The 56,413-nt window shown below is 57.3% G+C and carries 54 protein-coding genes, 1 tRNA gene and 1 pseudogene (1 of these 56 running past the window's edge); 42 read left to right on the plus strand and 14 right to left on the minus strand.

The features are described from left to right. Positions 1-72: 72 nt before the first annotated feature. Positions 73-1,161 carry an asparaginase gene (locus M5G26_RS21105; RefSeq protein ID WP_134174254.1) on the minus strand — a complete coding sequence of 363 codons (1,089 nt, stop codon included), beginning with the start codon at positions 1,159-1,161 and terminating at the stop codon, positions 73-75. Positions 1,162-1,510: 349 nt separating this feature from the next. Here M5G26_RS21105 and M5G26_RS21110 point away from each other — a divergent pair, with 349 nt between their 5' ends. From M5G26_RS21110 to M5G26_RS21145, 8 genes are all read left to right on the plus strand, one after another. Beyond that, positions 1,511-1,957: a hypothetical protein gene (locus M5G26_RS21110; protein ID WP_134174252.1), complete on the plus strand. Its 447-nt coding sequence runs from the start codon at positions 1,511-1,513 to the stop codon at positions 1,955-1,957. A 202-nt stretch (positions 1,958-2,159) separates the two neighbouring features. Then, positions 2,160-3,116: a sugar ABC transporter substrate-binding protein gene (locus M5G26_RS21115; RefSeq protein ID WP_016984936.1), complete on the plus strand. Its 957-nt coding sequence runs from the start codon at positions 2,160-2,162 to the stop codon at positions 3,114-3,116. Between the two features lie 56 nt (positions 3,117-3,172). Further along, positions 3,173-4,726 (plus strand): sugar ABC transporter ATP-binding protein, encoded by a 1,554-nt coding sequence (locus M5G26_RS21120; protein WP_273916381.1) that lies wholly within the window; start codon positions 3,173-3,175, stop codon positions 4,724-4,726. Beyond that, on the plus strand, positions 4,723-5,700 hold the full coding sequence (locus tag M5G26_RS21125) for an ABC transporter permease (protein ID WP_007913478.1): 978 nt from the start codon (positions 4,723-4,725) through the stop codon (positions 5,698-5,700). Before M5G26_RS21120 ends, M5G26_RS21125 begins: the two co-directional genes overlap by 4 nt. Before the next feature lie 3 nt (positions 5,701-5,703). Continuing rightward, positions 5,704-6,723, plus strand: coding sequence for a LacI family DNA-binding transcriptional regulator (locus M5G26_RS21130; RefSeq protein WP_150694486.1), 1,020 nt, complete (start codon positions 5,704-5,706; stop codon positions 6,721-6,723). Positions 6,724-6,747: 24 nt separating this feature from the next. Next, the gene (rbsK, locus tag M5G26_RS21135; protein WP_150694485.1) at positions 6,748-7,665 is read left to right on the plus strand and encodes a ribokinase; all 918 of its coding nucleotides are present in this window, start codon (positions 6,748-6,750) and stop codon (positions 7,663-7,665) included. After that, on the plus strand, positions 7,662-8,066 hold the full coding sequence (rbsD, locus tag M5G26_RS21140; protein ID WP_038364638.1) for a D-ribose pyranase: 405 nt from the start codon (positions 7,662-7,664) through the stop codon (positions 8,064-8,066). Before rbsK ends, rbsD begins: the two co-directional genes overlap by 4 nt. Positions 8,067-8,096: 30 nt before the next feature. Then, on the plus strand, positions 8,097-9,125 hold the full coding sequence (locus M5G26_RS21145; RefSeq protein ID WP_038364641.1) for a nucleoside hydrolase: 1,029 nt from the start codon (positions 8,097-8,099) through the stop codon (positions 9,123-9,125). Between the two features lie 32 nt (positions 9,126-9,157). On the opposite strand, the gene M5G26_RS21150 is transcribed toward M5G26_RS21145, so the two are convergent. After that, on the minus strand, positions 9,158-9,370 hold the full coding sequence (locus M5G26_RS21150) for a hypothetical protein (RefSeq protein WP_134174242.1): 213 nt from the start codon (positions 9,368-9,370) through the stop codon (positions 9,158-9,160). Positions 9,371-9,501: 131 nt separating this feature from the next. Here M5G26_RS21150 and M5G26_RS21155 point away from each other — a divergent pair, with 131 nt between their 5' ends. After that, positions 9,502-9,807: a hypothetical protein gene (locus tag M5G26_RS21155; protein WP_273916382.1), complete on the plus strand. Its 306-nt coding sequence runs from the start codon at positions 9,502-9,504 to the stop codon at positions 9,805-9,807. Positions 9,808-9,976: 169 nt separating this feature from the next. Continuing rightward, entirely contained in the window at positions 9,977-10,294 is a 318-nt protein-coding gene (locus M5G26_RS21160) for an I78 family peptidase inhibitor (protein ID WP_038364645.1), read from the plus strand. A gap of 72 nt (positions 10,295-10,366) precedes the next feature. Here the strand turns inward: M5G26_RS21160 and M5G26_RS21165 are convergent, their stop codons facing one another. Together M5G26_RS21165 and M5G26_RS21170 are read right to left on the minus strand one after the other, a co-directional pair. Further along, the gene (locus M5G26_RS21165) at positions 10,367-10,579 is read right to left on the minus strand and encodes a cold-shock protein (protein ID WP_003179963.1); all 213 of its coding nucleotides are present in this window, start codon (positions 10,577-10,579) and stop codon (positions 10,367-10,369) included. A gap of 288 nt (positions 10,580-10,867) precedes the next feature. Beyond that, positions 10,868-11,170, minus strand: a complete 303-nt coding sequence (locus M5G26_RS21170; RefSeq protein WP_064116781.1) for a hypothetical protein — start codon at positions 11,168-11,170, stop codon at positions 10,868-10,870. A 371-nt stretch (positions 11,171-11,541) separates the two neighbouring features. Between M5G26_RS21170 and thrS the strand changes: the two genes are divergently transcribed. The 9 genes from thrS to M5G26_RS21215 all read left to right on the plus strand — a co-directional run bounded on the left by thrS (position 11,542) and on the right by M5G26_RS21215 (position 18,994). Then, positions 11,542-13,464 carry a threonine--tRNA ligase gene (gene thrS / locus M5G26_RS21175; RefSeq protein WP_273916383.1) on the plus strand — a complete coding sequence of 641 codons (1,923 nt, stop codon included), beginning with the start codon at positions 11,542-11,544 and terminating at the stop codon, positions 13,462-13,464. Then, the gene (gene infC / locus M5G26_RS21180) at positions 13,464-14,015 is read left to right on the plus strand and encodes a translation initiation factor IF-3 (protein WP_170947229.1); all 552 of its coding nucleotides are present in this window, start codon (positions 13,464-13,466) and stop codon (positions 14,013-14,015) included. The genes thrS and infC overlap by 1 nt, the downstream gene beginning before the upstream one ends. Before the next feature lie 60 nt (positions 14,016-14,075). Beyond that, a complete protein-coding gene (gene rpmI / locus M5G26_RS21185) occupies positions 14,076-14,270 on the plus strand; it encodes a 50S ribosomal protein L35 (RefSeq protein ID WP_002553160.1) in 195 nt (64 codons plus the stop codon). Between the two features lie 28 nt (positions 14,271-14,298). Beyond that, positions 14,299-14,655 carry a 50S ribosomal protein L20 gene (rplT, locus tag M5G26_RS21190; RefSeq protein WP_007913489.1) on the plus strand — a complete coding sequence of 119 codons (357 nt, stop codon included), beginning with the start codon at positions 14,299-14,301 and terminating at the stop codon, positions 14,653-14,655. Between the two features lie 109 nt (positions 14,656-14,764). Beyond that, positions 14,765-15,781: a phenylalanine--tRNA ligase subunit alpha gene (pheS, locus tag M5G26_RS21195; protein WP_003226365.1), complete on the plus strand. Its 1,017-nt coding sequence runs from the start codon at positions 14,765-14,767 to the stop codon at positions 15,779-15,781. A 26-nt stretch (positions 15,782-15,807) separates the two neighbouring features. Next, positions 15,808-18,186 (plus strand): phenylalanine--tRNA ligase subunit beta, encoded by a 2,379-nt coding sequence (pheT, locus tag M5G26_RS21200; protein WP_273916384.1) that lies wholly within the window; start codon positions 15,808-15,810, stop codon positions 18,184-18,186. Positions 18,187-18,189: 3 nt separating this feature from the next. Then, a complete protein-coding gene (gene ihfA / locus M5G26_RS21205) occupies positions 18,190-18,492 on the plus strand; it encodes an integration host factor subunit alpha (protein ID WP_002553164.1) in 303 nt (100 codons plus the stop codon). After that, positions 18,473-18,829 carry a MerR family transcriptional regulator gene (locus M5G26_RS21210; RefSeq protein ID WP_003179985.1) on the plus strand — a complete coding sequence of 119 codons (357 nt, stop codon included), beginning with the start codon at positions 18,473-18,475 and terminating at the stop codon, positions 18,827-18,829. Before ihfA ends, M5G26_RS21210 begins: the two co-directional genes overlap by 20 nt. An 88-nt stretch (positions 18,830-18,917) precedes the next feature. Further along, positions 18,918-18,994: transfer RNA gene (locus M5G26_RS21215), tRNA-Pro, on the plus strand. Between the two features lie 618 nt (positions 18,995-19,612). On the opposite strand, the gene M5G26_RS21220 is transcribed toward M5G26_RS21215, so the two are convergent. Next, the gene (locus M5G26_RS21220; protein WP_273916385.1) at positions 19,613-20,155 is read right to left on the minus strand and encodes a hypothetical protein; all 543 of its coding nucleotides are present in this window, start codon (positions 20,153-20,155) and stop codon (positions 19,613-19,615) included. A 212-nt stretch (positions 20,156-20,367) separates the two neighbouring features. Here M5G26_RS21220 and M5G26_RS21225 point away from each other — a divergent pair, with 212 nt between their 5' ends. The 4 genes from M5G26_RS21225 (at position 20,368) to M5G26_RS21240 (ending at position 28,578) form a co-directional block, all read left to right on the plus strand. Further along, a complete protein-coding gene (locus M5G26_RS21225; protein WP_273916386.1) occupies positions 20,368-23,760 on the plus strand; it encodes a TM0106 family RecB-like putative nuclease in 3,393 nt (1,130 codons plus the stop codon). Between the two features lie 361 nt (positions 23,761-24,121). After that, positions 24,122-25,000, plus strand: coding sequence for a TIGR02391 family protein (locus M5G26_RS21230; protein WP_273916387.1), 879 nt, complete (start codon positions 24,122-24,124; stop codon positions 24,998-25,000). 102 nt (positions 25,001-25,102) lie between these two features. Beyond that, positions 25,103-27,103: a PIN-like domain-containing protein gene (locus tag M5G26_RS21235; RefSeq protein ID WP_273916388.1), complete on the plus strand. Its 2,001-nt coding sequence runs from the start codon at positions 25,103-25,105 to the stop codon at positions 27,101-27,103. A 353-nt stretch (positions 27,104-27,456) separates the two neighbouring features. Then, entirely contained in the window at positions 27,457-28,578 is a 1,122-nt protein-coding gene (locus tag M5G26_RS21240) for a hypothetical protein (RefSeq protein WP_273916389.1), read from the plus strand. A 477-nt stretch (positions 28,579-29,055) separates the two neighbouring features. Here M5G26_RS21240 and M5G26_RS21245 read toward each other — a convergent pair. Beyond that, positions 29,056-29,523 (minus strand): annotated as a pseudogene (locus M5G26_RS21245) (Arm DNA-binding domain-containing protein); the annotation flags it as partial. Between the two features lie 674 nt (positions 29,524-30,197). Here M5G26_RS21245 and M5G26_RS21250 point away from each other — a divergent pair. Further along, entirely contained in the window at positions 30,198-30,437 is a 240-nt protein-coding gene (locus tag M5G26_RS21250; RefSeq protein ID WP_134174236.1) for a YceK/YidQ family lipoprotein, read from the plus strand. Positions 30,438-30,536: 99 nt separating this feature from the next. On the opposite strand, the gene M5G26_RS21255 is transcribed toward M5G26_RS21250, so the two are convergent. The 3 genes from M5G26_RS21255 to gspH form a co-directional block, all read right to left on the minus strand. Further along, positions 30,537-31,094, minus strand: a complete 558-nt coding sequence (locus M5G26_RS21255; RefSeq protein WP_150694409.1) for an NADAR family protein — start codon at positions 31,092-31,094, stop codon at positions 30,537-30,539. 77 nt (positions 31,095-31,171) lie between these two features. Then, complete coding sequence (locus M5G26_RS21260) at positions 31,172-31,783, minus strand: PulJ/GspJ family protein (protein WP_150694408.1); 612 nt, start codon at positions 31,781-31,783, stop codon at positions 31,172-31,174. Continuing rightward, a complete protein-coding gene (gene gspH / locus M5G26_RS21265; RefSeq protein ID WP_127926604.1) occupies positions 31,780-32,241 on the minus strand; it encodes a type II secretion system minor pseudopilin GspH in 462 nt (153 codons plus the stop codon). Before gspH ends, M5G26_RS21260 begins: the two co-directional genes overlap by 4 nt. Positions 32,242-32,354: 113 nt before the next feature. On the opposite strand from gspH, the gene M5G26_RS21270 reads away from it, so the two are divergent. Further along, positions 32,355-32,786 (plus strand): general secretion pathway protein GspC, encoded by a 432-nt coding sequence (locus M5G26_RS21270; RefSeq protein WP_134174228.1) that lies wholly within the window; start codon positions 32,355-32,357, stop codon positions 32,784-32,786. 6 nt (positions 32,787-32,792) lie between these two features. On the opposite strand, the gene gspI is transcribed toward M5G26_RS21270, so the two are convergent. After that, complete coding sequence (gspI, locus tag M5G26_RS21275; RefSeq protein WP_273916390.1) at positions 32,793-33,179, minus strand: type II secretion system minor pseudopilin GspI; 387 nt, start codon at positions 33,177-33,179, stop codon at positions 32,793-32,795. 146 nt (positions 33,180-33,325) lie between these two features. Between gspI and gspG the strand changes: the two genes are divergently transcribed. From gspG to gspF, 7 genes are all read left to right on the plus strand, one after another. Next, a complete protein-coding gene (gene gspG, locus M5G26_RS21280) occupies positions 33,326-33,775 on the plus strand; it encodes a type II secretion system major pseudopilin GspG (RefSeq protein WP_016984958.1) in 450 nt (149 codons plus the stop codon). A gap of 8 nt (positions 33,776-33,783) precedes the next feature. Next, entirely contained in the window at positions 33,784-34,770 is a 987-nt protein-coding gene (gene gspK / locus M5G26_RS21285; protein WP_273916391.1) for a type II secretion system minor pseudopilin GspK, read from the plus strand. Beyond that, complete coding sequence (gspL, locus tag M5G26_RS21290) at positions 34,767-35,945, plus strand: type II secretion system protein GspL (RefSeq protein ID WP_273916392.1); 1,179 nt, start codon at positions 34,767-34,769, stop codon at positions 35,943-35,945. Before gspK ends, gspL begins: the two co-directional genes overlap by 4 nt. After that, on the plus strand, positions 35,938-36,480 hold the full coding sequence (gspM, locus tag M5G26_RS21295) for a type II secretion system protein GspM (RefSeq protein WP_273916393.1): 543 nt from the start codon (positions 35,938-35,940) through the stop codon (positions 36,478-36,480). The genes gspL and gspM overlap by 8 nt, the downstream gene beginning before the upstream one ends. Then, positions 36,477-38,849, plus strand: a complete 2,373-nt coding sequence (gene gspD / locus M5G26_RS21300; protein WP_273916394.1) for a type II secretion system secretin GspD — start codon at positions 36,477-36,479, stop codon at positions 38,847-38,849. The genes gspM and gspD overlap by 4 nt, the downstream gene beginning before the upstream one ends. Positions 38,850-39,030: 181 nt before the next feature. Beyond that, positions 39,031-40,437 (plus strand): type II secretion system ATPase GspE, encoded by a 1,407-nt coding sequence (gene gspE / locus M5G26_RS21305; RefSeq protein WP_273916395.1) that lies wholly within the window; start codon positions 39,031-39,033, stop codon positions 40,435-40,437. After that, positions 40,437-41,648, plus strand: coding sequence for a type II secretion system inner membrane protein GspF (gspF, locus tag M5G26_RS21310; RefSeq protein WP_273916396.1), 1,212 nt, complete (start codon positions 40,437-40,439; stop codon positions 41,646-41,648). The genes gspE and gspF overlap by 1 nt, the downstream gene beginning before the upstream one ends. Positions 41,649-41,892: 244 nt before the next feature. On the opposite strand, the gene M5G26_RS21315 is transcribed toward gspF, so the two are convergent. Continuing rightward, the gene (locus M5G26_RS21315) at positions 41,893-43,035 is read right to left on the minus strand and encodes a pectate lyase family protein (RefSeq protein WP_134174217.1); all 1,143 of its coding nucleotides are present in this window, start codon (positions 43,033-43,035) and stop codon (positions 41,893-41,895) included. Positions 43,036-43,234: 199 nt separating this feature from the next. Here M5G26_RS21315 and M5G26_RS21320 point away from each other — a divergent pair, with 199 nt between their 5' ends. Then, positions 43,235-43,990, plus strand: a complete 756-nt coding sequence (locus M5G26_RS21320) for a FadR/GntR family transcriptional regulator (protein ID WP_038364752.1) — start codon at positions 43,235-43,237, stop codon at positions 43,988-43,990. 4 nt (positions 43,991-43,994) lie between these two features. Here M5G26_RS21320 and M5G26_RS21325 read toward each other — a convergent pair whose 3' ends face one another. The 3 genes from M5G26_RS21325 to M5G26_RS21335 all read right to left on the minus strand — a co-directional run bounded on the left by M5G26_RS21325 (position 43,995) and on the right by M5G26_RS21335 (position 46,548). Beyond that, entirely contained in the window at positions 43,995-44,888 is an 894-nt protein-coding gene (locus M5G26_RS21325) for an SMP-30/gluconolactonase/LRE family protein (RefSeq protein ID WP_273916397.1), read from the minus strand. Beyond that, on the minus strand, positions 44,885-45,727 hold the full coding sequence (locus tag M5G26_RS21330; RefSeq protein ID WP_273916398.1) for an NAD-dependent epimerase/dehydratase family protein: 843 nt from the start codon (positions 45,725-45,727) through the stop codon (positions 44,885-44,887). The genes M5G26_RS21325 and M5G26_RS21330 overlap by 4 nt, the downstream gene beginning before the upstream one ends. A 95-nt stretch (positions 45,728-45,822) precedes the next feature. Continuing rightward, the gene (locus tag M5G26_RS21335; protein ID WP_122597771.1) at positions 45,823-46,548 is read right to left on the minus strand and encodes an oligogalacturonate-specific porin KdgM family protein; all 726 of its coding nucleotides are present in this window, start codon (positions 46,546-46,548) and stop codon (positions 45,823-45,825) included. 360 nt (positions 46,549-46,908) lie between these two features. On the opposite strand from M5G26_RS21335, the gene M5G26_RS21340 reads away from it, so the two are divergent. From M5G26_RS21340 to M5G26_RS21380, 9 genes are all read left to right on the plus strand, one after another. After that, complete coding sequence (locus M5G26_RS21340) at positions 46,909-48,063, plus strand: mandelate racemase family protein (RefSeq protein ID WP_273916399.1); 1,155 nt, start codon at positions 46,909-46,911, stop codon at positions 48,061-48,063. 72 nt (positions 48,064-48,135) lie between these two features. Next, positions 48,136-49,746: an ABC transporter substrate-binding protein gene (locus M5G26_RS21345; protein ID WP_273916400.1), complete on the plus strand. Its 1,611-nt coding sequence runs from the start codon at positions 48,136-48,138 to the stop codon at positions 49,744-49,746. Positions 49,747-49,830: 84 nt separating this feature from the next. Continuing rightward, positions 49,831-50,844 (plus strand): ABC transporter permease, encoded by a 1,014-nt coding sequence (locus M5G26_RS21350; RefSeq protein WP_016987798.1) that lies wholly within the window; start codon positions 49,831-49,833, stop codon positions 50,842-50,844. A gap of 46 nt (positions 50,845-50,890) precedes the next feature. Beyond that, positions 50,891-52,501 carry an ABC transporter substrate-binding protein gene (locus tag M5G26_RS21355; RefSeq protein WP_150774023.1) on the plus strand — a complete coding sequence of 537 codons (1,611 nt, stop codon included), beginning with the start codon at positions 50,891-50,893 and terminating at the stop codon, positions 52,499-52,501. A gap of 62 nt (positions 52,502-52,563) precedes the next feature. Then, entirely contained in the window at positions 52,564-53,481 is a 918-nt protein-coding gene (locus M5G26_RS21360; RefSeq protein WP_034152645.1) for an ABC transporter permease, read from the plus strand. A gap of 11 nt (positions 53,482-53,492) precedes the next feature. Then, positions 53,493-54,332 (plus strand): ABC transporter ATP-binding protein, encoded by an 840-nt coding sequence (locus tag M5G26_RS21365; protein ID WP_026000816.1) that lies wholly within the window; start codon positions 53,493-53,495, stop codon positions 54,330-54,332. A gap of 10 nt (positions 54,333-54,342) precedes the next feature. After that, a complete protein-coding gene (locus M5G26_RS21370) occupies positions 54,343-55,119 on the plus strand; it encodes an ABC transporter ATP-binding protein (RefSeq protein ID WP_273916401.1) in 777 nt (258 codons plus the stop codon). A 23-nt stretch (positions 55,120-55,142) separates the two neighbouring features. Next, positions 55,143-55,511, plus strand: a complete 369-nt coding sequence (locus M5G26_RS21375; protein WP_273916402.1) for a 5-carboxymethyl-2-hydroxymuconate Delta-isomerase — start codon at positions 55,143-55,145, stop codon at positions 55,509-55,511. A 13-nt stretch (positions 55,512-55,524) separates the two neighbouring features. Next, positions 55,525-56,413: the start of a glycoside hydrolase family 28 protein gene (locus tag M5G26_RS21380; RefSeq protein WP_273916403.1), read on the plus strand. Its footprint extends 929 nt past the window's final position; only the first 889 of its 1,818 coding nucleotides appear in the window; it begins with the start codon at positions 55,525-55,527; its stop codon lies off the right edge, out of view.

Below are 56,413 nucleotides of genomic sequence, written 5' to 3' on the forward strand. Positions count from 1 at the left end.
CGAGGCACTACCCGCCCATTGGGCGAGTGGTGCGCAGGGTGCCCGATCGAGAATTGATTGGGCGAAGGCGAATCAGTATTCCCAGAACATCCGTTGCAGCTCTTTGCTGTCATTGGTTTTGGTCAAAGCGACCATTGCCAGGATGCGGGCCTTTTGCGGGTTCAGGTCGTGAGCGACAACCCAGTCGTATTTGTCGTCAGGCTGCTCGGCGTTACGCAGAACGAAGCCGCCAGCGTTGACGTGGGACGAACGAATGATTTGCACGCCATCCTTGCGCAGCGCTTGCAGGGCTGGAACCACGCGGGAGGATACCGAGCCGTTACCGGTGCCGGCATGGATGATGGCCTTGGCACCGGATTGGGCGAAAGCCTTGTAGGCAGTATCGCTGACGTTGCCGTAGGAATAAGCGATTTCTACGTCAGGAAGACTCTTGATGTTTTTGATGTCGAATTCCGAGTCCATGGTGTGACGCTTGGCTGGCAAGCGGAACCAGTAGGATTTGCCTTCAACCACCATGCCCAGTGGGCCCCAGGCACTTTTGAACGCCTCGGTCTTGATGTTGATCATTTTGCTGACGTCGCGACCGGACTGGATTTCATCGTTCATGGTCACCAGTACGCCTTTGCCGTGTGCTTCTTTGCTGCTGGCCACGGCCACGGCGTTGTACAGGTTGAGCATGCCATCGGCGGACATGGCGGTGCCCGGACGCATCGAGCCGACCACGATGATCGGTTTGTCAGTTTTTTCCACCAGATTGAGGAAGTAAGCGGTTTCCTCAAGGGTGTCGGTGCCATGGGTGATGACGATGCCGTCGACGTCTTTGCTATCAGCCAGTTCGGCCACGCGACGACCCAACTGCAGCAGATTTTCGTTGGTGATGCTTTCCGAGGCAATCTGCATGACTTGTTCGCCACGCACGTTCGCCAGTTTGCTCAGTTCGGGAATGCCGGCGATCAATTGTTCGACGCCGACCTTGGCCGCCTGATAGGTGGCGCTGTTGGCAGCACTAGCGCCAGCACCGGCAATGGTGCCGCCCGTGGCAAGTACCACAACGTTCGCGAGCTTGGTCTGGGTTTCGACTTCTTTCGCCTGAAGGGCGGTGGGCAGGAGCAGGAGGAGGGCCAAAGCGCCCGGAACCAAAGTGTTGAAAGCAGATTTCATTATTTTTCTCTCTAGTAGTGAGACGGTGCTGATGCAGGTTCATCTAGATGCACTCCAAGCCGATCTGAATGCCCGGAGTGCGGTGAAGGGAGCAGGATCTGTACCAGCCGTACTTTGCGTCAGAGAAATGTTTAACTTGATGATTTACATCAAGTTTTTATGAGTTTGAAAATCGCGCGATGAATCGTTTATCCGGGTTTCCGAACAATGGGCGCTTTCGCGTTCGGCTCTCCGAAAGGGACTACTGCTTTTGTCGAGTGATTCGGGTTGCCGGTTTCGGTTTTTCTGCTAAAGAAACCCACGCGCGGGCCGATGGGTGTTCAAGGAAACTGAATTTTAGGGAGTTCACATGTCACTGACGGTCGGTTTTTCAAATCCTGGTGCGGTCACGATCGGCGGCAAAACCGCAGCGACTATCAATGCAATGAGCGAGGCGGAAGCGGATGCTTCAACCGAGGCACTGGGCACTGAGAAAGATGAGAGCAATCAGGTCAGAACCGGTGGTGCTGCGCAAGAAGACAGCAAGGCTGAAAGCGGCAGTAACCTGAGCGTTACCGTCAAGATGCTGCTCAAGCGCATGCAGGAATTGCAGAAGCAACTTCAGGAGCAGCAACAGCAACTGGCAGCGGCACAAGCTAAAGCCTATCCGACGCCCGAAGCGAAATCGCAGGCGGTCATGTCCATTCAGGGGCAGATCGCGCAAACCAGTGCCGCGATGGCAGAAGTGGCGGGTGCATTGGTCAAGGAAATGTCCAAGAGTTCCACCAGCGGAAATTTGGTCAGCACCACGGCATAAGCAGCGAAGGGGCGAGTCGGACCGATTCGCCCTACAAAAAATGAAGATTTCTGATTGTTGACAAATGTCGGCGGGATTCGCATAGTTCGGTCTACGCAAACGTTTGCGCGGCTTTCCCGGTATTGTATGGCCCGGAAGAAAGCGAGTTAGCTTACGCCAGCGCAAGCGTTGCTCACAATAATCATAAGATCGGAGTGAACCCATGAAGCTGCCATTCGCTGGACGTCTTCTTGCTGTCGCTATGCTGGCTGCCACAGCCGCCGCACTACCTGTCTCCTCGGCATTCGCCGAATCCGCCGAAAAACCTAAAGTCGCGCTGGTCATGAAGTCTTTGGCCAACGAATTCTTCCTGACCATGGAAGATGGCGCCAAGGCCTACCAGAAAGAACACTCCGCCGATTTCGACCTGATCTCCAACGGCATCAAGGATGAAACCGACACTGCTGGCCAGACCCGCATCGTCGAGCAGATGATTCTGGCCAAGGTCAATGCACTGGTAATCGCGCCTTCCGATTCCAAGGCCATGGTGCCGGTGATCAAGAAAGCCGTCGATGCCGGCATCACCGTGATCAACATCGACAATCAGCTTGATCCAGCCATCGTCAAAAGCAAAAACATCAGCGTGCCCTTCGTAGGCCCGGACAATCGTAAAGGTGCGCGTCTGGTCGGTGAATACCTGGCCAAGCAGCTCAAGGCCGGCGATGAAGTCGGCATCATTGAAGGTGTGTCCACCACGACCAACGCTCAGCAACGTACCGCTGGCTTCAAAGATGCGATGGACGCTGCGCAGATCAAGATCGTTTCGCTGCAATCCGGTGACTGGGAAATCGACAAAGGCAACAAGGTTGCCGCGTCGATCCTCAGCGAATACCCGGACGTCAAAGCATTGCTGGCCGGCAACGACAGCATGGCTGTAGGTGCGGTTTCCGCAGTGCGTGCCGCTGGCAAGGCCGGTCAGGTTCAGGTCGTCGGTTACGACAACATCAATGCCATCAAGCCAATGTTGAAGGACGGCCGCGTGTTGGCCACGGCTGACCAGTTCGCTGCCAAGCAAGCTGTGTTCGGCATCGAAACCGCGCTGAAAATCATCAAGGGCGAGAAAGTCGACAGCGGCGCCAACGGCGTGATCGAAACCCCGGTCGAGCTGGTCACCAAGTAAGTCTTCTGGCGACACAACGGCGCTCGTCCGTCCGGGCGAGCGCATGGAGAGTTTTTATGTCAGTTTCCGCCCCGAACGCTGTCCTCTCGGTCAGCGGTATCGGTAAGACCTATGCGCAACCGGTGCTCACCGGCATCGATCTGACGCTGATGCGCGGTGAAGTACTGGCGCTGACCGGCGAGAATGGTGCCGGCAAAAGTACCCTGTCGAAGATCATTGGCGGACTGGTCACGCCGACCACCGGCCAGATGCAATTCCACGGCAAGGACTATCGACCGGGCAGTCGCACCCAGGCTGAAGACCTCGGCGTGCGTATGGTCATGCAAGAACTCAATCTGTTGCCGACATTGTCGGTCGCGGAAAACCTGTTTCTCGACAATCTGCCAAGCAACGGTGGCTGGATCAGCCGCAAGCAGTTGCGCAAAGCCGCGATCGAAGCCATGGCGCAGGTCGGTCTCGACGCGATCGATCCGGATACGCTGGTCGGCGAGTTGGGGATCGGGCATCAGCAGATGGTCGAAATCGCCCGTAACCTGATTGGCGATTGCCATGTGCTTATTCTCGATGAGCCGACCGCGATGCTTACGGCGCGTGAAGTCGAAATGCTCTTTGAGCAGATCACCCGATTGCAGGCGCGCGGCGTTTCGATCATCTACATTTCCCACCGCCTCGAAGAGCTGGCCCGAGTCGCACAGCGCATTGCCGTATTGCGTGACGGCAATCTGGTCTGCGTCGAGCCGATGGCCAATTACAACAGCGAGCAACTGGTTACGCTGATGGTCGGTCGTGAACTGGGCGAACATATCGACATGGGCCCGCGCAAGATCGGTGCTCCGGCGCTGACTGTCACGGGTTTGACTCGCTCCGACAAAGTGCGCGATGTCTCCTTCGAAGTGCGTGCCGGCGAGATCTTCGGAATTTCCGGGCTGATCGGGGCAGGGCGCACGGAGCTGCTGCGACTGATCTTCGGCGCAGACGTTGCCGACAGCGGCAGCATTGCCCTCGGCTCGCCAGCGAAAGTCGTCAGTGTGCGCTCGCCAGTCGATGCCGTGCGCAACGGTATCGCGTTGATCACCGAGGATCGCAAGGGTGAAGGCCTGCTGCTGAGTCAGTCGATCAGCGCCAACATCGCGCTCGGCAACATGCCGGAGATTTCCAGTGGCGGTGTCGTCAATAGCGGCGACGAGATCGCTCTGGCGCAGCGTCAGATCGACGCCATGCGCATCCGCAGTTCAAGTCCGACACAACTGGTTTCAGAACTGTCCGGCGGCAACCAGCAGAAAGTCGTGATAGGCCGCTGGCTGGAGCGCGACTGTTCGGTGCTGCTGTTCGACGAGCCGACCCGCGGCATCGACGTCGGCGCCAAGTTCGACATTTATGCCTTGCTCGGCGAACTGACGCGCCAGGGCAAAGCGTTGGTGGTGGTGTCCAGTGACCTGCGTGAACTGATGCTGATTTGCGACCGCATCGGCGTGCTGTCGGCAGGGCGCTTGATCGACACCTTCGAGCGCGATAGCTGGACCCAGGATGATTTGCTTGCCGCCGCGTTCGCCGGCTACCAAAAACGTGATGCGTTGCTCAACGAAGCGGCGCCTAGGGATCTCCCATGAAAACTGCATCTCCTGCCGGCAAACGTAGTGGCAACTTCTATGGTCTGGGCACTTATCTGGGCCTGGCCGGTGCGTTGCTGGCGATGATTGCGCTGTTCTCGGTCTTGAGCAGCCACTTTCTGTCGTATAACACCTTCAGTACGTTGGCCAACCAGATCCCTGATCTGATGGTGCTGGCGGTCGGCATGACCTTCGTGTTGATCATCGGCGGCATCGACCTGTCGGTGGGCTCGGTACTGGCACTGGCCGCTTCGACAGTCAGCGTCGCCATTCTCGGTTGGGGCTGGGGCGTGTTGCCGTCAGCGTTGCTCGGCATGGCCGTGGCGGCACTTGCCGGCACCGTTACCGGTTCGATCACCGTGGCGTGGCGGATTCCATCGTTCATCGTCTCTCTGGGTGTGCTGGAAATGGCTCGGGGTCTGGCGTATCAGATGACCGGATCGCGCACCGCGTACATCGGTGATTCGTTCGCCTGGCTGTCGAACCCGATCGCGTTTGGCATCTCGCCGTCGTTCATTATTGCCTTGCTGGTGATCATCATTGCTCAAGCGGTTTTGACTCGCACCGTATTCGGTCGCTACCTGATCGGCATCGGTACCAACGAAGAGGCGGTGCGTCTTGCGGGGATCAATCCGAAACCCTACAAGATTCTGGTGTTCAGCCTGATGGGCCTGCTGGCCGGTATCGCCGCGCTGTTTCAGATTTCCCGTCTGGAAGCCGCTGACCCGAACGCCGGTTCCGGTCTGGAGCTGCAAGTGATCGCCGCGGTGGTGATCGGCGGTACCAGCCTGATGGGCGGACGCGGTTCGGTGATCAGCACGTTCTTTGGCGTGTTGATCATCTCGGTACTGGCGGCGGGTCTGGCGCAGATCGGCGCGACCGAGCCGACCAAACGTATCATCACCGGTGCGGTGATTGTGATCGCGGTAGTGCTTGATACTTATCGCAGTCAACGCGCCAGTCGCCGGGGCTAAGACATGGCAACGATCAAGGATGTGGCAGCCCTCGCGGGAATTTCCTACACGACGGTGTCGCATGTAGTGAACAACACCCGGCCGGTCAGTCAGGAGGTGCGGCTGAAAGTCGAGGCTGCGATCAAGAGCCTCGACTATGTGCCGAGCGCGGTGGCGCGTTCGCTGAAGGCTAAGACCACTGCAACCATCGGCCTGCTGGTGCCGAACAGTCTCAACCCGTACTTCGCGGAACTGGCGCGGGGCATCGAGGATTACTGCGAGCGTAACGGCTACTGCGTGATCCTTTGCAACTCCGACGACAACCCCGACAAGCAGCGTAGCTATTTGCGCGTATTGCTGGAGAAGCGCATCGACGGTCTGATCGTTGCTTCCGCGGGTGGTGACAGCGGTCTGGCGCAAGGGCTGGCTGGCGTGAAAACGCCTATGGTCATCGTCGACCGAGGTCTGGACGGCGTCGATGCCGATCTGGTGCGCATCGATCACGAATATGGCGCTTACCTCGCGACCCGGCACTTGCTGGAATTGGGTCATCGCGACATTGCCACTATTGGCGGTCCGGCCAGTACCAGCGTGGCGCAGATGCGTCTGGCCGGATATTGCCGGGCACTGAAGGAGGCGGGCGTTGAGGTCCGCCAGGAGCGCATGCTGGAAAGTGATTTCACCAGTACTGGCGGGTACAACGCGGCGGCGGCGCTGCTGGAAAGCAATCCGCCGAGCGCGATTTTTGCCGGTAACGACATGATCGGTATCGGCGTGCTGCGTGCGGCGGCGGAGCGCAATGTTCGCGTGCCGAGCGAGCTGTCAGTGATCGGCTTCGACGATATCCAGATGAGTCGCTACGTGTATCCGGCACTCACTACGGTGGGGCAGTCGATCCTGCAACTGGGTGAGATGGCCGCCGAGGTGTTGCTGCGACGGATTGCTTCGCCGAATCTGGGGACTGATCAGCGAATCGTGACCCCGAGTATTGTCTTGCGCGAATCCACCGCACCGTTGTCCGGCGTGTTCACCGAATACCGCTGAAACCGAATTGACGAGTAATGATGTATGCCAGCAAATGTAGTGGTAATAGGCAGCCTGAACATGGATCTGGTGACCCGGGCGCCGCGGCTGCCGGTAGGCGGTGAAACGCTGATCGGTCATTCCTTTGCCACGGTTTCCGGTGGCAAGGGCGCCAATCAGGCGGTGGCCGCCGCGCGTTTGGGCGCACAGGTGGCAATGGTCGGCTGCGTTGGCAATGACGACTATGGCGTGCAATTGCGTGACGCCTTGTTGGCCGAGCAGATCGATTGTCAGGCCGTCAGCACAGTCGCTGATTCCAGTGGTGTGGCATTGATCGTGGTCGATGACAACAGTCAGAACGCCATTGTCATCGTCGCCGGCGCCAACGGCGCAATGACGCCCGCAGTGATCGACCGGTTTGATGCAGTGTTGCAAGCCGCCGACGTGATTATCTGCCAGCTCGAAATTCCGGATGCCACGGTGGGACATGCGCTCAAGCGTGCGCGTGCACTGGGCAAAATCGTCATCCTCAATCCGGCCCCGGCCAGTCGTGCACTGCCGGCAGACTGGTTTGCCGCGATCGATTACCTGATCCCCAACGAGAGCGAAGCGACCGTGTTGAGCGGATTGCCGGTGGACTCGCTGGAAAGCGCAGAAAGTGCCGCCAGCCAACTGATCACTATGGGGGCGGGTAAAGTCATCATTACCCTCGGTGCTCAAGGTTCGCTGTTCGCTAACGGTCAGAGCTTTGAGCATTTCCCTGCGCCGAAAGTGAAGGCTGTCGACACCACCGCCGCCGGAGACACTTTTGTCGGTGGCTTTGCGGCGGCGCTGGCCAATGGCAAATCCGAGGCCGAGGCGATTCGCTACGGGCAGATTGCCGCCGCGCTGTCTGTAACTCGCGCCGGTGCGCAACCGTCCATTCCAACCCAATCCGACGTACAGGCCTTTAAACCCGCATGAAAAAGACTCCTCTGCTTAACGTCGCATTGTCGCGGCTGATCGCGTCCCTGGGCCATGGCGACATGGTGGTGATTGGTGATGCCGGGCTGCCAGTGCCGCCGGGTGTCGAGCTGATTGATCTGGCGCTGACCCACGGCGTCCCGGATTTCGTCAGCACCCTGAAGGTCGTGCTCAGCGAGATGCAGGTGGAAAGCCATGCGTTGGCCAAAGAAATCTTCGACAAGCAACCGACCGCACTGACTGCGCTGGACGCGTTGAATGAAGAGGGCGCTCTGGGGCGTCGCGATCTGCTCAGTCATGAGCAATTCAAGGTGCTCAGCCGACAGGCTCGGGCGATTGTTCGTACAGGCGAATGCCAGCCGTACTGCAACATCGTGCTGGTCGCTGGAGTCACCTTTTAACTTTTGATTTACAAGCACAAGGAATGCGCCATGCAACGCTATGCTCAGAAACTGCACCAACTGCTACGGAGCCTGCTGCTTTTGTCCGTTATCTCTGCGACCGGCGCTCACGCGGCGGAAAAAATCGATCTGATCATCGACACCGACCCGGGGGCCGACGACGTAGTGGCTTTGCTGTTCGCGCTGGCCTCGCCGGACGAACTGAACATTCGCGCGCTGACCACCGTAGCCGGCAACGTGCGCCTCGACAAGACGTCGCGTAACGCACGGCTGGCTCGCGAGTGGGCAGGGCGCGAAGACGTACCGGTTTATGCCGGTGCGCCGAAGCCGCTGATGCGCACCCCTATCTACGCCGAGAACATCCATGGCAAGGAAGGCCTGTCGGGTGTCACCGTGCACGAACCAAAAAAGGGTCTGGCTGAAGGTAATGCCGTCAACTATCTGATCGATACCCTGAAAAAAGCCAAGCCGCACAGCATCACCATCGCCATGCTCGGTCCGCAGACCAACCTGGCGCTGGCCCTGATCCAGGAGCCTGAAATCGTTCAGGGCATCAAGGAAGTGGTGATCATGGGCGGTGCGCACTTCAATGGCGGCAACATCACTCCGGTGGCCGAATTCAACCTGTTTGCTGACCCGCAAGCGGCTGAAGTCGTGCTGAAAAGCGGCGTGAAACTGACTTACCTGCCGCTGGACGTGACGCACAAGATCCTCACCAGTGACGCACGCCTGAAGCAGATCGCTGCGCTGAACAACAACGCCAGCAAGATAGTCGGCGATATCCTCAACGAGTACATCAAGGGCGACATGGAGCACTACGGTATTCCGGGTGGCCCGGTGCATGACGCGACCGTCGTGGCTTACTTGCTCAAGCCGGAGCTGTTCACCGGCCGTTCGGTGAATGTGGTTGTTGATAGCCGCGAAGGGCCGACTTTCGGCCAGACCATAGTCGATTGGTACGACGGCCTGAAGGCACCCAAGAACGCCTTCTGGGTTGAAAATGGCGATGCGCAGGGTTTCTTTGACTTGCTGACCGAGCGTCTGAAACGTCTGAAGTAAATCATTCGCCCGCAGGTGCCAGCCTGCGGGTTTTATCCCTTCTCTGCGTGTTTATGCGCGACCTGTTCGGTCGGGTAACGCTCGAGAATCTGCTTGATGTAGTGCTTGGCCGCTTCAGTGCCCAACTCCTTGACCAATAGATCGATACCAATCAGCGCAAGCTCCTCGGTGGTTCCCGGGCTGTAAGAGCTGTGTCCGTCTGTCCAGTTGGCATTAATGGCGGCGTCGATGCTGATGGTGGTCATGAGAATGCTCGAAAAGTCGGAAGATCCTGGATTCGAGTTAACCATTTTGTCGGGCATTTGGCACTGCGACTTAGGCATGAGCGGAGCGCTATGCGACACTTGGTCTTTTAAGGCTTTTCAAGGATCGTGCTGTGCAGATCGATTTGAACACCCCTGACGGCCTCACGCTCGACGCTGTGCGCCAGTTGCTTGCCTCGGCCAGTGATGACGAACACACGCAACTGCGCGTGACCAAGGGCGGTATCGCTTACATTTCTTCCGGCATTACCGGTGGGCAGGATATCGACGGTTTGCTGTTTCGCCTGGAAACCTGGGCCAAGGGCTCGGGCTACGTGGGCAATGTCGCGGCCAGTGACGAGGTGTGGGTGATGCAGATTTTCAATGCGCTGAAGGATAACTGGCCGAATCCACCGTATGACTACATCGACGTCTACTGAGCGCCGTTAATATTCAGTCACGATTGATTGATGAAGTGACGCATGCCGCTCAGGCACACTCGGCGTTTTTCCAATCGTGGGGCAGGGTGATGGCCTTGGCCGTGAAACCAAACGCCGGAATGGCGGTCGCACGATCTCAGCTTAACCATTTTGAAAACAAGGAGGCTTCATGCCTTTGAAGTTCGCGACACTGGGTGCCCTTATGGCCGCTGCCATGTTGGCCGGTTGCAGCACGACCTCCAGCGAGTCGGCAAAGGAATCTGCGGCGACCGAAGCCGGTCACAGCCGCTGTGAAGCAACGGCGGCGGAGTTCGCCATCGGCAAGAAAGCTTCGCCGGAATTGCTGGAGCAGGCGCGTGCCAAAGCCGGGGCGCAGAATGCCCGCTTTCTCAAGCCGAATGACATGATCACGCTCGAGTACCGCTCGGATCGCTTGAATCTGAACACCGACAACAATCTGGTGATCACTCGCGTCAACTGCGGCTAATCAGACAGCCCTTTTGTTGCAGGCATAAAAAACCCCGTCACATGGACGGGGTTTTTTTAGTGCGCCGAGAAATTACTCTGGGCGAACCTGTGCAGCTTGCATACCCTTTTGGCCTTTCTCAGCCACGAAGGATACGGTCTGGCCTTCTTTCAGGCTTTTGAAACCGTCGGATTCGATAGCTTTGAAGTGTACGAACAGGTCGTCACCGCCACCTTGAGGAGTGATGAAGCCGAAGCCTTTTTCATCGTTGAACCACTTAACGGTGCCGGTTTGGCGATTAGACATGGTGTATCTCCAAGAAACATATATTTTTCAGTACTGTGCTGCTCAGGCCAACTGGGCACACCCGGGTATCATAGTCGAAATGTTCGCTTTGGTAGCCCCCCGGACGTGCTGTTTGCCAATCAGTCGTGTTTTCTTTACTGCCTGTTTCTGCTGAAAGCCCCGGTTTACAAGGCTTTGAGCGGAACGTAAAGACGATAAAAAAACCTGTAAAACCTGCATAAATCCTCCGAAAAGGCTCAAATTCAGCCATTTTTAGAGGCGCTGAGCCGACTCAAAAGACCTTTTTGATCACTTTTTAGCCGGGGTATTTGCCTTGCATTTGGCAATTTGGCCCAACGCTTTCTGTTGCAATTCAGGGGTGGCCTTGTTGTCCATCAGCGCCTGAATGTCAGCAGCAGGATAGGACTTGATGGCATCAGCGCCACAAGCGCAGTGCGATTTGGCCGCGGCGGCACCAATTTGCGGAGTAGCCGCCTGGGTGCACTGCGCCATGTACTTCTCGCGCTCGCCCTTCGGCCAATCGGCGTGGGCGCTCAGCGGCAGCAGCATAACGAGGGGGGCGACTACGGCGAACAGGGTATTCAGACGCATGCGAGGATGCTCCTTGTGGGTCAATGTCTTGTTATCTGAGGGCTGAAAGGCCAATCAAGTTCAGCACTCTGGCATAAAAACAGACGATTTGCCTTCCGATCAAACAGAGGCATAAGTGACCGCTCATCTGTGCTAGCATGCCGGGCTCAAGCGTTCTAAGGCTCCGGATGACCTTCAGTCCCGGCAGCGGTCAACGTGCGAATATTTCGATTTGAATCCCAGTCACTCTGGTTCGGTTTTCCGGTTGGCCGCAAGGCTCCTGCCGCTGTAAGGCAGGCGTTCGTCATTGAATGGCCTGGATCGGATCTTGTACTGGCTCATCCCAACCCACGTGACCTTTGGTAGGGGTCACCACTAGGAGAGGAGGCGCCATGCCAACTATTACTCTTCCCGACGGCAGTCAACGTTCATTCGATCACCCGGTTTCCGTAGCCGAGGTCGCCGCATCCATTGGTGCCGGTCTGGCCAAAGCTACTCTGGCCGGCAAGGTCAATGGTCAACTGGTCGACGCCAGCGACATCATCAGCAGCGACGCGACCCTGCAAATCATCACGCCTAAGGATGAAGAGGGGCTGGAGATCATTCGCCACTCTTGCGCTCACCTGGTTGGCCACGCGGTCAAGCAGCTGTACCCGACTGCGAAAATGGTCATCGGGCCGGTCATCGACGAAGGCTTCTATTACGACATCGCCTTCGAGCGTCCTTTTACTCCGGACGACATGGCCGCTATCGAACAGCGCATGCAACAGCTGATCGAAAAAGATTACGACGTCATCAAGAAAGTCACTCCGCGTGCCGAAGTGATCGAAGTGTTCAAGGCCCGTGGCGAAGACTACAAGTTGCGCCTGGTCGAGGACATGCCGAACGAACAGGCCATGGGTCTGTACTATCACGAAGAATACGTCGACATGTGCCGTGGCCCGCACGTGCCGAACACACGCCTCCTGAAATCCTTCAAGCTGACCAAACTGTCGGGCGCCTACTGGCGTGGCGACGCCAAGAACGAGCAATTGCAGCGCGTTTACGGCACCGCTTGGGCCGACAAGAAGCAGCTGGCGGCTTACATTCAGCGCATCGAAGAAGCTGAAAAGCGCGATCACCGCAAGATCGGCAAGCGTCTGGGCCTGTTCCACACCCAGGAAGAATCCCCGGGCATGGTGTTCTGGCACCCGAACGGCTGGACTCTGTACCAGGTACTCGAGCAGTACATGCGCAAGATCCAGCGCGACAACGGCTATCTTGAGATCAAGACGCCGCAAGTCGTTGACCGCAGCCTGTGGGAGAAATCCGGGCACTGGGCCAACTACGCCGACAACATGTTCACCACGCAGTCGGAAAACCGCGACTACGCCATCAAGCCAATGAACTGCCCATGCCACGTGCAGGTGTTCAACCAGGGCCTGAAGAGCTACCGCGAGCTGCCGATGCGTCTGGCCGAGTTCGGTGCCTGCCACCGTAACGAGCCGTCGGGTGCGCTGCACGGCATCATGCGCGTACGTGCGTTCACTCAGGACGACGCCCACATCTTCTGCACCGAAGAGCAGATGCAGGCCGAATCCGCTGCGTTCATCAAACTGACCATGGACGTTTATCGCGACTTCGGTTTCACCGATGTCGAGATGAAACTGTCCACTCGTCCGGAAAAACGCGTCGGTTCCGACGAACTGTGGGATCGCGCTGAAGCTGCATTGGCTGCGGCCCTTGATTCTGCGGGCCTGCCGTACGATCTGCAGCCGGGCGAAGGTGCGTTCTACGGTCCGAAGATCGAGTTCTCACTGAAAGACTGCCTTGGTCGGGTCTGGCAATGTGGTACTCTGCAGCTCGATTTTAACCTGCCTGTCCGTTTGGGCGCTGAATACGTCTCCGAAGACAACAGCCGCAAACACCCAGTGATGTTGCACCGTGCGATCCTCGGTTCCTTCGAGCGTTTCGTCGGGATTCTGATCGAGCACTACGAAGGTGCGTTCCCTGCGTGGCTCGCGCCGACCCAGGCGGTGATCATGAATATCACTGATAAACAGGCAGATTTTGTTGCAGAAGTTGAAAAAACTCTCAACGAAAGCGGATTTCGTGCCAAGTCCGACTTGAGAAATGAAAAGATCGGCTTTAAAATCCGCGAGCATACTTTGCTCAAGGTTCCTTATCTTTTGGTTATCGGAGATAAGGAAGTCGAGATGCAGACTGTCGCTGTGCGTACTCGTGAAGGTGCTGACCTGGGCTCGATGCCCGTCGCCCAGTTCGCTGAGTTTCTCGCGCAAGCGGTTTCCCGGCGTGGTCGCCCAGATTCGGAGTAATTATTATTAAGCGTGAAATGAGACAAGATAAACGAGCTGCACCGAAAGCCCCGATCAACGAGAATATCTCGGCACGCGAGGTTCGGTTAATTGGCGCTGAAGGTGAACAGCTTGGGATTGTGTCAATTGAAGACGCGCTTCTTAAGGCTGAAGAGGCCAAACTGGATTTGGTGGAAATTTCCGCCGATGCAGTACCCCCTGTTTGCAAACTGATGGACTACGGCAAATCGATCTTCGAGAAGAAGAAACAGGTTGCCGCAGCCAAGAAAAACCAGAAGCAGATTCAGGTAAAAGAAATCAAGTTTCGTCCAGGGACGGAGGAAGGGGATTACCAGGTAAAACTGCGCAACCTGGTACGTTTCCTGAGTGATGGGGACAGGGCCAAGGTATCCTTGCGATTCCGCGGCCGTGAGATGGCCCACCAGGAGCTGGGGATGGAACTCCTCAAGCGGGTTGAAGCTGACCTGCTCGAGTACGGTTCGGTCGAACAGCATCCTAAGATGGAAGGACGCCAGCTGATCATGGTCATCGCCCCGAAAAAGAAGAAGTAATCAACAGGGCACGGCAGGCCTTCTGATTATGTTTATCAACTGAATGCGGAGTATCCGAACATGCCAAAAATGAAAACCAAAAGTGGTGCTGCTAAGCGGTTTCTGAAAACTGCTAACGGTATCAAGCACAAGCACGCTTTCAAGAGCCACATCCTGACTAAAATGTCGACCAAGCGTAAGCGTCAACTGCGCGGTAGCAGCTTGCTGCATCCGTCTGACGTGGCAAAAGTCGAGCGCATGCTGCGCCTTCGTTAATTTTAGTCAAGAATAGAGGAAGTAACTCATGGCTCGTGTAAAGCGTGGCGTCATTGCCCGTAAGCGTCACAAAAAAATTCTGAAACTTGCTAAAGGCTACTACGGCGCACGCTCCCGCGTATTCCGTGTTGCCAAGCAAGCGGTAATCAAGGCAGGCCAATACGCCTACCGTGACCGTCGTCAGAAAAAACGTCAGTTCCGCGCTCTGTGGATCGCTCGTATCAACGCTGGTGCTCGTGTTAACGGTCTGTCCTACAGCCGTTTCATCGCTGGCCTGAAAAAAGCGTCCATCGAGATCGACCGTAAGGTTCTGGCTGATCTGGCAGTGAACGAAAAAGCGGTGTTTGCTGCGATTGTCGAGAAAGCTAAAGCCACCTTGGCTTAAGTACCCCCGACAATCACCCGGCCTCACTTCCGTGGGGGCAGGTGGTAAACGTCTTAAATAGGGGAAGAGCCTTCAAGCTCTTCCCCTATTTTGTATCTGGAGTCTGTACATGGAAAACCTGGATGCGCTGGTCTCTCAAGCACTAGAGGCTGTGCAAAGCGCTGAAGATATCAATGCCCTGGAGCAAATCCGGGTTCAATACCTTGGCAAAAAGGGTGAATTGACTCAGGTGATGAAGACCCTGGGGAATTTGCCGGCAGAAGAGCGTCCGCAAGTCGGCGCCCTGATCAACGTTGCCAAGGAACGTGTCACAGGCGTACTCAATGCGCGCATGGCCCTGTTTGAAGAAGCCGAACTGGCTGCCAAACTGTCCGCCGAATCCATTGACGTGACGTTGCCGGGCCGTGGTCAGACCTCCGGTGGTCTGCATCCGGTGACCCGGACTCTGGAACGTGTAGAGCAGTTCTTCACCCGCATCGGTTACGGCATTGCCGAAGGCCCTGAGGTCGAAGACGACTATCACAACTTTGAAGCGCTCAACATCCCAGGCCATCACCCGGCCCGGTCGATGCATGACACCTTCTATTTCAACGCCAACATGCTGCTGCGCACCCATACCTCGCCGGTACAGGTCCGCACCATGGAATCGAAGCAGCCGCCGATCCGCATCGTCTGCCCAGGCCGCGTGTATCGCAGCGACTCCGATATCACCCACTCGCCGATGTTCCACCAGGTCGAAGGCCTGCTGGTTGATCGCGACATCAATTTTGCCGATCTCAAAGGCACCATCGAAGAATTCCTGCGGGTGTTCTTCGAAAAAGAGCTGGCCGTACGTTTCCGCCCTTCGTACTTCCCGTTCACCGAGCCATCCGCTGAAGTCGATATGGAATGCGTGATGTGCAGCGGTAAAGGCTGCCGCGTCTGCAAGCAAACCGGCTGGCTGGAAGTGATGGGCTGCGGCATGGTTCACCCGAACGTGCTGCGCATGTCCGGCATCGATCCGGAAGAGTTCTCCGGTTTTGCTTTCGGCATGGGCGTCGAGCGTCTGGCCATGCTCCGTTACGGCGTGAACGACTTGCGTCTGTTCTTCGACAACGACTTGCGGTTCCTCGCGCAATTTCGCTAGTCGTAACGAATTCTTAGGAGAGCAGGATGAAATTCAGTGAACAATGGCTGCGTGGCTGGGTTAGCCCGCAGGTAAATCGCGACGAGCTGGTTGCTCGTCTGTCGATGGCCGGTCTTGAGGTCGATAGCGTGACCCCGGCCGCTGGTGTATTCAGCGGCGTGGTAGTGGGCGAGGTGCTGAGCACCGAGCAGCACCCTGATGCCGACAAGTTGCGCGTTTGCCAGGTCAGCAATGGCGCGGAAACCTTCCAGGTCGTGTGCGGTGCACCAAACGTGCGTCCGGGCCTGAAGATTCCGTTCGCCATGATCGGTGCTGAACTGCCGGGCGATTTCAAAATCAAGAAAGCCAAACTGCGCGGCGTTGAGTCCAACGGCATGCTCTGCTCGCAATCCGAGCTGCAGGTCGGTGAAGGCAATGACGGTCTGATGGAACTGCCGGCCGATGCGCCGGTGGGTGAAGATTTCCGCGTGTATCTGGATCTGGAAGACGCCAGCATCGAGGTCGACCTGACCCCGAACCGCGGCGACTGCCTGTCCCTGGCCGGTCTGGCCCGTGAAGTCGGCGCGCTGTACGACGCGCCGGTCACCCGTCCGGTGGTCATGACCATTCCTGCCGTGCACGATGAAGTGCGTTCGGTAGAAGTGCTGGCCCCAGCGGCATGCCCGCGCTATCTGGGCCGCGTTATCCGTAACGTTGATCTGTCCAAGCCGACGCCGCTGTGGATGGTTGAACGTCTGCGCCGCGCCGACGTGCGCAGCATCGACGCTGCCGTCGACATCACCAACTATGTGATGCTCGAACTGGGTCAGCCGCTGCATGCCTTCGATCTCGCCGAAATCAATGGCGGCATCCGTGTGCGCATGGCGGAAGAGGGCGAGAAGCTGGTACTGCTCGACGGTCAGGAAGTCAGCCTGCGTAGCGATACGCTGGTGATTGCCGACCACACCCGCGCGCTGGCGATTGCCGGTGTCATGGGTGGCGAGCACAGCGGTGTTTCCGCGACCACTCGCGACGTATTCCTGGAAAGTGCGTTCTTCGACCAGATCGCTGTCGCTGGCAAGGCTCGTTCCTACGGCCTGCACACCGATGCTTCGCACCGCTACGAGCGTGGCGTTGACTGGCAACTGGCCCGTGAAGCCATGGAACGCGCCACTGGCCTGCTGCTGGACATCACTGGCGGTGAAGCCGGCCCGATCATCGAGACCGTCAGCGAGCAGCATCTGCCGTCGATCGCGCCGATCACCCTGCGTTCCCAGCGCATCACTCAGATGCTCGGTATGGAAATGGATTCCGCTCAGGTTGAGCGTTTGCTCGGTGGCCTGGGTCTCGGTATTTCCGCCGACGGTGAAGGCCAGTGGCGCGTAGAAGTGCCAAGCCATCGCTTCGACATCAGCCTGGAAGTCGATCTGATCGAAGAGCTGGCCCGTCTGTACGGCTACAACCGTCTGCCGGTTCGTTACCCGCAAGCGCGTCTGGCGCCGCAAGCCAAAGCTGAAGCGCGTAGCGATCTGCCGGAACTGCGCCGTCTGCTGGTGGCGCGTGGTTATCAGGAAGCGATCACTTACAGCTTCATCGATCCGCGTCAGTTCGAGCTGTTCAACCCGGGCGTCGAGCCGTTGCTGCTGGCCAATCCGATCTCCAATGACATGGCGGCCATGCGTTCGTCGCTGTGGCCGGGTCTGGTCAAAGCGCTGCAGCACAACCTCAACCGTCAGCAGGATCGCGTGCGTCTGTTCGAAAGCGGTCTGCGCTTTGTTGGTCAGTTGGAAGGCCTGAAGCAAGAACCGATGCTGTCCGGTGTAGTTTGCGGTAGCCGTCTGCCGGAAGGCTGGGCGCAAGGTCGCGACACCGTCGATTTCTTCGACGTCAAAGCTGACGTGGAAGCGGTGCTGGGCTTTGCCGGTGCACTGGATTCGTTCACTTTCGCTCCGGGCAAACACCCGGCGCTGCACCCGGGTCAAACCGCGCGCATCGAGCGCGAAGGGCGTGAAGTCGGTTTCATCGGCGCCATCCACCCGGAATTGTCGAAAGCCCTGGGTCTGGATCGTCCAGTCTTCGTTTTCGAGCTGGTTCTGGCTGAAGTGGCACTCGGTAAAATGCCGAAATTCCACGAGTTGTCGCGCTTTCCTGAAGTGCGTCGTGACCTTGCACTGATTGCGCACAAAGACGTCGCGTCCGCGGCCGTACTGGACGTAATCCGTGAAAATGCAGGCGAATGGCTCACAGATCTCAGGCTGTTTGACGTGTATCAGGGTAAAGGTATTGATCCTGATAGAAAAAGCCTTGCAGTTGGCTTGACCTGGCAGCATCCATCGCGCACTCTTAATGACGATGAGGTGAATTCGACGACGCAAAACATCCTCACCTCGCTCGAACAAAGGTTGAACGCCACGTTAAGGAAGTGACGTATGGGGGCTTTGACGAAAGCTGAGATGGCGGAACGTCTGTATGAAGAGCTGGGCCTGAACAAGCGGGAAGCCAAGGAATTGGTCGAACTGTTTTTCGAGGAAATCAGGCACGCTCTTGAAGACAACGAGCAGGTCAAATTGTCCGGTTTCGGCAATTTCGACCTTCGGGACAAACGCCAGCGGCCTGGCCGCAACCCGAAAACGGGGGAAGAAATCCCGATCACGGCTCGCCGTGTGGTCACCTTTCGTCCAGGGCAGAAGTTGAAGGCCCGAGTTGAGGCTTATGCTGGAACCAAGTCATAACGACGAACTACCCGTCATCCCGGGCAAACGCTACTTCACCATCGGTGAAGTCAGCGAGCTGTGTGCCGTAAAGCCACACGTGCTGCGCTACTGGGAGCAGGAGTTTCCTCAACTCAACCCCGTCAAACGCCGCGGAAACCGCCGGTATTATCAGCGCCAGGACGTGCTGATGATCCGGCAGATCCGCGCGCTCCTTTATGATCAAGGTTTCACCATCGGCGGCGCACGCCTGCGTTTGTCCGGCGATGAAGCCAAAGACGACACGACCCAATACAAGCAGATGATTCGGCAGATGATTGCCGAATTGGAAGATGTATTGGTGGTTCTCAAGAAATAAAAAGCAGCGTTTGAATACTTCCAGTTTTCAAAAGCTTGCGCTATATTCTTGAGCGTTCTTCGAGGTGAAGAACAGTTGCAGAACCAGTCGGGGCGTAGCGCAGTCCGGTAGCGCACTAGCATGGGGTGCTAGGGGTCGAGTGTTCGAATCACTCCGTCCCGACCATATAATTCAAGGGGTTGCGAGATTTTATCTCGCGACCCTTTTTTATGTTTGGTCGTTTTTACCCCCACAAAACCACCGGCTCTGGGTGGAATCCTCACGGCTTCCGCGTGGGCGGACGCAGGCTTTGGCGCTCACGCGTGGTCTCTTTACCAATGTTGTTTGGTCTTTCTCTTCGGTCCTGACGTTTTTGAGTGTTTAAGACTATTTTCCTGCTTATTGAGAACTACATACGGGTCAACCATCAGCTTGTTTATCTCAGGTCGCTCGGGTCATCCTGCGTACCCGGTAGTTAGGCTTGGGCGGCACTGGGATCGTATAGCCGTCGGGGACTAGACTGCGTAGGTCATAGCCCATCATGAATAATCCAGCTTCAAAGGCGTGGCAGCGGTCTACCAGCTGAGGCTGCTTGGCGAATAGTTCGGACCCTTCTAGTACCGCGCGGATGATCCAACCTAATTGGAGCTGGCGCCGTGCCCAAAGGTGGTGACTGGTGGTGGAGAGTTGCGGTGTACCGTTGTAGCCAAGCATTAAGTGTTTTGGGTTTCGAATCTGGTCGCCGATCCCTGGCCCCCAGGCGAAGTCCACTACCTGCGGCGCAGTGGTGCCGGTGCCTTGGCGTTACAGGCAGTAGAGCAGCGCGATGGCGGCACCGACCCGGCCGTCATAGATTGGAGAGCCAGTGGTGTCGAGCAGGGCATGGATCTTAGTCATGCCCGAGTCGAATCTTAGGATGTTCTGCTTGGTGAGGTGGTTGAGCTGCTGCTTGCGGTCCAGCGCGAGAAGCGCCTGGCACTGCTTTAGGTAATTCACCAAGTTCTTGTCGTGCATTTGCTCTTTGAGGAATCCGACGGCGCCATCGACATTTCCCCACGCTAGGATCGCTTCGCAGGCCCCATGCGTGGCGAACTCATCGCGGGCTCGAACCGCAAGGCGCAAGCGAATGCGCAGCCGGCGCAGCTCCGCCTTTACCGTCTCCCAGTTCCCGCCCCACTGGTATTCCGCCTGAACCGCTTCGATACCTTGAACCTTGCAGTCGATCGCTTTGCGCACGAACCTGCTGCGCGAGACCTTCAGATGCACTGGCAGAGTGGGGAGGTTTTCGATTAGCCACTGGATGAGGCCGAGCACGTCCGGTTGCTCGAGAAACTGCTTGCGATTCATTCCATGGTTCCTAGTCGCGTCGTGATGAGGATCAAGCTCTAAGGTAGCGCGACGGGGTATGTTTGAGTGCCTGTTTTTCGATCCACAGTGGATCTTTCACTATTGACTACACTCGACGAGCGGGCATTCGCTTTGGCTAATCCTAAAAGTCACTTGAGCTGGCATTTGGACGACAGAGCATCTGAATGGACTTTTGATGAGGTCGGAATCAAATGCAAAGGCAAGGCGATTCGATTTTTCTTAGTGCTTCTGACTTGGTTGGACATCTTAACTGCCGGCACTTAACGAGCCTTGACTTGGCGGTGGCGAATGGCGAGCTAGAACGCCCTGCTATCTGGGACCCATTGCTGCAGATTCTATGGGAGCGTGGCACGCGACATGAACAAGGCTTTGTCGAGCACCTACGATCCCAGGGTCTATCCGTGACAATCATTGACGGTATCGGAGTTGATGACGAATCGGTTGAGCGCACAAGGAGCGCCATGCTCGCTGGGGATGAGATCATAGTACAAGGCGCGTTTCGCGCGAATGGTTGGGTGGGTCGCACGGATGTCCTCAGGCGAGTAGAGGCCGAGAGCAATCTTGGAGCATGGTCTTATGAGGTGATCGATACCAAGCTTGCTCGTGAGACGAAAGGTGGAACTGTCTTGCAGCTTTGCTTGTACGCCGATCTAGTCGGCACCATCCAAGGGGGTTGCCCGACACATAGCTATGTAGTTGCCCCATGGTCCGGGTATGAGCCTCAGATGTATCGAATGGACGATTACGCAGCGTACTTCCGACGAGTCAAAAGCAGTCTTGTAGCTGCTATCGAGCACGCGGGGGAGGTGATCTATCCTGAACCGAAGGAGCATTGCGACATCTGTCGTTGGCAGAGTCGTTGCGACCGGAAACGTCGAGAGGATGACCATCTCTCGCTTGTGGCCGGGATTACCAAAGTCCATATCGATGAGTTAAGACGGCACGGCATAGAAACTATGACGGATCTAGCAGCAATGCCGGTTCCGCTTCCATGGAGGCCCTCGCGCGGGGCAGTACATTCGTACGAGCGGGTACGAGAGCAGGCGCGCATTCAGGTCGAGGGACGCGAAGCAGGGAGCGTGCTTCACGAACTTTTACCTGTTACGGAGGGATTCGGTTTAGCGAGCTTACCCGAACCTTCAGTCGGGGATATCTTCTTCGATCTGGAGGGCGACCCATTTGCTGGGGAAGGCGGCCTTGAGTACTTGTTTGGTTATACTTTTATTGATGGTAACAATGGCATCGCTTATACGGCTGACTGGGCGCTATCTCGTGAGGAGGAAAAACTGAATTTCGAGCGTTTCATCGATTTCGTCGTCGCTCGACAGGAGCAATACCCGGATCTGCACATTTACCATTTCGCACCCTATGAGCCGGCTGCTCTAAAACGGTTGATGGGGCGTCATGCAAGTCGTGAAGAAGAGATTGATGCTCTTCTGCGCTCTAAACGTTTTGTTGACCTTTACAGCGTGATACGAAATGGTCTGCGAGCGAGCGTGGAAAGTTACTCGATCAAAAAGCTTGAGCCCTTATACGATTTCAGCCGAGATACAGAACTTTCAGAAGCAAACAAGGCGCTTGCTAAGGTTCAAGCATGCCTTGAGCTGGGAGATTTAGCGTTCATCAATGATGTTGATCGTTCTGTTGTGACTGGATACAACCGAGATGATTGCGTATCTACATGGCGACTTCGGGACTGGCTAGAAATACAGCGCACCAACTTGATCAACGTTGGCAATATCATTCCTCGACCGGAAGTCCCTGGGAGCGTGCCAAGCGAGGCACTTGGTGAATGGCAAGAGAAGATCATTGGGCTTATCGAACGGTTGACGGACGGGGTTCCTACTGATGCGGCGGAGCGCACGGCCGAGGAGCATGCTCGATGGATTCTCGCGCATTCGCTCGACTGGCACCGGCGAGAACAGAAGGCGCTTTGGTGGGAGTATTTCCGTCTTTCCGACCTCATGGCAGAAGATTTGATCGACGAGCGAGCTGGACTTTCAGGTCTAACATTTGTGGGCGTGAATGGGGGAACCGCTAAGGCACCCATTCATCGCTACAGCTTCCCTCCTCAAGAAACGGAGATGCGCGGCAGTGAGGATTTGCACACTTTGGGAGGCAGGAAGCTAGGCAGCGTCGACGCAATTTCTCTGGATGAACGTTGGGTCGATATTAAGAAAAGAGGGGACAGTGCAAATATTCATCCTGAGGCAGTTTTTTCCCACACAGTTATTAATACGACTGTCCTCGCCAATGCGCTTGTTCGCATCGGCGAACATGTCGTTGCTCATGGGATGGAGGGAGGCGGACCCTTTCAGGCCGCTCGTGATCTTCTGATGCGTCTGCCCCCTCGTATAGGCAATCAACCGATCCAGCATGAAGGTGAGCCTGCCCTAGATGCCGCACTCCGTGTTGCGGCACATATCGAAAGTGGACTGCTTCCAATTCAAGGGCCGCCAGGTGCCGGCAAGACGCACACAGGCTCACGTATGATCTGTTCTCTCGTGCAAGCCGGGAAGACTGTTGGAGTAACTGCCAATAGCCACAAGGTCATCCGCAACCTTCTCGATGGAGTTGTGAAGGCTTCTGAAGAAATGGGAATTGATGTTTGCTGCTTTCAAAAACCTTCGGAGATGGAACCAGATCAGCAGCGATTGCGATTTGTAAAAAGTAATGCTGATTTGCTAAACGCCATCGGCAGCAGAGCAAATGTGGCAGGAGGGACTGCTTGGCTGTGGGCGTCGCCTGATGCAGCGCACTCCGTGGATGTGCTGTTTATTGATGAAGCGGCGCAAATGGCGCTTGCGAATGTAATTGCTGTATCACAAGCGGCGAATAGCGTTGTGTTGCTAGGCGATCCGCAACAACTCGATCAGCCGATGCAGGGTAGTCATCCAGAAGGCACTGATGTTTCAGCTCTGCATCATATTCTTGGTGAAGAGCAGACGATTGCGTCTGACCGAGGACTTTTTCTTGCGGAGACATGGCGTCTTCATCCGGACATCTGCTCCTATACGTCCGAACTATTCTACGAGGGGCGTCTTCATCCTCGCCCAGGATTGGAGGCTCAAGCAATTCGCTCACCCGGACGCCTCAATGGTTCAGGCCTCCGCTATGTTGCAGTCGTTTCTGAAGGCAATCAGAGTTCATCGCCGGAAGAGGCTGATTGCGTTCGAATGCTCGTGGAGGAAATCCTTGCGTCAGGCACTACCTGGATCGACAGACATGGTGTTGAGCGACTGATATCGCTTCAAGATATATTAATCATTGCTCCCTACAATGCGCAGGTGTTCGAGCTACAGGACCGCATTTCGGGAGCTCGGATCGGAACGGTCGACAAATTCCAAGGACAGGAAGCACCGATCGTTATTTACTCGATGACAACATCAAGCTACGTCGATGCACCGCGTGGAATGGAGTTTCTCTACAGCCTAAACCGACTGAATGTCGCTACATCACGTGCGAAATGTGTTTGTGTACTCTTTGCGTCGCCTACATTGTTTGAGGCTCAATGCCGAACACCCCGCCAGATGCAACTCGCCAATGCTTTCTGTCGGTACGATGAACTTGCGATAAGAATATGAGAATAGCGTACTAACCCTGACTTCTGAGGGGCACGCCGCGCAAGGTAATGGATACGGTGGTCAAGTTATTTTGAACGCTGGCTTGGGTTTATCCGGCCAGTGATTCAGCCTCTGCTGACGTCCTATATTGTGGGCAAAAATCTTCGGGACAGTAGATGTCATATTGGAGGGCGGTGATGCTATGCGGATAGCCACTTCATCATTAAAGGTGAGCAATTCGAGATGTATAGAATGTTTGCGGGTAACGCCTCGTTGCCGATGATGATGCGGTACTCTCATATCTCGCCTGACTATTTACAGGGAACCATTCAGTTCGGTCCGGCACTGCAATAAGCTAAATTCCAATTGTCAGGGAGCGAAAATGAGGAAAACGGTAGATATCAGCAAAGTTGCCGGGATTGAGTATCACGGTAGTTCTGGAGTTACTCAGAATTCCATCGGCGCCATCGTGAATATCATCAACTCTGGCGAGCAGATCAAGTCAGCCTGGATTTTATCTTGGTTCGATGGAAGCATTGGTGAGCATAGTTTTTTACTAAGTATATACCCTGCGCGACAGGTGCTTATAAAGACAGGCTTCACGTCGGGGTATTCAGGAGAGGGACCGAGTGGGCTTTCCACCGCTCTTAAGATCCTACAACTGCATAGAGTAGAGATTGAAGAGTACGACATCGATCGAGCGGAGCAGCAACGGATTGAGGCAGGATGCCTACTTTCATCTGATTTGGAAAGACTGGAAAAATCTCGCCCTATTCGTCCAACTAGATTCTACGACTACATCCTACGACAACCAAATTTTCCACGAGAAACTGACGTCCGTGATGTTCAGCAATGCTTTCCTGCTGCTATCAATTTAGGGCTTCTCGACGAGAGACTTGTAGAGTTGGCGATCAGCCTCCTTGAGAGTCCGGACTTAGCGATTAATACCGCCTTTCGTCGATTAGAAGACATTGTCAGAGATAGAGTAGGCATTTACGACAAGAGTGGCACTCATCTGTTCAAGAAAGCTTTTGAGGGCGACAAGTCCCTGCTCCACTGGAACGATCTGGACGGCGGCGAACAGGCAGGAAAAGCGGGACTGTTCGTGGCGGTTTTTCTTACCTACCGTAATCCCCGGGCTCACCGTGAAATCCTCTGCAATCCCCAGGAAGCCGTGCGCGAGTTCATGCTGATCAACCAGCTCTATCTCTTGGAAGCATCGGCGGTGGAGCGGATCACCAACGTCGTCTCCTCTGAATGAGGAGCGGAGTAAGCGCTTTTGATTTTTGCAGCTGCCTGCTATGGATATGAGTCGGTAGTAGCGCTAAGCTCGTGCAATCATTAACATGCCAAGGAATAAGCTATGCAGCTGGGGCTCAATCTTCTAAAGAAAACCAAGGATGAATTTCTCACTGAGCTCGCCAATTTGGCCAAGGCGAAAGAGACCCTCATATTCATTGATACCAATATTTTGGCGTACCTATTCAAGCTCCATTCTGCTGCGAGGCAGGAGTTTTTTGACTGGGCAGTGGTGGCGATCAACGAAAATCGGCTTTGTCTACCTGCTTGGTGCGCAGGCGAATATCTGGCAAGAGTCAGAGATAACCAACTTCACACTTACACTCCAAAAAGCAAGGGTGACGACCAACCGAGGAAGGCTCTTGAGGCTATGCTCGATACTGCCTCACTGTTCGTGGATGATGCCGTCCTCAGATCTACAACCTATTCTGGCTCCCGAGCAGCATATTTAGCGGGGTTTCGGGCGGCTATAGACGAACTCAAGCAATACACCCAAACATTTAAGCACCAATTTGATCCCGACAAAATCCACGCTGAAATTGAGGAACATCTGGGGGCAGCGGTACTTGATTCTCCTATTGCCAATCTCTGTGATAGAGCAGCCAAAGAAGGGCCGTCGCGGATTGAGCATCGGTTGCCTCCCGGCTTTCGTGACGAAGGGAAGCCTGAAAATCGCTTGGGCGATTTGATAATTTGGCTGGAAATTCTTGAATATAGTCTTAAGCGAAAAGACGATTTTACTCACGTGTTGTTTTTGACTAATGACGAAAAATCGGATTGGGTGTATTCGCCAGCTAAACGATTGGATATTAAAGGTGCCAACCTCAAACCTGTACCTAACAATAACCCAAATCTGAAGATCATCGATCCTCGTTTGGTTTCGGAGTTCAAGCAGGCGATCGGCCATTCGAATGTCTCGATTTGTACCCTATCTACGCTTGTGCAGGGTTTCTCCAAAACTGACCCTACTACGGTTGCTCAGCTCGCAGCCGCAATCCAAATCGAACTGGTATCAAGCGAAGGGGGAGCGAATGGTACAAGCGCGAATGCGCAGGAACAACCAAACGCGGAAATTGAAGTGGGGGTGGCCACGGATGTAGAGGCTGTGCCAGAAGCTGATCTACGAGTAGATCCCACAGTTGATGAGCGTCCGAGCGAAGAGGCCAATAGCGCGTCTGGAGTAGCGTCGGAGGATTCTAACCAAGTCCATCAGCCCGTCCCTGTTGATCTCGATCTCGATCTCGATTCCGAAGACGAAATTGCCGAGGTCATCCAGTTGGAGGGCTATCGAGATTCAACCTATCAATCAGATGCACCAGGTGAGCTCAATGAGATTATCACCTCGCTCAGATCACATAACTGGTATGTTCAAAACCCCGCTATAGAAAAATTAAGATCGATAAGCGTTGAATACTCCACGCCCACTTCATGGTTTGTTTTAGGTCGCAATATCTATCAAGCTGCGTGCGGGAACGCACAGAAGGCTATGGATTTCCTATCTAACCTAGATTCTCGTCTTAAGTGGTTCGCCGAGAATATTTCGAAATATGTATTGGCGGGTATAGTATACGAAGTATATTTTGATAGTAACGGCGTATTGCGCGATTCGCCAAAAGCTGGTTACTTAGGTAAGCCACTATCCCTTCTCGCTAAGCCGGACTACCCTGAAGTCAGCGAATTCATCAGATCTAAGCTTGAGTCAGCTGGTGCGAATCTCTACTTTTATCCTGGGGATGATCGACAGCACACGGTAGTCGTTCAGTCGGAACCAATTGAAAGTGGTGACGCTTTTGATACAAAACGCAGTAAGTTGATTTCGATTACCATCGATGGGCGACAAATCCTAGCTGATGTGGCGCCGGAGGAAGATCGGTGGCTGACTCGCTATAGAGTTTCCTACAGCACTACCGATATTTTGGAGGACATTTCCACGAGCCTTTCGATTCCTCGTTGGGCACTTGCCTTGGTACTTAACCCCGAAGTTGATGCGAACGTGAGATTCGTGGTCCCAGAAAATCGATGGTTTCAACCCCGTGTTGCTCTTGCACCCAATGCTACAGATTGAATATTTTTTACAAGTGCATAGGCCTGAAGCCGGGGGGCTTAGTAAGACTCCGGCTGTCAACTACCATCGCGATTTCGATATTTCACATCGGAACGCCCAGAGGTTGCTCATTTTGCCAAAATGATCTTGGGGTTGGATTAAAAGCTAGTTTGAGCGCGCCTTATTAAAAATCTCCTTGAGTTTTTCTGAATGCCCCCATAGGACAACTCGGGTCGGAGCAAAATCTTTAGATGGATTTTATGCGTGTAAAAGAAAAAATATCTAGCTGTGATGCCAGAATGGCGAAATGCGATAGATCTAGGTTGATGGCATACGCTTAAAGTTGCCCAGGCCGTAAAATTGAGGAGCATCTTATGAGTGAATTGCCAAAAGAGGTCGCGGTAATTTTTGAGTGTAATCCCGAGATTAAAAGGTTGATGCCCAATCCGTTGTTAGTAAATGATTCTGAGTTGCTGGCCTCGCTCACACAACAGTTCAACAAAAACCTAGGTGGAACTCGGTCAGGTGAGCTGCATAGAATCACTTTCAAAAAAGATTCGTCTCGAGAGCTTATGACTATACAGAGTAAAGAGTTGGCAGGACTCTTAACGACTACAGTTGTTGAGCGTGGGAGACTTGACAGTGTTGCTGAGTTAAAAGTCCTGCCCGCGCCCTTTGATGGTGCAATACTGCCGAGCCTGCTTTCTTTGGCCGTTTTTCGGTTGTTAAGAAAAGAGCTTTCTTATATTTCACGTATTGGTGAAGAAAAGGGAAATCACCAGCCTCAGGTTGACCGAGCGCGTTTCGAACGCATTACGAAAGTAATCGTTGATTGTTTTGAGTGTATTCCGTTGGTGTCCATTGATAGCGCTCTTAGAGATATTCATCTTGCGCGGCTCATAAGGTCGAATGATGAGTGTTATGAACTCTTTGTTTCAGAGCGATGCAGTTTTCAGAAGTTGTTATCGGGCTGGCCTGCTGGGTACTATGTCTACTATCAAAGCAATCAATATTACAATCCTCAGCAGTTAGATGTTCGATTGTTTTTAGATCGTCAGATTATGCAGCACCCAGTGTTTCTTTTGTTTGAAAGCTTGGTGGCCGGGCGAATATGTGAAGTATTGTTGAGTGGGAATTATTCGGAGTTGAATATTCATCGTCAGCGCCGCTCGCTTGGTAAGGCTATCAATGAATTGCGAAGCTGTTTGGATGGTGTCTTCAGAACCTTGGAAAATGGTAGTGAACAGCTTAAGAAAGAGATGGATAATCGGGATATTACACGCCGAGAGTATGACGAAATAAAAGTATTCCTTCAACAGCACGACGCTGGTAGGGAATTACTGGAGAGTAGGCTTTCTGCAGCTCTAGATCAGAAACTTGATGGCCTCGATCTCCTGGAGCGAATAACTTGGAAGGAGAAGATTGAATTGTATTTGGTCAACGGCGCCTTGGTGATTAATGATGATTATGTAGAAGATCAGAGTAGGGTAGAGTAGAGAGCTAAATAATTCCCTTGAATAATTCTGGCTTTTCCGTTGGTATAGATATGCAGCTTTTGGTCCTGTCGGTGGTTTAAGGGCAAAAGCTGCAGTTCATGATTTATCGCTATATCTACTTTTTAATGGCGGTTAAGTTATTATCCAGTAGCGCCATTAAATGGATTTCCCTCGATAAATCGACTGGATAACCTCCACTCCAGTCTTTGGGCAAGCTTTTCAGCTGTTCCAGGCACCAAGAAGGCAAAGATTAGGTTGTAGCTGCGATCCTGACGGTAATCCTCACTCTGACGCTCAAAGTTTTCCCTGATTGTTTCTCGCCGTTTAGTCCACGTACCTTATGCATCCTGATCTTTCACGAGGTCATCGTGGTGGAAGGCCTTGAGTGTCCAACCAAACGCCAGTAGATACGTTTTGTAGGAATCAAATGTTGTGTTTGTCACGTTGAGTAATCGTTCAAGTATTGCAAATCGCGAATAGGTCCTTGTTAAAACGGTGCTGCAATTCAGCATTGCCATCTTTGCGCGTCACGCCATCCAACGGCCACGCCTTGGCCAGATCCTGGGCGGTCAGCGTTTGCACTTTCGTCGTTTTTACTTGTTCGGCCTCTACGTTAGCAGCGGTGTATGCCTGTGCCTTGGCGGTTTTCTTTTGCTAGTTGGGATTGATCTGCTCATCAATGAGCGCGCGGGCCTGGTTGCGTGCCTTGCGGATGTCCGTCAGGGATTTGCGCGGCCAGGATCCGCAGGACTACTCTTTGTTCTGGTCGCCCCAGCGATACCGATAGAAAAAGCTGACCGACACACCGTCCTTACGCATTGAGATTCGACCGGCCAGATTGCCATCCTCCCGGAGGATTCGACCGGCATCATTGGCGGTCAGCGACTCGAGTTCTTTATGGTGATTATGGCGATGAAACGGACTCCCCCCTACTTTTACCCCCACAAAAACGCCGGCTCTTGATGGACGTTACTGGACTCTCTTAGAGCAGATCACCGCTGGAGCTCAAGTAAATACTAGCTTAGAAAAATCCAGAGCAGAATTTTCGAAGCTATCAAGAAGTGTAAAAAAGAAGATGGGGTGCTAGGGGTCGAGTGTTCGAATCACTCCGTCCCGACCATAACTCCTGAGTAAAATCAGACACTTAAGCCGATCAGATGGATCGGCTTTTTTGTGCCTGCGCGAAACTACACAGTGATTTCTTTAATAAGATCTGGATTCGCTCCGGCTTGGCGATCTTTGCTGAATCCTTCAGTTCAATCCCGTCTATGCGTAGTAGAGGTTCAGCGCAATCAGCTCAAACACAGCCACAAATACGCAGAACGCAACGAATCTTCGGGTAAACACCCGGCGAGGCTTTTCATAGCCTTGATAGTTACTGAATGCGCTGCAAAGGTTTCCCAGAAAATCAATAAAGTCCATCAGATCTGCATCCTCGCCTGCGTGCTTCATGCATCTTGCCAATTCCAATCTGGTTGAGATCTCTCATTGTCCTTACGATCGTGCTCGGTAGTCGGCGTAGGGCTCTACTCCACCCACGTGGGCGGCCCGTCGTAGAGGGCAAGTCATCTGCAACCCCGTTTACACAGCTCAGTATCAACAACTAATAAGGATATTAAGTGTTTCACAAACTGACGTTACTGGTGTTGATCGCCAGCTCAAGCGGCTGTGCAGCAACCGCAATGCGAATGGATTATGACAAGCATCGATGCCCCTACATCGGTGTTCGGCTCGATTGGTGGTTGGTCGGTACATCCAAAGGCAAGTTGATTCCATTTTTATTGATCGATGCGCCATTTTCATTGGTGGTCGATACAGTATTCTTTCCCTTCGAATATCAATACACCTGCAATTTATGACTTGCGAGTAGTGCAACCTAAAGCGGTATAAATCTCCGGTAGAAAAGCCTTGGCATTCACCAAGGCTTTTTTCGTTGCTGACGCCACCGCCAATAAAACTCAGGACGATCCAACCCTGCCGTCCCGCACCTGCATCAGTGCAAACCCCAGAAGATTCAGGCCTTTCCACAGATTCGGATCGTTAACATTTGCGTGATCTTGCGCGAGCCCAATTCCCCAAATGTCATCAACCGGGCTCGCTTCGACAATGACCCGAGATCCAGTGCGCATCAGGTATTCGTTCAGTTCCGGATTTTGGGAAAACTTGGCTTGGTTTGCCTGGACGACGATGTCGTATCGGTGTTGCAGCCAGCGTTGGTCGTTGAACCCGTGCACCTTGCGGCCGAGGGCTTTGGCGGCGTTCGGGGTCGGGGCCTGGAGTACTTGTGCACGAATTTCCTGATCGTCGAACAAGGCTGCCTTCTCGGCCATCATGAAGTGTTCGGCTGTCGGGTAGCGTTGCCCCTCGACAACGAATTCGGCTTCGTACCACTGGCTGAAGCACGAAGCCGTGACGGCGTCTTTGCTTCGCTGGTGTCCCCAGAAGAAGGTGAAATCCAGAGGCTCTCCAGCGTTGAAGCGAGCGCGTAGATCTTCGAGAAGTTTAGAGTCGTGCAATGAGATTTCCTCGGTAACTGACTTTCGACGTTACAGTTGCCGTGCGTGTCAGGGCAATACGCAATATCGCCCAGAGACTAATCCAGTGGGCCCAATACCTGGCGGTAGTGTTCTTCGCCTTGAGGCGTCTGCCGGGTCAGGCGGATTTCCAGGCCTTGGGGATTTTCTTTGCGGTTGCCGCTGAGCTGGCGCCAACCCATCTCGGGTTCCCAGACGCGCACTTGCAGATCGCTGATGCTGTCGAGCACCGCCACTGCCTGTTTCGGCGCAGGCAGCGGGTAGCGATCACGTGGCGTGGCGGCGGCGCGGTACAGGGTTTGATCTTTCAACCACCAGCGCACGCGCTGCAAGCCGTTCTGCGAGGTGGCTGCACTGCGGATCACGTCAAGACGAAAGCTCTGGTCGTCGGCACTGCGCACGCTGATTGCCGCTGGCTGCCCGGATCGTTCGTCATCGTTGTCGTTCAACAGTGGCTCACGCAGTTCGATGCTGGCGCGCAAGGCGATATCTCGTTCCAGTTGATGCAGCGTGCGCAGCAGTGCTTCGGTGTGTTCGGTGCTCGCCTGCAGGTGCATGTCGGCGCGGGTCACGCTGTCCAGACCGCGCCAGGCAATCAGGCTGACGATCGCCATGAGCATGATCGCGACCATCACTTCGATCAGGGTAAAACCCTCTTGCCGGTTATTCATGGCTGGTTGGCCAAGGTCAATTTGCCCGTGGCTGTGCGTTGCACGGTGAGCGTGTTCTGGCCGTCCGAGAGTTGCAGTTGCACGGGTGAATCGAACCACTCGGCGTTCAGTATCAGCGGCTGCCTGGGTGTCACTCGCACCTTCAGCGATGGCGTTTCCCAGTGACGAGGGCGCAGTTGCGGATCGGCGAGGAAGTGATCGAAGCCGGGGCCTTGTTCATTGCGACGGCTGAAACGAAAGCCGTTTTTCTCCGCCTGCCAAGTGATCGGGCGTCCATCGGCCAGGGCTTCGGCATGGGCGATTTGCAGCAACTGGATCAAGCGATTGGCGTCCTTGCGCAGCAGTTGCGCCGGGTCAGGCTTGATGCTCAGGCTGACGGCGGCGCTGGCAATACCGATGATGATCAGCACCACCATCAATTCGATGAGGGTGAAGCCTGTTTGTCTGTCCTTGGTCATACCGCAACGTTCCTTCGTTGTGAGTCATCCTGGCGGATTCGAACCATCAATCCCGATAGAAAAGCGAATGTTGTCCTGTAGACTGCGACGCAGGACAACAGGGAGGTTGGGTCTTGGCATTTACTTTTCGCTTATCCGCAACGCAGCTTGTGCAATCGGCGGCGCTGATCGCGGCGCTGGCAGGGGGACTGTTCTGGTCTGCGCTGTTGCTGACGCCGGCACAATCCCACGTTCCGCCAGTGGCACCCCAAGTGCTGCCGACGCGCGCCGAGACAGCGGCTTTGCAGTGGTTTTCCAACCAGCCGGCACCGTTGGATATCAAGGTTTCCGGAGTGCTGGCAGGGGCGCACGCTGCAGTAGCAATCCTAAGTCTCAACGACGGTCCGCCGCGCAGTTTTCTGGTGGGTGATCGCTTGGCCCTGGGCGTGCACGTGATAGCCATTGAACAGGATGCGGTGGTCATCGAGCGTGGCGCAGAACAGAGCCGATTAAAAGTCAGCACGCTGCCAGACTCGCCATCGCTGCCTCGACTGACTCGACCCTGAGCGGCGTCATTGGCGCTTTTCCTGCGGCCGACCGAGTAAGGTTTCGAGTCGCGCCAGGGGTGGCGCCTGACGTTCGCGATCCGAAACCAGCAGCGTCACGCGCATCAGTTGTCCGTCGGTGCTCGGGGTCACGCGTTGGTCACAGCGCAGTTGCAGGCGACCTTGATCACAGTCGAAGGTTTTCACTCCCGGGGCAAAATCTTCCTCCAGACGCAGCTCGGCGAGCCGGGTTTGCGCCGCCAGCAAAGCGATCGAGCGATCGCGCAGCAGACCATTGCTCTGGGTCATCAGACCCGCAACGCGAACGGCCGCAGACATCGCCACGGCGATGATTGCCAAGGCCACCAGAACCTCGATGAGGGTAAAACCTTGCTCCTTGCGCAACGCTTCCATGCTTGTCTCTGCGGTTGAAACCGGCCCGCAGAATAACACCCGTCTTTTGGCGAATGTGCAGAAAAACAGTGCGTTAATGATTGTTGTACGATGACTGGCTTTTGTTACACTGCGCGCCGAATGTAATCATGCCAAGGAAGGTTGAAATGGATTTCGCGCGCGTCAAATCTCAGTCCGCAGGCCGTCGAGGTCAGCAGGGTTTCACCCTGATCGAAATCATGGTGGTGGTGGTCATCCTCGGCATTCTGGCGGCGATGGTCGTGCCCAAGGTGCTCGACCGACCTGATCAGGCCCGAGCCACTGCGGCAAAACAAGACATCGCCGGCCTGATGCAGGCGCTCAAACTCTACCGCCTCGACCACGGCACTTACCCGACGCTGAATCAGGGGCTGAAGGTGTTGGTGGAGCGTCCGGCGGATGCGAAAAACAGCAACTGGCGCTCTTATCTGGAACGCTTGCCCAACGACCCGTGGGGTCGTCCTTACAACTATCTGAATCCTGGCGCGAACGGTGAGATCGATATCTTCTCCCTCGGCGCAGACGGCCAACCCGACGGCGACGGCGTCAATGCCGATATTGGTTCCTGGCAGCTCTGAGAGCGGCCATGAAATCATCCTCGCCACAGGCGCAGAAACAGCGCGGCATGGCCATTATCAGCGCCTTGCTGATTGCCGCCGTGGTTGCGGTGATCGCCGCTGGCATGCTCACCCGGCAGAGCGTGTTTACCCGTTCTCTTGAAGCGGAACAGTCTCGCGTGCAGGGCGCTGCCGCACTGTTGGCGGGGCTGGAGCTGAGTCGGCAACTGCTCAGGGACACGCGTCAACAGGACGCGCTGACCCGGCTCGATCAACTTTGGGCGCAGCCTGTCAAAAGCCATTTGTTGAATTCGCCGGGGAGCGGTTTCGAGGGGCGCATCGAGGATCAGCAGGGCAAGTTCAATTTGCGCAATTTACTCAGCAATGAGCGCGTCGATGGCGGACAGTTGCGCAGCTTCGAACGCCTCTGCGAAATGATCGGAATCGATGCTGCCCTCAGCCAGCGCATCAGCCAGCGCGTCATTGCCTCCTACCCGAGAATGCCCGACCTGCAAGCCGCCGGGCAGAGTATGGCGCAGACTGGGTTTGACGGCGTCCGCGCGACGTCGCCGAGTGCGCGCCAAAGGCCCTTGCCGGCCACTCAGCCGATGTTACGCAGCCTTGATGATTTACGTGGCCTCGAAGGCATGAACGAGCAACTGCTTGGTCGCTTGAATCAGTACGTCAGCCTGATTCCTGCCAAGACCTGGGTCAACGGTAATACTGCCAGCGCCGAGGTATTGGTGGCGGTGGTACCGGGTTTATCGCTCGCGCAGGCCAGGGCCGTAGTGGGAGAGCGCGATCGTGGCCAGTGGTTCCTCAATCGCGGGGACTTCGTCAACCGTCTGCACTTGCCGCATCTGACCGTCGACGGACTGAACGTCGGCATCAGCAGCGATTGGTTTCTGCTGCGCGGACACGCACGTCGTGACCAGCGCCGCGTCAGCCTGGATGCGCTGCTGCATCGACCTGCCGACGACCTGCCGAAAGTGGTCTGGTCGAGGCTCGGCGTATGACTCGTCTGCGTGTCGCCTTGCCGCCGCTGGCGGGTTTGACCTCAGACTCTGAGGTTGAATTTGCGCGCCTGGATCGGCACGACCAGGTCAGTCAGACCGGTGTCAGTACGCTGTCGCTGATTGAACAGGAGTGGCCGTTACAGCCCGTCGAGTTTTTTCTGCATCCGGCGGACAGCGTACTGACCAGTTTGCAGTTGCCACCGCTGGCGCCGGTGAAGATCGAGGCGGCGGTGAAGTGTGCCGCGCAGGCGCTGATTCTGGGTGGCACTGAACAAATGTACGTTGCGCACAGTGCTCGTGAGGTCTCAGGGCAAGTGTCGCTGGCCTGGCTCGCGCAGGCATCTCTGGATCGTTTCGGGCTGTTATTGGCTCAGCACCGATTGAAGCTGCGAGGCCTTTACCCGGCGCCTTATGCTTTGCCGGTGCCCGCGCAGGGGCAGGTCAGCGCCTGCGTGTTGGACGGGCAATTGCTGCTGCGCTTCAGCCGTGCGCAGGCTTCGGTAGAACCCTTGGCGCAGGGGCGTCTGGATGAACTCGTCACCAGTGGTCGCGGCTTGCAGTGGATCGGCGCGGATGCTCCTGCAACAGTCGTCGAACCACGACCTGCGGAGCAGCGCTGGTGTGGCGTTGCGCCGGGATGGGGGTTGCATGCAGGCATCGGCAAGGCTGCCGGCACCGCTCGCGGTTGGGGCAAGGCCGTCTTCTGCTGTGCCTTGGCGGTTGCGATCTGGGTGTCTGGGCTGAACCTTTACGCGGCACGTGAGGTGACCCAGGGCGAGCAGCTCAAGGTTCAAATGCGCTTGCGGGTGAAGCAGGCTTTTCCAGAGTTACCTGTGATTCTCAATCCGTTGCAGCAGGCTCGCCAGCAATTGACAGCCCGGCACAGCGGTGTGACGGCCGACGCGAATCATGGGTTTGCCTACCTGGTGCAACATGCCGCGAGCGCGCTGCCGTTTATGGCGGGCAGCGTCCAGCGCATGACCTTTGAGCAGGGACGTTTGCAGTTGGAGTTGGCTGCCGATACTGCGCAGGCACCCGCCGACGGCGCTTTGCCGGGAGCGCTGACGCAGGCAGGGTTGGTCGCCAGACGCGAAGACAACGTGTGGATTTTCAGCCCGCAGGTTGAGCCGGCAGCGGTTGAGGACGATGCCGTCATGGACCGCGACGATGAATAATCTACTGGCGATCTATCGGGCTCGCTGGCTGCTGCTGCGTGCACAGATTCATCGGCATTGGGCGCCGCTGAGCTTGCGCGAAAAACGCCTGGTTGCGGGCACCGCATTGATGTTGGGGGGCGTGCTGATCTGGCTGCTGCTCGTCCAGCCACCGCTGAAAAAGATTGAGCATTGGCAGACCGAAACGCCGAAGTTGCGTGGCCAGGCCGAAGCGCTGGATCTGTTGTTGCGCGAGGTGGCGACGGCGCCCATTGGGCAAAACGTCGAGCGGTCATTGCAGCAATCTCTCGATGGCAGCGGGCTGCTTGGTCACTACCAGTTGCAGGCAATTGGCACCGCTTGGCAGTTGACGTTCGAGGATGCGCCCGCTGATGCCGTCATCAGTTGGCTGCTAATCCACCCCGTGCAGTTTTCACTTGAAGTGGTCGAGGCTCGTTTGCAGCGTGCAAGTGAGGTCAAGGTCGATGATACGGCAGGCACTCTGTCGGGAACCGTTCGCATGGATCAGGCGCAGGGCGCTAAGGAAGCTTCATGAAGTGGTCAGGTTCCAATTATGTACGTACGGCCGCGCCGTTTCTGTTGTTGGCACTGAGCGCATGCAGCAACACCAGCACCACACCACAGAATCAGCCGCCATTGCTGGTCGACAGTGAACTGGGGCGGCCGCTGGCCAATACTCAGCGCAGCGGCGACGCGGTACTCGACCGCGAACGCGCACAGGCCCAAGCGCGTCCGGCGCCGAAGCCATTGCACAACATCTCGAAGAGTGCGCGCAGTGGTACGGCGTCGTCGGGCATTGCCTTGCCGAGTAATCCTTTGGGCGATCAACCGGTGACGCTGAATTTTGTCGATGCGGATATTCAAGCGGTGGTGCGCGCGTTGTCGCGTTCGACCGGGCAGCAGTTTTTGGTCGATCCTCGGGTGAAGGGCACGCTGACGCTGGTCTCGGAAGGTCAGGTGCCGGCGCGGCAGGCTTACGACATGTTGCTGGCGGCGTTGCGCATGCAGGGTTTCAGTGTGGTCGATGTTGGCGGTGTGGCGCAGGTGGTGCCGGAGGCGGATGCGAAGTTGCTGGGCGGGCCGATTTACAGTGCCGACAAACCGGCGGGCAATGGCATGCTCACGCGCACGTTTCGCCTGCAATATGAAAACGCGGTGAACCTGATTCCGGTGCTGCGGCCGATCGTGTCGCCGAACAACCCGATCAACGCCTATCCGGGCAATAACACCATCGTCATCACCGATTACGCCGAAAACCTGACCCGCGTTGCGCAGTTGATCGCGAGCATTGATTCGCCGAGTGCGATTGACACGGATGTGGTGCAGATTCAGAACGGCATCGCTGCTGATATCGCGCCGATGGTCGCGGATTTACTGGATGCGCCGGGCAATGATCCGACCCAGAAAATCGCGGTGATTGGTGATCCGCGTTCCAACACCATCATCATTCGCGCGGGTAGTCCGGAGCGTACGGAACTGGCGCGTAATCTGATCTACAAACTCGACAACGCGCAGAGCAATCCGAGCAATCTGCATGTGGTTTATCTGCGTAACGCCCAAGCGGCGAAACTGGCACAGGCCTTGCGCGGTTTGCTCACGGGTGAGAGTGACAGCGGCACCAGTGACAGTGCGCGTTCGGTGCTCAGTTCCATGGGGGCAAGCACTGGTGGCAGCGCTGGGCAGAACGGTCAGAGCGGTACGCAAAGCAGCGGCACAACAACGACTAATAGCAGCGGCAGCACGGGTGGCAGTTACGCCCAGGGCAGCAGTGGCAGCACAACCGGTAGCGGCGGCGCGCAAAGCAGCGAGCAGAACGTCGCCTTCAGCGCTGGCGGCGTGACCATTCAGGCCGACGCCACCACCAACACCTTGCTGATTTCTGCGCCGGAGCCGTTGTATCGCAACCTGCGCGAGGTGATCGATCTGCTCGACCAGCGCCGCGCGCAAGTGGTGATTGAAAGCCTGATTGTCGAAGTCGGCGAGGACGATGCCAGTGAGTTTGGCGTGCAATGGCAGACCGGTAACCTCGGGGGTAATGGCGTGATCGGTGGCGCGAATCTGGGCGGCTCGGGGATCAACACCAACGGCAAAACCAGCATCGACGTGTTGCCGCAAGGTTTGAACCTGGGCTACGTCAACGGCACCGTGGATATTCCGGGGATCGGCAAGATTCTCGACCTGAAGGTGCTGGCCCGGGCCTTGAAAAGTAAGGGTGGCACCAACGTGCTGTCGACGCCGAACCTGCTGACCCTCGATAACGAAGCGGCGAGTATTTTCGTTGGCCAGACCATTCCGTTTGTCAGCGGCAGTTATGTGACTGGCGGCGGGGGCACTAGCAATAACCCGTTCCAGACCGTGACCCGTGAAGAGGTTGGCCTGAAGCTCAATGTGCGCCCGCAGATTTCCGAGGGCGGCACGGTGAAGCTCGATATCTATCAGGAAGTCAGCAGCATCGACGAACGCGCTTCCAACAGCGCGACATCGACGGGCATCGTCACCAACAAACGTGCAATCGACACCAGTATTTTGCTCGACGACGGGCAGATCATGGTGCTCGGCGGGTTGCTGCAGGACGGCTACAGCCAAAGCAACGACGCGGTGCCGTGGCTGGGCAGCTTGCCGGGCATTGGCGCACTGTTTCGCAACGAGCGCCGGGCGATCACCAAGACCAACCTGATGGTGTTCCTGCGCCCTTATATCATCCGCGACAGCGAAGCGGGGCGCAGCATCACGCTCAACCGCTACGACTTCATGCGCCGCGCGCAGGGTGGTTTGCAGCCGGAACGCAGCTGGGCAATGCCGGATATGCAAGCGCCGCAGTTGCCGACGGCGGCACAAGGTGTGCCGGCTGTGTTACCGAGCTCTGGCCCACGCGCAACCATCAAAGCGGTGCCCATCCAATGACGCCGACATCGCCCCTTGATCTGGAAAACCGACGTGTAGGAGCTGCCGAAGGCTGCGATCTTTTGATCTTGCTCTTCGACGGACCCAAACGACCAAAGATCAAAAGATCGCAGCCTTCGGCAGCTCCTACAGGGGATCGTATTGCCACGGGGGAGATCATTCGCGTTGGGGAGGGCTTGAGATGAGTGCGCTGCCTTACGCCTGGGCCAAGGCGCAGCGCATTCTGTTGTGCGATGGCGTGTTGACGGTGTGCCCGTCGACGCCGGGCTGGTCGATCAGCGAGGCACGGCGCCAATTCGGTGCGACCACGATACAGCGGGTGCGCGATGATGAGCTGGATGGCTTGCTCGCCGCTGCCTATGCCGACACCGGCAGTGCCGCTGCTGTGGTCGGCGCGGCAGAGAATGAAGTCGACCTCGACCGCCTGATGCAGGACATGCCGGAAATCACCGACCTGCTCGATACTCAGGACGGTGCGCCGGTGATCCGCATGATCAACGCCTTGCTCACCCAGGCCGCGCGCGACGAAGCCAGTGACATCCACATCGAACCCTTCGAAACCCATTCGGTGGTGCGCTACCGCGTCGACGGCACCCTGCGCGATGTGGTCTCGCCGCGCAAGGCGTTACACGGCGCACTGGTGTCGCGGATCAAGATCATGGCCCAGCTCGACATCGCCGAAAAACGCCTGCCACAGGACGGTCGTATCGCCTTACGGGTGGCCGGGCGGCCGATCGATATTCGTGTTTCAACCGTGCCGACCGGCCATGGCGAACGGGTGGTGATGCGCTTGCTCGACAAACAGGCTGGGCGCCTGCATCTGGAAACGTTGGGCATGGACGCACAGGTGTTGGCCAAACTCGATCACCTGATCCGCCAGCCCCACGGCATTGTGCTGGTCACCGGCCCCACCGGCAGCGGCAAGACCACCAGCCTTTACGCGGCACTGGCACGGCTGGATGCGAGCACCAGCAACATTCTCACCGTGGAAGATCCGGTGGAGTACGACTTGCCGGGGATCAGCCAGATTCAGGTCAACGCCAAGATCGACATGACTTTTGCGTTAGCGCTGCGGGCGATCCTGCGTCAGGACCCGGACATCATCATGATCGGCGAAATCCGCGATCTGGAAACCGCGCAAATCGCCGTGCAGGCGTCGCTGACCGGGCATTTGGTGTTGGCAACCTTGCACACCAACGACGCGGTGTCGGCGGTCAACCGCTTGATCGACATGGGCGTCGAGCCGTTTCTGCTGGCCTCGTCGATGCTCGGCGTGCTCGCGCAACGTTTGGTGCGGCGCCTGTGCAATCAATGCAAGCAGGAAGACCCGGCAGCCCCCGGCACCTGGCGCCCGGTCGGTTGCGCAAACTGCAATCAAACCGGCTACAGCGGCCGCACCGGCATCCACGAATTGTTCTGCATCGACGACGACATCCGCACCCTGATTCACCAAGGGGCAGGGGAGCAGGCCTTGCGCGCATCTGCTGCCAAGGCCGGGATGTTCAGCCTGCGTGAGGACGGTGAGCGCTGGATTCGCAGCGGCGCCACCGCGCCTGAAGAAATCTTGCGTGTGACACGGGACGCCTGATGAATCGCTATCGTTTTGAAGCCGCCGACGCGACCGGCAAGATCGAATCCGGGCACCTTGAGGCGGACAGCCAGAGTGCGGCGTTCAGCGTTTTGCGTGGACGCGGTTTGACTGCGTTGTCGGTGCACAAGGAAAGCAACGTCGCCCAGCACGGCGGCGGTGGACTGTTCAGCGCCAAACTCTCGGACAACGACCTCGCGTGGGCCACGCGGCAATTGGCGAGTCTGTTGGGCGCCAGCCTGCCATTGGAAGCAGCGCTGAGTGCCACGGTCGAACAGGCCGAAAAAAAGCACATCGCCCATACGCTCAGTGCCGTTCGTGCGGATGTGCGCAGTGGCATGCGTCTGGCGGAATCGCTGGCTGCGCGGCCACGGGATTTTCCCGAGATCTATCGCGCGCTGATTGCGGCAGGCGAGGAATCGGGTGATTTGGCGCAGGTCATGGAACGGCTGGCCGACTACATCGAAGAACGCAACAACTTGCGCGGCAAGATTCTTACGGCGTTTATCTATCCGGGTGTGGTCGGGCTGGTGTCGATCGGCATTGTGATTTTCCTGCTCAGTTATGTGGTGCCGCAGGTGGTCAGCGCGTTTTCCCAGGCGCGGCAGGACTTGCCGGGGCTGACCTTGGCGATGCTCAACGCCAGTGATTTCATCCGCAGTTGGGGCTGGCTGTGCGCAGGGATCATGGCCGGCGCGTTTTGGAGCTGGCGCCTGTATTTGCGTAATCCGGCGGCGCGTTTGAGTTGGCATCATCGGGTGCTGAAATTGCCGTTATTCGGGCGTTTCATCCTTGGCCTGAACACCGCGCGTTTTGCCTCGACGCTGGCGATTCTCGGCGGCGCCGGGGTGCCATTGTTGCGCGCACTGGAGGCGGCGCGGCAGACCTTGTCCAACGACCGCTTGAGTTTGAGCGTCACTGAGGCCACGGCCAAGGTGCGTGAGGGCGTCAACCTGGCAGCAGCGTTGCGGGTGGAAAATGTCTTCCCGCCGGTGCTGATTCACCTCATCGCCAGCGGTGAAAAAACCGGTTCACTGCCACCGATGCTCGAGCGCGCGGCGCAAACCCTGTCGCGTGATATAGAACGGCGAGCGATGGGCATGACCGCGCTGCTGGAGCCGCTGATGATTGTGGTGATGGGCGGGGTGGTGCTGGTGATTGTGATGGCGGTGTTGTTGCCGATCATTGAGATCAATCAACTGGTCCAGTAGCCGGTTTTGATGGTGTATGACTTGGCCTCATCGCTGGCAAGCCAGCTCCCACAGGGGGCGGAGTTGTTGATGCGATCTGTGTCACAACAGAAAACCTGTGGGAGCTGGCTTGCCAGCGATGGGGCCAGTCAGGGCAATAAATAATCCAGATTTTTTCAGGACTTCACCCCTGCACGGTCTTCAAGCAGACATGAAAAAGCCCTCGTCACCGAGGGCTTTTCATTAACACGGTTACATCGACCAATCAGATCTTGCCAGCGCCAGCCTTGGCCTTAACATCGGCCGCGACTTTGTCCGCGTTCAGCGGGGTGTAGCTGTAAGGCGGGGTCCAGCCGATGCTCGAACTCCACGAACAGCTCAGTGCGCTGCCATTGAGTGTCGAGCCTTGGTCGCGGTAAACGCTGCCACCGTAGTCGCCGGCGATTTTGTCGCAGCCGCTGATGCCGGAGATTTCGAAAGCGTTTTTCTCGGAGAAAATCTTCGAGCTTTTGCCCACGCCGTGCGCGTAGCTGAACGGGTAGACCTTATGGCTGGTGCTGCCCACGTGATAGTTGTTGTACAGATGCACCTGGCCGAAGCGCACGCGTGGTGCGCGTGCGGAGATGTTTTCGAACAGGGTGTTGTGGATCGTGACCTTGAGCTTGCCATCATCGGTGGTACGGCTGTCGCTGGAACCGATCAGGTTGTTCTTCTCGTGCGATTTGAACGCCGAGTAGGAAATGGTCACGTAGTTGGCACCGTTTTTCACGTCCAGTGCGCCGTCGTGATGTTGCTTTGGACGACCGTTGGCAGTGCCGTTCTGGTCATCGGTGCGGCGGCCATCGGTGAAGGTGACATGGTCGACCCACACATTGTTGGCGCCTTCGATGGTCAGCCCGTCATATTCGGAGTTCCAGTTGCCGGCGCTGCCGTCATTGGCGTCCCAGATCGGCTCGGGATCCCACGGGTTTTCGATGGTGATGTTGCGGATGATCACATCGTTTTCCTTGGCATAGAAGAAACCCTCGCGGATCTCCGCCGTGCTGCTCGTTCCGACGATGGTAGTCTTGCCCGGGATATCCAGACGGCCGCGCTTTTTCATATCGGCGGTCGTCGTATAAGCTTTGCCTTCGCTGATGTCGATAGGCCCGGTAATCTTGATGATACGACCGTTGGTGCCCACCGAAGCGCTGAGTGCGGCTTTCAGTTCGGCGGCGTTCTTCACGGTGTAGATGTTGTTGGCTGCCGCTTTGGAGCCACCCTTGGTGCCACCGTTTTGCGTGGCCCAGCCAGTCGTTGCAACATCCAGCCAGATATCGGCCGCTTGTGCGGGCAGGCTGGAAAACAGCAGGCTGCCGACGATGGCGCTGGCCAGTTTGCAGGCCGTGAAGGTTGTTGGTTTTGTCATGAGTAATCAGATCCTTGATTAACTTGAGTGTTTTACACGCGAAATTTCGACGTGTTTCTCGAGCGGACGTCCTTATCGCCATTGCAGCGAATCGAACGTCCGCTGCATGAGAAATCCTATCATGTGAACTGGTGCGTTGTCGTACAACTGAATGGGCTATGATGCGTAATTATTCGAAAATTCGAGATTTTTGTTGCTGATGGACAGATCCAACGCCACCCCCAATGTTCGTCGCCGGCATCGCAGCCTGGCGGAGGACCTGGTCACCGAGCTGTCCCGACGCATCTGCAGCGGCGAACTCGCGCGTGCGACGAAGCTGCCGACTGAGTCTCAGGTCATGGCCGAGCACGGCGTCAGCCGCACAGTGGTGCGCGAGGCGATATCGCGTCTGCAGGCAGCGGGCCTGGTGGAGACCCGTCACGGTATCGGCACCTTTGTTCAGGACATTCCCAGCCCGAGCGGTTTTCGCATTGATCCGGACAGCATCGTCACGCTTCAGGATGTCTTGGCGGTGCTTGAATTGCGCATCACTTTGGAGGTCGAGGCCGCCGGTCTGGCATGTGCGCGGCGTACCGATGAGCAGCTGCAACTGATGCGTGATTCGCTGGACGCCATCAATTCCCGCGCCGTCAGTGTCGACTACGCCGTGTCGGCGGATTTCCAGTTCCACCAGCAAATTGCGCTGGCCACCGGCAACCGCTATTTCACCGACATCATGCTGCACCTGGGCGCGAACATTCTGCCGCGCACACGTCTGCATTCCAAACGCCTGGAGAATGACCGCAAGGAACCCTATCTGGAGCGCCTCAGTCGCGAGCATGAAGACATTTACATTGCGATTGTCCGGCGTGATTCCGACGCCGCGCGCGCAGCCATGCGTTTGCATCTGTCCAACAGCCGCGAGCGTCTGCGCCGCGCCTACGAAGCTGCAGACGCGGCGGCGTTGAACGTCTGAAGCCTCAGGCGCGGGCCTTGGGTTCAGGCAGGCCTTGAACGCCCGGGTTGAGCGCAAAGACCCCGCCCGCCAGTGGCTGATCGGCGAGGTCGATGCCTTGCGGGCGAATCGAGGTGACAAACAAGGTGTCGAGTCGAGGGCCGCCAAAGGCGCACATCGTCGGTTTCTTCACCGGCACCGGCAGCGCGCGATCCAGTTTCCCCTGCGGGGTAAAGCGCAGCACCAGGCCGGCATCAATCGCGCAGATCCAGTAACAACCGTGTGAATCGACGGCGGCACCGTCCGGTCGACCGGGGTGGTCGTTCATGTCGACGAACACGCGGCGGTTGTGCGGCGTTCCACTGTCGATGTCGTAATCGAAGGCCCAGATCAGTTGCCGGCTCGGGTGCGAATCGGACAGATACAGGATGCTCCCGTCGGGACTGAACGCCAGGCCGTTGGGCACCACAAGGTCCTCCAGTTGCGGCGCCAGCATCGATACATCGTTCGGGTTCTGCGCGTCGTAGCGATACAGCGCGCCGACCGCCTCGGCGCCCATAGCGGTTGGCATCGAGCTGGCCCAGAAGCGTCCCTGACGATCGCAGCGACCATCATTGAAACGCATGCTCGGGCGGGCGTGCTCGACGCCGATGAGCTTTTCCGCAGCCAGACGTCCGTCAACCTGCGGGCGCAGTTTGAACAGTCCACTTTCCTGCGCGCCCAGCCAATGTCCCGCTTCGCTGCGGGCGATACAGGCGAGCATTTCGTCCGCCTGCCAGCATTCGGTCTGGCCGTCGAGCTGCCAGCGATGCAAACGGCCGGCCGGAATATCCACCCAATACAAGGCGTTCTCGTCGGCTTGCCAGACCGGGCTTTCACCGGTGGTGTTGCGCGCATCGACAATCAGTTCGGCACTCATGAGCGCGTCTGCGCCGGCGTTTCAAACGGACCTGCTGCGGTAAACGCGCCGCCCTGATACAAGCGGTCCGGGTGGTCGGCAGCGAGTGCCGGTTGTTGTTCGACCTTTGCGCGAAAGGCTTCGGAGCTGTCCTGCGGCGCAAAGCCCAGGTGCGCGGCGTGCCGGTTGTTCCACCACTGATCCCGGTTGGCGGACACCCCGTACACCACGCTGTGCCCGACATCGCTGGCCAGCAGTGCGCGGGCGATCAGGTGCTCGAGATCGGTATAGCTCAGCCAGGTCGCCAGCATGCGCAGGTTGCGCGGCTCGGGGAATGAGGAACCGATGCGCAGGCTCACTGTTTCGATGCCATAGCGGTGGAAATAGAACGTTGCCAGGTCCTCGCCGTAAGCCTTCGACAAGCCGTAATAACCGTCCGGGCGACGCGGTGAATGGGCGTCGATCTGTTCGTCCTGTGGGTAGAAACCGGTGACGTGGTTGGAGCTGGCGAACACGATGCGCTTGACCCCGTGCAGGCGCGCGGCCTCATAAACATGAAAGGTGCCGCGAATATTCGCCTCGAGAATTTCTTCGAAGGATCGCTCCACCGAGATCCCGCCTAAATGCACGATGGCATCGACGCCCTCGACCAGCGCGGCGACAGCGGCCTTGTCGCTCAGATTGCATTTGATCACTTCGTCATGCGCGCCGCGGCTTGGCGCCATCGCACTGATGTCCGAGGAACGGACGGTGTCGGCGTGAACCTGCAAGGTTTCGCGCAGAATCTGGCCGAGCCCACCGGCGGCGCCGGTCAGCAGAATACGGTTGAAAGGTTTGGTCTGCGCAGCTTGTGTGGTCATGGTCGGGTCTTCCATTACGCGGTGGAAAAAGGGGGAGCGGCGGGGTGCCTGCCTGACAAGCGATGCGTGCTCGCCAGGCAAAAGCGGCGCGCTGCTTACATGAAGTTGTATTGCACGCCCAGACGCCAGCGAGCCTGGCGGTCGGGTGAGGTGGACTCGACTTTGATGTCGCCGATTTCCATGAAGGGCGCCCATTGTTTGGTGAGCTTGTATTTGACGATCAGGTTCTGTTCGTAGTCGCTCTTCTTGTTGTCGTAGCGGATGTAGTCGGTCTTGAAATAGATGAACTGATATTCGTAAGCCCACTTGTTGGCTGGCGTGTAGCCGAGCCAGCCTTCGAAGCGGTGGGTGGTCTGGTCATCCTTGTAGTGATCGGGCATGTCTTTGTTGACCTGATCGCGATCGAGTTTGCGCAGGTCCAGGCGATAGCGCGTCGCTACGTAGAAGGCGTCGTCGATTTTGTAGTTGTACTTGAGGCCGAACTTGTAGGCGGTCGCATCCTTGGAGCTGTCCATCTGAAACGCCGGGGTCAGCGTCGACTGCGCGCTGAGCTTGTAGTTGTAGCTCACCGTGAACTCATGGCCGTTGTTGACCATGTTGTCGTAGGCGACATCTTTGCGGTCCCCGGCCGTGCGGTATTTCATCTCCGCCTCAAACCCCAGTCCACTGTCCAGGCGGTAGTTGAGCTTGATTCGGTCGGCGTGGGCGCTGTCCTCCTCGGTGTACTGATGGCGGTAGTTGAGGCTGGCAGAGTCAGCGTTGACAGCGAAGGGCAGGCCGAGGGCCGCGACAGTGACGAGCGTGCGTAGGGTGGTGTTCATACGGTCTTCTTTTTTGTTTTTGTTAGGGTCGTTTGACGAGTACTACAGGCACCGCGATGTTGCGTATGGCTCTCATTTGAGGCGCAGATATAAGTTATCGTACGACAAGATGACTCGTCTACGTCATTTTGCTGGTTTGGAAACATATTGATACATATATGCCCTGTGAATAGGGGTCTAAAGCAAGTCCTGTTATTCCGTAGTCATCTTTAAATATGGCGCTTTGCTGGACGTTTAGCCGAAAACGCTTAGATTCGAAGAGGTGTTATTGGGTCTTTTCAAGTGTTGTACGATGACCTATGATCGGTCGCAACCGACGACACTCCTGTCACAAATCCAATAAGAAGGCTCAAGACGTCCATGAGAATCACAGCAGTCAACGTCCAGGTTTTTTCCTATCCCACCCGCCGCGCAGTCGACAGCGCCGGCCATGCTCATCCCGGCGATGTCAGTCAGGCGCAAATGGCGTTGCTGCGCATCCAGACCGAAGACGGCAAGGAGGGTTACGCCCTCGGTGCGCCGGAGCTGATTCGTCCTTATGTGCTGGATGGTTTTGTGCGCAAGGTGCTGGTCGGGCAGAACGCCTTTGATCGCGAAAAGATCTGGCATGACCTGGCGCACTGGCAGCGTGGCAGCGCCAGCCAGTTGACTGATCGCGCGCTGGCGCTGGTCGAGCAGGCGCTGTGGGATTGGGCGGGGCGCAAGCTCGGCGTACCGGTGCACAAGTTGATCGGCGGTTTTCGTGACAAGGTGCCGGCGTACGGCTCAACCATGTGCGGCGATGAATTGCCTGAGGGCCTGGCGACGCCGGAAGATTACGGACGCTTTGCCGAAGCGCTGGTCAAGCGCGGCTACAAGGCGATCAAGTTGCACACCTGGATGCCGCCGGTCTCGTTCGCGCCGAGCCCTCGGATTGACGTCAAAGCCTGCGCGGCGGTGCGCGAAGCGGTAGGCCCGGACATCGCCTTGATGCTCGACGGTTATCACTGGTATAGCCGCACCGAAGCGCTGTACATCGGACGCGAACTGGAAAAACTCGACTTCGCCTGGTTCGAAGAGCCGATGATGGAAGAATCCGCCGAATCCTATGCCTGGCTGGCGGGGCAACTGGACATTCCGGTACTCGGGCCGGAAACCTTGTCCGGCAAACACCTGAGCCGGGCCAGTTGGGTCAAGCACGACGTTTGCGACATCCTGCGTGCCGGCGTCGCCGGGGTAGGCGGGATCGGGCCTTGCCTGAAAGTCGCGCACATGGCCGAGTCGTTTGGCATGGACTGCGAAATCCATGGCAACGGCGCAGCGAACCTGACGGTGGTCGGCGCGATCAAGAACTGCACCTGGTACGAGCGCGGCTTGCTGCACCCGTACCTGGATTACGACGAGGTGCCGGCGTACCTCAAGCGCCTGGTCGACCCGATGGACAGCGACGGTTTTGTGCATTTGTCTGACCTGCCGGGTCTGGGCGAAGACATCGACTTCAACTTCATCGAGATGAACACGCTTAAAAGCTTCTGACGTGTACGCGGGCTGCCCGGTGCATGCCGGGCTGTCCGAGAGCCCTATAAATATAAGAAAGGCACTCTCGCTATGAACATTCTTCCTTCGCTGTGGGCGCGGGTTCTGGCGGCTACCCTGACGGTGACCGCGCTACCTGCCGTCCATGCCAAAACCCCGGCCGATCAATTGATCGTCGGCATGAGCATGATCAATCTGCTGTCCCTCGACCCGGCGGCGGCCACCGGCCTGGACGTGTCGGAGATCAATGCCAATCTCTATGACATGTTGCTGGTGCAAGACGTCGCTGCGCCGGATCGGCTGTTGCCGGCACTGGCCGAGCGCTGGCAAGTCAGCGACGACCGCAAGACCCTGACCTTCAATCTGCGCCAGGGCGTGCAATTTCAATCGGGCAACCCGTTGAGCGCCGAAGACGTCGCCTGGTCGTTGCAGCGCGTGCTCAAACTCAATCTCGCACTGGCGTCGACCTGGAAGGCTTACGGTTTTACCGCCGACAATGTCGAGCATTCGATGCGCGCGACCGATGCCAATACCTTTGTCATTGAATTGCCGCGACCCACCGATCCGCAGTTGGTGCTCAACACGCTGGCGACGTCGCCAAGTGCCTTCATTCTTGACCGCAAAAAAGTCCTCGAACATCAGAAGAACAATGACTTGGGCGCCGCCTGGCTGGTGACGCACGCCGCCGGCAGTGGTGCCTTCGTGCTCAATGACTGGCGGGCCAACGACGTGATCCTGATGAGTCGTTTCGACGGCTACTGGGGCGGCCCGGCCAAGCTCAAACGCATCGTCATGCGCAACATGACCGAGTCGCAGTCATTGCGTCTGATGATCGAACGGGGCGACCTCGACATCGCCAAAGGCATGTCGGCGCCGGACATCCAGGCCTTGCAGAAAAGCGACAAAGTCCGCACGCAAACCCTGCAACGCGGCACGCTGTACTACGTCGCACTGAGTGTGAAGCAGCCGATGTTCGCCGACGCGCGCGTGCGCAAGGCCGTGCGCTCGTTGATCGACTATCAGGGCATCAACCAGACCGTCATGCCGCACTACGGCGTGATCAATCAGCGGCCGATGCCGTTGGGGCTGGCCGCGCGCCTGCCGGACCCCGGTTATCGACTGAATGTCGATGAGGCAAAAAAGCTCCTCGCCGAAGCCGGTTATCCCAACGGGTTCAAGACCAGTATTCGCGTGCTGGCCGAGCCGCCGTTCATCAATATTGCCTCCAATCTGCAATCGACGCTGGCGCAGGCCGGGATCGAAGCCAGCATCATCACCGGCACCGGTAACCAGATCTACGGCGCCATGCGTGAGCGCAGTTTCGACATCATCGTCGGCCGTGGCGGGGGCGGCGCCGAACGTCATCCTCATTCGAGCCTGCGCACGCTGGTATACAACCCGGATAACCGTGACGAAGCCAAGCTGAGCAACTTTCAGGGCTGGCGCACTTCGTTCTACAGTCCCGAGTTGAATCAGTTGATCGAGAGTGCCGAAGTCGAGCCCGATGCGCAGAAACAGCAGGCGCAGTATCAGGACATCCAGCAGCAACTCGATCAGCAAGTGGGCGCGATTCTGCCGGTCTCGCAGATGACCGATACGGTGCTGGTCTACGCCGATGTTGCCGATTTTCAAGGGCACACGGCCGCGACCACGCGCTACAAAGACGTCTACAAAAAACGCTGAAATGCACGGATGAACTTCGCGTGCCGGGTGCACCGGTGACCGTTTTATCAGGAGCTGACTATGTTTGTTATGACTGCCTCTGCCATGGGAGCCCGCGCCTCCAATACCGCGCGGCGTGCCAGCACGGTACTGGTGACGTTGCTGGGCCTGCTGGCGCTGACGTTTATCATCGGTCGGGTCATGCCGCTCGATCCGGTGCTGGCGGTGGTCGGGCCGGACGCCGACAGTTCGACCTACGATCAGGTGTACCGGGCGATGGGGCTGGACAAGCCGATCTGGACCCAGTTCGGCCTGTACCTCAATGACTTGCTGCACGGTAATTTCGGCAACGCGCTGTTGACCGGGCACCCGGTGCTCGATGACATCCGCCGAGTGTTTCCGGCCACCATCGAACTGGCGACCCTGGCCATCCTCTTCGGTGTGCTGATCGGTTTGCCGCTGGGTGTATGCGCGGCAAGTAATCAAGGGCGACTGGGCGATCATGTCGCGCGAGTGATAACTCTGTTCGGCTATTCCACGCCGATTTTCTGGCTGGGCATGATGGGCTTGCTGGTGTTTTACGCCTGGCTCGGCTGGGCCGGTGGCGCCGGTCGCATCGACCTGGCGTACGACGGCATGGTGCCCGAAGTCACCGGGCTGTTGCTGATCGATTCGAGCCTGGCCGGTGATTGGGAAGCCTTCGCCAGCGCCTTGCGCCACATCGTTTTGCCGGCGCTGATCCTCGGGCTGAACTCGGTGGCTTACATCAGTCGGATGACGCGCAGCTTCATGCTCGAGCAACTGTCTCAGGAATACATCATCACCGCTCGGGTCAAGGGGCTGTCCCGCCGCCAGGTGGTCTGGGGTCACGCCTTTCGCAACATCCTCGTGCAACTGCTCACAGTGGTGGCGCTGGCTTACGGCTCGCTGCTCGAAGGCGCGGTGCTGATCGAAACGGTCTTTGCCTGGCCGGGTTTCGGCCAGTACCTGACCAGCAGTCTGATGCTCGGCGACATGAACGCGGTGATGGGCTGTGTGCTGGTGATCGGTTTGATTTTTGTCGCGCTCAACCTGATCAGTGATGCCTTGTACAAGGTCTTCGATCCGCGCACCCGTTAACACGCTTGGCAGCAGCACTAAAAATTATAAAAAGAAGGATTTTTCAATGACGACTGCATTTACCAAACTGCACGCTGGCCTGTTGGCGGCGGTCCTGGCGCTGGTGCCGATGACCCAGGCCAGCGCCAAGACGCCGGCCGACCAACTGATCGTCGGCATGAGCATGGTCAACCTGTTTTCCATCGATCCGGCCAATGCGCCGGGCCTCGACGCTTCCGGCGTCAATGCCAATCTTTACGACACCCTGGTCAAGCGTGATCAGGGCAATCCGGAACAGCATCTGCCGCAACTGGCCGAGCGCTGGACGATCAGCGACGACGGCAAGCAGATAACCTTTCATTTGCGTCAGGACGTGAAGTTTCACTCCGGCAATCCGCTGACCGCTGAAGACGTGGCCTGGTCGTTGTACCGGGTGATGAAACTGAATTTCGGCCTGGCCACGACCTGGAAAGCCTACGGTTATAACGTCGACAACATCCAGTCACTGATCCGTGCCAGCGATGCCCACACGCTGGTCATCGACTTGCCGCAAACCATGGATCCGCTGTTGTTGATCGACTCGCTGGCGATCTCGCCAAGCGCGGTGGTAATCGATCGCAAAACAGCGTTGGCGCATGAGAAAAACGCTGACCTCGGTGCTAACTGGCTGGTGACCAACGAGGCCGGTAGCGGCCCCTTTGTGCTGAGCAAATGGACGGCGAACGACTCGTTGTTGCTGACCCGCTTCGACGGTTATTGGGGTGGTGCCGCCAAGCTCAAACGGGTGGTGGTGCGGCACATGACCGAATCGCAGTCGCTGCGCCTGATGCTGGAGCGCGGAGACCTCGATCTGGCGTACGGCATGGCCGCACCGGACATCCGCGCCATCGACGGTTCGGAAAAAATCCACGTGCAGTCACTGCCGCGCGGCACCATGTACTACGTCGCGCTGAGCATGAAGCAGCCCGAATTTGCCAACCCCAAAGTGCGCGAAGCGGTGCGCAACCTGATCGACTACAAGGGCCTGGACGAACAGGTGATGCCGTATTACGGCCAGCTGAATCAGCAGCCGATGCAACTCAGTCTGGCGGCGCGCCTGCCGGATCCGGGTTATCACATGGACGTCGCCAAGGCGAAAAAACTCCTCGCCGAAGCGGGTTATCCGGACGGCTTCACCACGACCATTCGCACATTGTCAGAGCCGCCCTTCATCGACATCGCCGCGCGCCTGCAAGCGACGCTGGCCGAGGGCGGGATCAAGGCCAGTATCGTCAACGGCACTGGCAACCAAGTGTACGGCGCCATGCGTGCGCGCAACTTCGACATCATCGTTGCGCGCGGGGCCGAGCGCTATCCGCATCCGTATTTCAGCCTGCGCACGTTTGCCTACAACCCCAACAACAGCGATGACGCCGGCCTGCCGAATTTCCAGGGCTGGCGCGCGTCGTTTTTCAGCCCGCAGCTCAATAGCCTGATTGATCAGGCCGGGGTCGAACGCGATGCCGGCCAGCGCCTGAACCTGTACCACCAGGCACAGAAAATCTACGACGAGCAGGTCGGCCCGATCATGATGATTTCGCAGATGACCGACACCGTGGTCAGCGCCGCCGACGTCAAGGGTTTCGCCGGTGATGATGCCGAGGCGACGCGGTATCTGGGTGTCTACAAACAACGCTGAACGCTGCCCGGTGCGTCGGCGTACGCGCCGGGTGATCCTGAATTCAATCCGAGAACATGCCCATGATTGCCAACATGTCTTCTACTGATTCGAGCGCCAAGCGGCGGTCGGATCGTACCCCCGGATCCAGCTTCGACGCCTTCTGCAAAAGTGCCCTGAAAGTCTTGCGGCACCTGCTGCGCAACCCGATGACCCTGGCCGGATTGCTGGTCGCGTTGGTGCTGGTAGTGGTGGCGCTGTTTGCGCCGTGGATCGCCACCCATGATCCGGTGGCGCAGAACCTCGCCAATGCCCTGCAGGCGCCGGGCGCCGCCCACTGGTTCGGTACCGATGAATACGGCCGGGATATCTTCAGTCGGCTGGTCTACGGCTCGCGCATCACGCTGTACATCATCACCCTGGTGACCGTGATCGTCGGCCCGATCGGGCTGTTTATCGGCACCGTCTCCGGCTATTACGGTGGTGTTGTCGACACGGTATTCATGCGCCTGACCGACATCTTCATTTCCTTCCCCAGCCTGGTGCTGGCGCTGGCATTTATCGCTGCGCTCGGTCCGGGCCTGGAACACGCGGTGGTAGCGATTGCGCTGACGTCGTGGCCGCCGATCGCGCGACTGGCGCGGGCTGAAACCCTGTCGTTGCGCAAGGCTGACTTCGTTGTGGCGGTTGAGCTGCAAGGGGCTTCGTCCACGCGAATCATCCTGCGGCACATTGTGCCGATGTGCATGTCGTCGGTGATCATCCGCCTGACGATGAACATGGCCGGGATCATCCTCACCGCAGCGGCTTTGGGCTTTCTCGGCCTCGGTGCGCAGGCGCCGTCGCCGGAGTGGGGCGCGATGATTTCCACCGGGCGCCGCTACATGCTCGAGTGCTGGTGGCTGGTGGCTGTTCCGGGGGCCGCAATCATGTTGGTCAGCCTGGCTTTCAACCTGTTGGGCGACGGCCTGCGGGACATTCTTGATCCGCGCAGCGAGTAATCGGAGGCTGTATGTCTGCAATCAAATTGAACGTCGAAGGGCTCAATGTGCGCTTCGTCAATGCTCAGAAAGAAACCCACGCCGTGCGCGACGTGTCATTCACCCTCGGGCGGGAAAAACTCGCCATTGTCGGTGAGTCGGGCTCGGGCAAATCGACGGTCGGTCGCAGCCTGTTGAAGCTGCACCCGGCCAGCGCGCGGATCACCGCCAAGGCCATGCAGTTCGGTGAAGTCGATCTGCTGTCAGCCGGTGAAAAGGTCATGCAGAAGATTCGTGGCCAGCGCATTTCGATGATCATGCAGGACCCGAAATACTCGCTGAACCCGGTGGTCAAGGTCGGCGATCAAATCGCCGAGGCGTATCTGGCGCACCACAAGGCCAGCCGCAGCGAGGCCCGCGAGCGGGTGCTGGAAATGCTCGAGAAGGTCCATATCCGTGATCCGCAACGGGTCTACAACCTGTACCCGCATGAGGTTTCCGGTGGTATGGGTCAGCGCATCATGATCGCGATGATGGTCATCACTCGTCCACAGGTGATCATCGCCGACGAGCCGACCTCGGCTCTCGATGTCTCGGTGCGCCAGCAAGTGCTCAACGTGCTGGAAGAGCTGGTCGAGCAGCAGGAAATGGGTCTGATTTTCGTCAGCCACGACCTCAACCTTGTGCGCAATTACTGCGACCGCGTGTTGGTGATGTACGCAGGCAGGGTGGTCGAATCGCTCGCCGCCGGCGACCTGCAACATGCGCAACATCCCTATACCCGCGGCCTGATGGCGGCGTTGCCGAGCATGGACAACCGTCGCGAGCGGTTGCCGGTGTTGCAACGCGATCCACTGTGGCTGACTTGCTGAGGAATCGACCATGTCCATGATCCAAGCACACGCGCTGAACCTGAGTTTCGGCGCCGGCCCAGCCCTCAATCAGGTGCTGCACGACGTCAACCTCAGTGTCGCCGACGGTGAGTCCTTCGGCCTGGTGGGGGAGTCCGGCTCCGGCAAGACCACGGTATTGCGCTGCCTGGCCGGGCAGTACCGGCACTGGACGGGCGAGTTGAGCATTGCTGGCGCGCCGCTGCAGCACAAGATTCCCAAGGAACATTTCCGTCAGGTGCAGATGGTGTTTCAGGACCCTTACGGCTCGCTGCATCCGCGCCACACCGTCGACACGGCGCTGCGTGAACCGCTGATTATTCACGGCGTGCGCGACAAGGACGACCGGATCAACGAGATCCTGCTCAAGGTCGGTCTGAACGACAGTTACCGTTTTCGTTATCCGCACCAGTTGTCCGGTGGCCAGCGCCAACGCGTGGCAATTGCCCGTGCGCTGATTCTCGAGCCGCGCGTGTTGCTGCTCGATGAGCCGACTTCGGCGCTGGATGTCTCGGTGCAGGCGGAGATTCTCAATCTGCTGGCGGATTTGCGCCGGCGCGAGAAACTCACCTACCTGATGGTCACTCACGATCTCGGTGTGGTCACGCACCTGTGTGATCGGGTAGCGGTAATGCAGCAGGGCAAGATCGTCGAGTTGCTCGACAGTCAGGCGCTCAGCCAGGATCTGGCAAGCCACGCCTACACGCGGATGCTGGTACAAGCCAGTCGTGATTTCAGCGAGGAGTCGGTGCGCCAGCTCGCTGGTTAAGCCGATCCAACAAGGAGCGCGACATGCCGCATTGCCTTATCGATTGCCCGCAAACCCTGGCCCAGCGTGTCGGCGAGCAAACCCTGCTCGCTGCCGTGCATGACGCCCTCGATGCCTTCGGCCTGTTCAAGGCCGGCGACATCAAGGTGCGCCTCAATACGTTCGAGCACTACCGCTGCGGCGCGGGCGCGGACGATTTTGTCCACGTCGTCCTGTCGGTGTTGTCCGGGCGCAGTGCTGAACAGCGCCGGCGTCTGGCCTCGGCGACCGTGGCGGCGCTGGTCGCTTTATTGCCGGACGTCGAGTCGCTGTCGATGGAGGTTGTGGAAATGCCCCGCGAGACGTTCGTCAACCGCAGCCAATATCTGCAAGAAGCCGGATTGTCGGCCTGAACAAGGAGTGCTCATGCCTTATCGATATGTTGTTCCGACGCCGCGCAAACAGCCTTTGGCTTTGTCGCTGGCAGCCACGTTGACGCTGGTTTGCAGTGTGCCGTCGTGGGCGCTGGAGGCGCCGGCAAAACTGCAGGTGCCGACCCTGGCCTTCGATGATCAGCAGATCATCCTGGTCTGGGAGAAGCCCGCCGATCACGCCGATATCAGCGACTACCGGGTCTACGCCAACGGTGTGTTGCTGGGCGGCAGCAACGCCAACAATGACCGCGTCTCGCCGGCCAAGCCTTACATTGACCGCTTCTACGAACAGGACGTTGCCGGTTTTCATCATCGCATCGGCATTCACAGTTACACCGCGCAAGGCTTGAAAGCGGATACGGCCTATCGGTTCACCGTGCGTTCGGTGGGCACCGATGGCAAGGAGTCGGCCGACAGCCCGCCCGTTGTGCAACGGACGAGCAAGGTTGCCGCCGTGTTCGATGTCAGGAAGTACGGCGCCAAGGGTGATGGCAAAAGCCTCGATACCCTGGCGATCCAGAACGCCATCGACGCCTGCACCCCCGGCTGCAAAGTGTTGTTGCCCAGGGGCACCTACAAAAGCGGGGCGCTCTACCTGAAGAGCAACATCACCCTGGAAATCGCCGAGGGTGCAACGCTGTTGGGTTCCGAGCGTGCCGAAGACTATCCGCTGGCCGGATACATCCAGTATCCGTATTCGAGCACCGTGCGCCCGGCGTCGCTGATCAACGCCTTGCCGCGCGATCCGCGGCAGCACCAGTCGTTCGAAAACATCCGAATCGTCGGCAAAGGCACGATTGACGGTAACGGCTGGAAGCGCCGCGCCGATGTCGTCGACGAGCGCGGTCAGCCATTGCCGTTCTACCTGCCCAGCGACAACA

The organism is Pseudomonas sp. TNT2022 ID642 (assembly GCF_028656995.1).
Taxonomy (GTDB): Bacteria; Pseudomonadota; Gammaproteobacteria; order Pseudomonadales; family Pseudomonadaceae; genus Aquipseudomonas.

Excerpts from the sequence above, each read along its gene's own strand:
- M5G26_RS21105 (WP_134174254.1), bottom strand. The coding sequence starts at position 1,161 with ATGAAATCTGCTTTCAACACTTTGGTTCCGGGCGCTTTGGCCCTCCTC.
- M5G26_RS21110 (WP_134174252.1), top strand. The coding sequence starts at position 1,511 with ATGTCACTGACGGTCGGTTTTTCAAATCCTGGTGCGGTCACGATCGGC.
- M5G26_RS21115 (WP_016984936.1), top strand. The coding sequence starts at position 2,160 with ATGAAGCTGCCATTCGCTGGACGTCTTCTTGCTGTCGCTATGCTGGCT.
- M5G26_RS21120 (WP_273916381.1), top strand. The coding sequence starts at position 3,173 with ATGTCAGTTTCCGCCCCGAACGCTGTCCTCTCGGTCAGCGGTATCGGT.
- M5G26_RS21125 (WP_007913478.1), top strand. The coding sequence starts at position 4,723 with ATGAAAACTGCATCTCCTGCCGGCAAACGTAGTGGCAACTTCTATGGT.
- M5G26_RS21130 (WP_150694486.1), top strand. The coding sequence starts at position 5,704 with ATGGCAACGATCAAGGATGTGGCAGCCCTCGCGGGAATTTCCTACACG.
- rbsK (WP_150694485.1), top strand. The coding sequence starts at position 6,748 with ATGCCAGCAAATGTAGTGGTAATAGGCAGCCTGAACATGGATCTGGTG.
- rbsD (WP_038364638.1), top strand. The coding sequence starts at position 7,662 with ATGAAAAAGACTCCTCTGCTTAACGTCGCATTGTCGCGGCTGATCGCG.
- M5G26_RS21145 (WP_038364641.1), top strand. The coding sequence starts at position 8,097 with ATGCAACGCTATGCTCAGAAACTGCACCAACTGCTACGGAGCCTGCTG.
- M5G26_RS21150 (WP_134174242.1), bottom strand. The coding sequence starts at position 9,370 with ATGACCACCATCAGCATCGACGCCGCCATTAATGCCAACTGGACAGAC.
- M5G26_RS21160 (WP_038364645.1), top strand. The coding sequence starts at position 9,977 with ATGCCTTTGAAGTTCGCGACACTGGGTGCCCTTATGGCCGCTGCCATG.
- M5G26_RS21165 (WP_003179963.1), bottom strand. The coding sequence starts at position 10,579 with ATGTCTAATCGCCAAACCGGCACCGTTAAGTGGTTCAACGATGAAAAA.
- M5G26_RS21170 (WP_064116781.1), bottom strand. The coding sequence starts at position 11,170 with ATGCGTCTGAATACCCTGTTCGCCGTAGTCGCCCCCCTCGTTATGCTG.
- thrS (WP_273916383.1), top strand. The coding sequence starts at position 11,542 with ATGCCAACTATTACTCTTCCCGACGGCAGTCAACGTTCATTCGATCAC.
- rpmI (WP_002553160.1), top strand. The coding sequence starts at position 14,076 with ATGCCAAAAATGAAAACCAAAAGTGGTGCTGCTAAGCGGTTTCTGAAA.
- rplT (WP_007913489.1), top strand. The coding sequence starts at position 14,299 with ATGGCTCGTGTAAAGCGTGGCGTCATTGCCCGTAAGCGTCACAAAAAA.
- pheS (WP_003226365.1), top strand. The coding sequence starts at position 14,765 with ATGGAAAACCTGGATGCGCTGGTCTCTCAAGCACTAGAGGCTGTGCAA.
- pheT (WP_273916384.1), top strand. The coding sequence starts at position 15,808 with ATGAAATTCAGTGAACAATGGCTGCGTGGCTGGGTTAGCCCGCAGGTA.
- ihfA (WP_002553164.1), top strand. The coding sequence starts at position 18,190 with ATGGGGGCTTTGACGAAAGCTGAGATGGCGGAACGTCTGTATGAAGAG.
- M5G26_RS21210 (WP_003179985.1), top strand. The coding sequence starts at position 18,473 with ATGCTGGAACCAAGTCATAACGACGAACTACCCGTCATCCCGGGCAAA.
- M5G26_RS21220 (WP_273916385.1), bottom strand. The coding sequence starts at position 20,155 with ATGAATCGCAAGCAGTTTCTCGAGCAACCGGACGTGCTCGGCCTCATC.
- M5G26_RS21225 (WP_273916386.1), top strand. The coding sequence starts at position 20,368 with ATGCAAAGGCAAGGCGATTCGATTTTTCTTAGTGCTTCTGACTTGGTT.
- M5G26_RS21230 (WP_273916387.1), top strand. The coding sequence starts at position 24,122 with ATGAGGAAAACGGTAGATATCAGCAAAGTTGCCGGGATTGAGTATCAC.
- M5G26_RS21235 (WP_273916388.1), top strand. The coding sequence starts at position 25,103 with ATGCAGCTGGGGCTCAATCTTCTAAAGAAAACCAAGGATGAATTTCTC.
- M5G26_RS21240 (WP_273916389.1), top strand. The coding sequence starts at position 27,457 with ATGAGTGAATTGCCAAAAGAGGTCGCGGTAATTTTTGAGTGTAATCCC.
- M5G26_RS21260 (WP_150694408.1), bottom strand. The coding sequence starts at position 31,783 with ATGAATAACCGGCAAGAGGGTTTTACCCTGATCGAAGTGATGGTCGCG.
- gspH (WP_127926604.1), bottom strand. The coding sequence starts at position 32,241 with ATGACCAAGGACAGACAAACAGGCTTCACCCTCATCGAATTGATGGTG.
- gspI (WP_273916390.1), bottom strand. The coding sequence starts at position 33,179 with ATGGAAGCGTTGCGCAAGGAGCAAGGTTTTACCCTCATCGAGGTTCTG.
- gspG (WP_016984958.1), top strand. The coding sequence starts at position 33,326 with ATGGATTTCGCGCGCGTCAAATCTCAGTCCGCAGGCCGTCGAGGTCAG.
- gspK (WP_273916391.1), top strand. The coding sequence starts at position 33,784 with ATGAAATCATCCTCGCCACAGGCGCAGAAACAGCGCGGCATGGCCATT.
- gspL (WP_273916392.1), top strand. The coding sequence starts at position 34,767 with ATGACTCGTCTGCGTGTCGCCTTGCCGCCGCTGGCGGGTTTGACCTCA.
- gspM (WP_273916393.1), top strand. The coding sequence starts at position 35,938 with ATGAATAATCTACTGGCGATCTATCGGGCTCGCTGGCTGCTGCTGCGT.
- gspD (WP_273916394.1), top strand. The coding sequence starts at position 36,477 with ATGAAGTGGTCAGGTTCCAATTATGTACGTACGGCCGCGCCGTTTCTG.
- gspE (WP_273916395.1), top strand. The coding sequence starts at position 39,031 with ATGAGTGCGCTGCCTTACGCCTGGGCCAAGGCGCAGCGCATTCTGTTG.
- gspF (WP_273916396.1), top strand. The coding sequence starts at position 40,437 with ATGAATCGCTATCGTTTTGAAGCCGCCGACGCGACCGGCAAGATCGAA.
- M5G26_RS21315 (WP_134174217.1), bottom strand. The coding sequence starts at position 43,035 with ATGACAAAACCAACAACCTTCACGGCCTGCAAACTGGCCAGCGCCATC.
- M5G26_RS21320 (WP_038364752.1), top strand. The coding sequence starts at position 43,235 with ATGGACAGATCCAACGCCACCCCCAATGTTCGTCGCCGGCATCGCAGC.
- M5G26_RS21325 (WP_273916397.1), bottom strand. The coding sequence starts at position 44,888 with ATGAGTGCCGAACTGATTGTCGATGCGCGCAACACCACCGGTGAAAGC.
- M5G26_RS21330 (WP_273916398.1), bottom strand. The coding sequence starts at position 45,727 with ATGACCACACAAGCTGCGCAGACCAAACCTTTCAACCGTATTCTGCTG.
- M5G26_RS21335 (WP_122597771.1), bottom strand. The coding sequence starts at position 46,548 with ATGAACACCACCCTACGCACGCTCGTCACTGTCGCGGCCCTCGGCCTG.
- M5G26_RS21340 (WP_273916399.1), top strand. The coding sequence starts at position 46,909 with ATGAGAATCACAGCAGTCAACGTCCAGGTTTTTTCCTATCCCACCCGC.
- M5G26_RS21345 (WP_273916400.1), top strand. The coding sequence starts at position 48,136 with ATGAACATTCTTCCTTCGCTGTGGGCGCGGGTTCTGGCGGCTACCCTG.
- M5G26_RS21350 (WP_016987798.1), top strand. The coding sequence starts at position 49,831 with ATGGGAGCCCGCGCCTCCAATACCGCGCGGCGTGCCAGCACGGTACTG.
- M5G26_RS21355 (WP_150774023.1), top strand. The coding sequence starts at position 50,891 with ATGACGACTGCATTTACCAAACTGCACGCTGGCCTGTTGGCGGCGGTC.
- M5G26_RS21360 (WP_034152645.1), top strand. The coding sequence starts at position 52,564 with ATGATTGCCAACATGTCTTCTACTGATTCGAGCGCCAAGCGGCGGTCG.
- M5G26_RS21365 (WP_026000816.1), top strand. The coding sequence starts at position 53,493 with ATGTCTGCAATCAAATTGAACGTCGAAGGGCTCAATGTGCGCTTCGTC.
- M5G26_RS21370 (WP_273916401.1), top strand. The coding sequence starts at position 54,343 with ATGTCCATGATCCAAGCACACGCGCTGAACCTGAGTTTCGGCGCCGGC.
- M5G26_RS21375 (WP_273916402.1), top strand. The coding sequence starts at position 55,143 with ATGCCGCATTGCCTTATCGATTGCCCGCAAACCCTGGCCCAGCGTGTC.